Below are 57,671 nucleotides of genomic sequence, written 5' to 3' on the forward strand. Positions count from 1 at the left end.
ATTACTCTTTATTCTTTTGTTCTAACATCTCTGTTAAAACGGCTGTCAATTCAATATGTCTAGGAACGTGTTCTTCTTTGTTTTCGTCTCGATTATCATTTTAAACGTGTTTCTCGAAGCGGGTGCAAAAGTAATAAACTCTTTTAATTCTCACAAGCTTTTTTTGAAATTTTTAGAAAATAAATTTTCTTTATTATTTCGTTTGCTTACCAGGATGTAAAGAACTTATTCGTTGTTGCGGGTGCAAAAGTAACACCTTTATACCGTTAAACAATGCTTTAAATTACCTTTTTTTTGATGTTTTCTTAACCTTGGGTTTAACTCACTGGAAATACGCTTTTTGAAGACGAAAAAAAATCCTCACCCCAGCCCTCTCCATCGGCGAGGAAGCCTTTATAGACATAGTTTATGGGAAATTCACAGCGATCGCGGCTTTTTACTATTCCTTTACTAGTAATATAATAAGGAAAGTACCTTTACCTTTGAACTCTTATAAAGCCTATCTAGGAGTATTTGTATTCAAAAACCACTACTCTTTCTTTTTTAAGTGGTGTTCTTCACCTCTAACTTAAAACCACGTGCTTCTAATCTACTTTTGTTTGCGTTAGAGATAGTAGTGGAAAGCCCACAGTCTCGATGCAACGAAGTGGAATCGAGACGAGGACTTGTAGCGGATAGCCCGACCCATTATAAAAAAAGAGGCTATACCTTATATAAGGAATAGCCTCTTTTTTTATAATGGGAAACGCCCAAATAATCTGTCAGTCGAAACGGATTGCTTTAACCGGTGAAATTTTGGTTACTATATAGGAAGGATGCACTAGAAACTAAATAGCCCTAAATCACTTTAACAATAGAGATATTCTTTCAATGCGAAAATAAAACCTTTTAAATCTCAATTTTAATAGAACGGAGTCCCATCATTCTTCTCAGGTAGACTAAATAATAACAATCCTGATTTTATCCCTCCACAAATTTTGGATTTGATTTCCATTTAAAACAAACATCAAGCGATGCCAAGTATAATGTACAAACGTAAAGTTTAATCTTACAAACAAAAAAAAGCCTTTCTGTTAAGAAAGGCTTCACCAATATTGCGGTCTGGACGGGACTCGAACCCGCGACCCCCTGCGTGACAGGCAGGTATTCTAACCAACTGAACTACCAAACCTCAGCGCTATTGCGGTGCAAATATACAATACATTTTAGTTTAAAACCAACACTAAATTCAAAAAAAATAACGTTAAAATGACATCCTTTTCTCAAAATACTAGATGTCAGTCCACTATTTATTTTTTCATCCGATTAATCGCCCTACAAAAGCACGATTCACCCCTTTTTCAGTACCAAAAATACCTCTTTAGACCCAGCAAGTCCGAAACTAAGTGACTCCAATATGTCTATTCACTCTACATAACTTGCGTTTTCTAACGGTTTTTACAAATACACACCTCACGTAATTACAATAAAGATCTCACTTGATCCAAAATAACCCCTGAGTACAGTATATTGTAAATCAAAAAAGCCATCCGTAGGTCCTGAATAAATCCAGAAACATGGAAAGCTTTTCATTGGTCTAACTACTAAACCCGGTCTCATTGCTACCAACTCGACCAAACAACACAACTAACTTTAGATACTTTAATGGGGCAAAAAAGCCTTTCCGTTAAGAAAGGCTCTCCCCAATACTGCGGTCTGGACGGGACTCGAACCCGCGACCCCCTGCGTGACAGGCAGGTATTCTAACCAACTGAACTACCAAACCTCTGCGTTATTGCGGTTGCAAAGATACAATACCTTTCGACTTACACAAGCATTTTTAATTAAAAAATCGCATTTTTTTTAAACTAACTATCCAAAGTTTTGTTTTTCAGCTAAGTATGTCAATAAAACTTTTTCAAAATTATCACTAACATTCACTGGAACATACTTAATCTTGTTTTGAGCACAACTTAAAGCCAGTTTTTTGAAGTACAAAGCTGCTTGCTTTTCATATTCTTGCTTCACATTATCGGCAAAAACCGAAATAGATTCACCTGTCTCCACATCTATGAACTTCCTAGGCGTATTATCAAAGTCAAAATTCAGCTCTGTACTAGAATCTACAACATGAAACAACACCACCTTATGCTTGTTGTGTTTTAAATGTTGCAACGCGCTAAACAATGCATCATCTCCAGAATCAGACTGAAACATGTCCGTAAATAGTATAATCATCGAGCGCCTATGCATTTTCTCGGCTATCTGATGTAAAAAAGTTATGGTGTCTGTATTTTTCTTAACCTTAGGTCTAACTAAAGTATTTTCAAGTGCATTCAACACCATTCTATGATGACGATCACTTCCTTTCTCAGGCGCGTAATATTCATAGGTATCAGAAAACACACTTAACCCGATAGCATCCCGCTGTTTCTTTAAGAGATTCATTAAAACTGCCGAAGCCAAAACAGAGAAACCTATTTTGTTTTCATAAAAGTTTTGATTTGGCTTTAACTCAGGGTAATGCATTGAGGAGGAGTTGTCAATAATAATATGGCAACGCAAATTAGTCTCTTCCTCAAAACGCTTTGTGTACAACCGATCTGTCCTAGCAAATAGCTTCCAGTCGATATGCTTAGTGCTTTCCCCTACATTATAGACTTTATGCTCAGCAAACTCAGCCGAAAACCCATGAAATGGGCTCTTGTGCATCCCGGAGATAAATCCTTCCACAACCTGGTTTGCCAACAATTCTAGATGCTGGAAACTCGAAATTTTTGCTACTTGCGATTCGATCTTCATCTTTCAAAGTTATTAAAAGATTGAATGATTTAAAAACTAAAAGATTACAAATCACAATCTAAAAGCTCAAAAATTAAAATTAAAACAAAAAAAAGGTTTGACTTACGCCAAACCTTTAATCTGAATTTATAAAAAATTCTATATAAATCGTAACCTACCGATTACAACAACGCGTCTAAACTGTCAGCGTAAGTTTGCTTAGGAGCTACTCCTACTTGCTTTCCTACTACTTCACCGTTATGAAAAACCAAAACTGTTGGTATATTTCTCACACCGTATTTTGCAGCAAATTCTTGGTTTGCATCAACATCCACTTTCCCGATAACTACTTTTCCTTCGTATTCAGTACTCAATTCGTCAATGATTGGTCCAACCATTCTACAAGGTCCACACCATGCTGCCCAAAAATCTACCATTACTGGTTTATCTGATTTCAAAACTACTTCTTCAAAAGTAGCATCTGTTATTGCTAAAGCCATAATTTTTTTATTTAAAATTTAAAGTTCTGATCTCATTCAAAACTTGGATACAAATTTAGACATTTAAACCAAATGAAACACTATCCTCAAATTAGTTTTGGCTATGAAAGTATTGTCAATAATTATAAAAACTCTTTTAAAGATTGATTTGGCTTAAAATTAGAAGCCACTCCCGCTCTTAGCTATATCTTTCATTGCCTAAAGACGGCAATAAAAGGATACCGCTGCGATCAGGGCTAAAAAAAACCGTACCCAATAAACAAGAAAGGCTACCTTACACAGGCAGCCTTTCTTAGAAAAACAATTCTTTTTGTATTATAGGCTAAATTTTAACCCTAACGTCAAACCTACACCACTTATACTGATATATGAACTTTGTTCGTCGGTAGCTCTAGTAGGATCTACAGTATTAAAATCAGCGTTATTAGACGAAGAGTTTAAAGTTTTAACATAGTTAGAATAATTCTCAGCTCTAGTACGAGTACTTAAAGCATCTGTACCATTCACTTCGTATCTTGTAGTTTCTTTAGACTTACCATGTACTGTAAAATTACGGTATTCAACCTCAGCAAATGCTGATAAATTTTTACCTAATTTATAAGAAGTTCCAAGTGCAGCTAAAAACCCTACTGTAGGATTAGGCTTTACTTCATCCTCTTGAACAATGGTTCTTTGTCCTCCTACTGCTGGTCCATTATAATCCTGAGTAGTTTCGATAACTAATTTTCCATTTATAGGAACGATAACTCCAACTTTAGAATAAGATTCAAATCCTTTTACTTCTCCTAAAAATAAAACTACTGCAGGAGCTAAATCCAAAGCTTTCACACGTCCATTTGAAGTCAAATCTAAATAGGTTGGCGATCCTCCAGCAACAGATATTATTCTATCAACTGTTTCAACCATAGTTTTACTATTACTATTGTAGTAATTAATTCCCATTTCAACCCCCAAACGATCTGTAAAGCGGTATCCAACGTTTCCACCATAACGAAAACCTTCTCCAAAAGAACCAGTAATACTCTCTCTTGAAACTAATTTACCTCCTACATAAATATCTCTATTGGGTTGTTGCCCACTAACTGTAGGAAACTCAGTTGCCGTTGCTTGTGTAAAATAAGATCCTCCAAGCTTGAAATACCAACTTTCTTTGTTGCTTTCTTTTTTGTCAGTTTGCCCCATCATTGTCATCGAGCAAGCTATAAATCCTAATAAAAATAGATTCTTTTTCATGTTTATTATGTTTTTTTAATACTATCAAATTTAAAGGATTTTTCTGTATTTTAATTCCGTATTCACTAAAACATTGTCCTATTAAAAATAATATTATGCATGCATATATAAATCAATACGTTACAGAAAAACAAGAATTATTTTAGTATTAAAAAAAAGTCTAAAAAATCAAAAAGAGCCGTTTTCATTGCATAAAACGACGCTTTTCAAACGTTATAGCAGTCAATTCAGACCGTTATTTATGTGATTACAAATTTCCCATCCTAATGACTACTTTTCTAATTCAGCTTGAAATTAATTTGCATTTTCTCTAATTCAAACAATAACTCATTTGAAATTTTTATTTTCAGTTTTCTACTTGCCATCGTTAATTTAGTAACCACTTTAATTTCCTCGACTTCAACAACAGCTGCAGTTTCTGTTTCTACAGATTCTGTGACTTCCATCGCATCAGTTTCATCAATAAAATCGTCAGTTTCATTTTCAACAGTAATTGGCTCAGCTGCCACTATTTTTTTCACTTTCTCTAATTCCATGATTTCAAAAGTCACTAGATTATCTCCTTTATTTTCGAAAAAAAGATGCCCTAGCTTATGAATAAATTCTGGATCCAAGTCACTTATATTAAGTAGTACAATCAGTTTTTTTGCAAAATCATCTAATACATCCTGCAAATACTGTATTAACATAAACTGTATCCTTGGCTCACTTTTTTTACCGGTGTCTTGATTAACCCATCCTTCTTTGACTAATACTTTCATATAAGTAAAATTGTTCTGAATGAAGAAATGACGGAACTTCAGGTATTCCTCTCCAAAAATCTTAAACTCATAACTTTCGTCATATCCTTCTAAAGTGAATATTCCCCAACCTTTTCCGTTTTTAGCTACCCTGTGCTGCACATTATTTATAATTCCGCCAAAAGTCAGACTCTTGCCCACATGAAGCTCTAAACTCCTCAATGCTTCCAACTTGGCATTACAAAAATACTTCATCTCAAATTTGTAATCATCTAAGGGATGCCCTGATATATAGATTCCTACAACCTCTTTCTCTTTGGCTAATTTTTCCATTGTACTCCAGTCCTCACATGGAGGGATGATTGGCTCTTCAATTTGCACATCGCTACTTTCCCCAAACAAACTTACCTGAGACGAGTTCTCGTTTTCTTGAAACTTAGCGCCATACTTTATCGCCTTTTCATAAAAGGTAATTCCGTCGCCGTCATCATGAAAATACTGCGAACGTAAAGTCCCGTCAAAAGAATCAAATCCTCCAGCAAGTATAAGATTTTCTAATGCTTTTTTATTAGCCGCACGCAAGTCAATACGTTTAGTCAAATCAAAAACCGACTTATATTTCCCGTCTTTTCTGTTTTCAACAATAGTAGCCACTGCTCCCGCTCCTACTCCTTTGATGGCTCCCATCCCAAAACGAACCGCATAATTATCATTTACGGTAAATTTATAGAAGGACTCATTTACATCTGGCCCTAATACTTCAAGTCCCATACGCTTGCATTCTTCCATAAAGAAAGAAACTTGCTTGATATCACTCATATTATTTGACAATACCGCTGCCATATATTCGGCAGGATAATTGGCTTTTAAATAAGCCGTTTGATAGGCAATCCACGCATAACAGGTAGAGTGCGATTTATTAAAGGCATATTCAGCAAAGGCCTCCCAGTCTTTCCATATTTTTTCCAGCTTGTCTTCCGGATGCCCTTTGGCAGCAGCCTGACTAATAAACTTAGGCTTCATTTTGTCAAGGACATCTTTTTGCTTTTTTCCCATCGCTTTACGCAATACATCGGCATCCCCTTTTGAGAAATCAGCCAATTTTTGAGACAAAAGCATTACCTGTTCTTGATAAACGGTAATTCCGTAAGTATCTTTTAATAATTCTTCACAGGCATCAAGGTCATAAATAATCTCCTCTTCCCCATTTTTCCTTTTTACAAAACTTGGGATATAGGCAATCGGTCCTGGACGGTATAAGGCATTCATGGCAATCAAATCCGGAAAAACCGTTGGCTTCAATTCCTTCATATACTTCTGCATTCCGGCAGATTCATATTGAAAAATACCTACTGTTTCTCCACGTTGAAAAAGCTCGTATGTTTTTAAGTCATCAATAGGAAATGTGTCTGGATCGAGATCAATTCCATTTCTATATTTTACTAATTTAACCGTGTCTTTTATAAGGGTTAGGGTTTTCAAACCCAAGAAATCCATTTTTAACAATCCAGCTGTTTCTACCACTGAGTTGTCAAACTGTGTCACATACAAATCTGAATCTTTGGCGGTAGCCACAGGAACAAAATCAGTAATATCGCTAGGTGTAATAATCACCCCACAGGCATGTATTCCTGTATTTCTTAAATTCCCCTCCAGCACTTTAGCTTGCTGAATGGTCTCCCCTCCTAAATCATCTTCTCCAGCCAGAGCGATTAATTCTTTAATTTTATCAAACTCTTCTGGACGAACCGCTTTTCTTATTAAGGCTTCGTCTTCATTTAAAAACCGAGCTAGGTTCCATTTTCCAGGCATCATCCCCGGAATTAATTTGGCTATTTTATCGGCTTCAAATAAAGGCAAATCCAGTACACGGGCTGTATCTCTAATTGCCGATTTAGTCGCCATTTTACCATAAGTGATAATTTGCGCGACTTGTTTTGAACCGTATTTTCTGATTACATAATCCATTACACTGCTTCGTCCTTCGTCATCAAAATCGATATCAATATCGGGTAGTGACACACGATCGGGATTCAGGAAACGCTCAAAAAGCAGATTATACATCAATGGGTCAATGTTTGTAATTTTCAAACAGTAAGCCACTACTGATCCTGCAGCAGATCCACGCCCTGGCCCTACAGAAACGCCCATACTTCGGGCTTCGGCAATTAAATCCTGTACAATCAGGAAATATCCCGGATAACCGGAGTTAGAAATAGTCAGTAATTCAAAATCCAAACGCTCTCGTATTACTTCTGTAATTTCAGGGTACCTTCTATTTGCACCTTCATAAGTAAGATGTCGCAAATAAGCATTTTCTCCTCTCACTCCCCCATCGACAGCATCTTCTGCCACGAAAAATTCCTCGGGAATTTCAAATTTGGGTAACAAAACCTCCCTTGCTAAATTGTATATTTCGATTTTATCGACAATTTCAGACAAGTTCGAAATCGCTTCAGGCAAATCCGTAAAGAGTTGCTTCATCTCATCGCCTGTCTTGAAATAGTATTCTTGATTTGGCAATCCAAAACGATACCCACGACCACGACCTATAGGTGTAGTTTGCTTCTCGCCTTCACGCACACAAAGCAAAATATCGTGTGCATTGGCATTTTCTTTATCTATATAAAAGGTGTTGTTTGTCGCAACTATTTTCACATCGTGCTTTCTAGCCAAAGAAATCAAAGTTGTGTTCACTCTATTTTCGTCCTCTTGATTGTGACGCATCACTTCAATATAGAAATCTTCCTTGAACTCTTCTTTCCACCATAATAAAGCTTCTTCTGCTTGGTTTTCACCAAGATTTAAAACCTTATTCGGAATTTCTCCATTAAGATTCCCAGACAACACAATGATATCTTCTTTGTATTGCTGAATGACTTTCTTGTCAATTCTGGGTACATAATAAAAACCCTGAGTATAGGCTATCGAAGACATTTTGGCCAAATTATGGTAGCCTTTTTTGGTCTTCGCCAAAAGTACTATTTGGTACCCGTTGTCTTTTCTAGATTTATCTTTATGGTCTTCACAAACAAAAAACTCACAACCTACAATAGGCTTCATAGAAACCTCCGTTGGTTTCTCCCCATTTTCTATTAATGCTGCATTCTTGGCTTCAGCCGCTTTATTATGATTTAAAATATCACGAACAAAGTGAAAAGCCCCCATCAAGTTAGCGTGATCTGTCATAGCAACCGCAGGCATTTTTTCTTTCGAAGCAGCCTTAACTAATTGCGCAATACTTATTGTAGATTGCAAAACGGAGAATTGTGTATGGTTATGCAAATGCACAAAATCCGTATCAACTAGTACTTTTTTATTCTCTGAAAGTTCCTGTTTTGAAACTGTTGCTGTTTGCTTTTCGCCAAATTGCTGACGAATAGCATCGGAAGCTGCCTTTAAATTGATATGCTTTAACCCAATAAGCTGAATCTCCTTTGGATTTTTACTCTGAAATTCCTGAAAATAACCAGCTGGTACATCCAGTTGTTCCTTAGTATAATTCTCTCTTCTAATTAACTCTAAGAAACAACGCGTTGTTGCCTCAACATCGGCAGTAGCGTTGTGCGCTTCTCCAAATGGTTTATTAAAAAGAAAACTATGTAATTCAGTTAACGTTGGTAATTTAAATCGTCCTCCACGACCACCGGGCAATTTTAATAAGGAAGCGGTAACTTCCGTACAGGTATCGAGAACTGGCATAGCACTCATTTGGCTCTCCACTCCCAAACGATGAAATTCACAGCCCATAATATTCAAGTCAAAACCTAGATTCTGACCTACAATAAATTTCGCTTTACCCAATGCCACATTGAATTTCTCCAAAACTTCCGCTAAGGAGATTCCGTTTTCTGCTGCTAATTCAGTAGAAATACCGTGAATTCGTTCAGCATCATAAGGAATATTAAACCCATCCGGTTTTACTAAATAATCCTGATGTTCTACGAGTTTCCCCATATCATCATGCAGCTGCCATGCGATTTGTATACAACGCGGCCAGTTATCAGTATCAGTGATGGGTGCATCCCAACGCTTTGGTAATCCTGTAGTTTCGGTATCGAATATTAAGTACATAGCTGTAAGTGAAGAGATTGTGATTTTCTCAAATCGCAAAAAATGAATTTCAAAATTAGGTTTTTTTAGACTAAGAATAAAGGCAAGTTATCAACAAAACGCATTACATTCTCAAACTACAAATTACAAAAACGAAATGGATACATTGTAATTTAAGTTCTTAAAACTAAATAATAAAATCAAAAACCTATCTCTCTTTAATTTTTTGGATGTCGTAATATTTCACCAAAATTAAAGCTTGCAAAAGCAGTAAAAAGAAGAGCTTTTATTCGATAAAAAAGGAATCTAAGAACGCTACTCTTCTAATAAAAAAGAAACAATCACTTCGAAATACTCACTGAAAATCACTTTTTGATAAATTATCCTCAACAATACTAGTTAATTTTGGTTAAAACGTGACATATAAATAATTTACCAAAACAACAGCTTCTTACATCAAAACCACATCCTTACAAACTTAAAATAAAATTAAAACCAGTTTCCGAAATGACATCACGACAAAAAGCAACTCTAAGACTCCATAAAACAAGTTTGGGTATCGTATATAATGAGTAATCCAAATTGACGCCCTTAATTCTTTTTATAAATTTGTTCTCTTAGTTACAACTACAGCTCAATTTACAAGCTGTAAAAGAAGAAATACACTTAAAAAAACATTAAAATGAGTACTACATTATTTGACAAAGTATGGGATTCGCACGTTGTGCGTAAAATTGAAGATGGACCGGATGTGTTTTTTATTGACCGTCATTTTATTCACGAAGTTACCAGCCCTGTTGCTTTTTTAGGTTTAAAATCTAGAAACATTAAAGTTTTATACCCAGAGCGTACTTTTGCTACTGCCGATCACAATACCCCAACTATAAACCAACACTTGCCTGTTGAAGATCCGTTATCTGCGAATCAACTTAAAGCCTTAGAAGACAATGCTGCCGAATACGGTATTTCGCATTGGGGACTAGGTGATCCAAAAAACGGAATTGTACACGTAGTAGGTCCTGAAAACGGAATTACATTACCCGGTGCAACTATCGTTTGTGGTGATTCACATACTTCTACTCATGGTGCTTTTGGAGCAATTGCTTTCGGAATCGGAACTTCTGAGGTTGAAATGGTGATGGCGACACAATGTATCATGCAGCCTAAGCCAAAGAAAATGCGTATCAACGTAAATGGAACTTTGAGTAAAGGTGTGGGACCAAAAGACGTTGCACTTTATATTATATCTCAATTAACAACTTCTGGAGGTACAGGCTATTTTGCAGAATATGCCGGAAATATTTTTGAAGAAATGTCAATGGAAGGTCGAATGACAGTTTGTAACCTTAGTATCGAAATGGGTGCTCGTGGCGGAATGATTGCTCCTGACCAAAAAACATTTGACTTTTTAGAAGGAAGATTATTCGCTCCAAAAGGAGACGCTTGGACAAAAGCTGTAGCATATTGGAAAACCCTAAAAACAGATGAAGACGCCATTTTTGATACGGAATTAAATATCAAAGCAGAAGACATCGAACCTATGATTACTTATGGTACTAATCCAGGAATGGGAATTGGTATTTCAAAAAATATCCCAACTGCCAACCAAGTTGAAGGTGGAGCAGAAACCTACAAAAAATCATTAGCCTATATGGGTTTTGAAGAAGATGACGTAATGATTGGGAAACCAATTGATTTTGTTTTCTTAGGAAGTTGTACCAATGGTAGAATCGAAGATTTTAGAGCCTTTACAGAAATTGTAAAAGGACGCAAGAAAGCAGCTAATGTAACCGCTTGGCTAGTCCCGGGTTCACATGTAGTAGAAGCACAAATTAAAGAAGAAGGACTGTTAGACATTCTTACTGAAGCAGGTTTTGTATTACGTCAACCAGGATGTTCTGCTTGTTTAGCTATGAATGATGATAAAGTACCTGCTGGAAAATATTCAGTAAGTACCTCAAACAGAAACTTTGAAGGTCGTCAAGGTCCTGGTTCAAGAACGTTGTTAGCAAGTCCTATTATGGCTGCTGCAGCTGCAGTTACTGGAAAATTGACAGATCCGAGAGACTTAATGATTTAAGAATGTAGATTAACGATTTTTGATTTCAGATTTCGTTGGAATGCTAAATTCTTCATTACACTGACTTTTTACAATATATATTATACAAAAATTAGCGATTGAAATTTGATTTCAATACAGAAATCTGAAATCAAAAATCGTTAATCTTAAATCAAAAATACCCATGGCATACGATAAATTTAATATCCTTACCAGTAGCGCAGTGCCGTTACCAATAGAAAACGTAGATACAGATCAAATTATTCCGGCTCGTTTCCTGAAAGCAACAGAACGTGTTGGTTTTGGAGACAACCTTTTCCGTGACTGGAGATACAACGGAGATGATACTCCTAAGGCTGATTTCGTTTTGAACAACCCAACTTACTCTGGAAAAATATTAGTAGGAGGAAAAAACTTTGGTTCAGGTTCTTCTCGTGAGCACGCTGCTTGGGCAGTTTACGATTACGGATTTCGTGCTGTTGTTTCGTCTTTCTTTGCTGACATCTTCAAAGGAAATTGCTTAAACATTGGTGTTTTACCAGTTCAAGTAAGTCCAGAATTTGCAGATGCAATCTTCAGCGCAATAGAAGCTGATCCAAAAACAGAACTAGAAATCAACCTCGAAGCACAAACAATTACGTTGTTAGCTACAGGCGAAAAAGAATCTTTTGATATCAATGGATACAAAAAGAACAATATGTTGAATGGTTTTGATGATATCGATTATTTGCAAAACATCAAAGAAGACATTGTAGCTTTTGCAGACAAACTTCCTTACTAAGTACAATCAACTTTATGCAGTTACGGAAGCATCCTTTTGAGGATATGCTGAAGTAACTGCTTTTATTATTTTATAAAATATAATCGTACGGTTGGTAATCCTTAAACTCAAAATCGTATTAGTATCAAATTTAGAAATGGAAAAAAGAAAAATTGAAATAATGGACACGACGCTCCGTGATGGTGAACAAACCTCAGGAGTATCCTTTTCTGCCGCAGAAAAGCTAACCATTGCACAATTGTTGTTGGAAGAATTAAATGTTGATCGAATCGAAATCGCTTCGGCACGAGTAAGTGAAGGCGAATTTCAAGGAGTAAAAGGAATTATGACATGGGCTTCGGCCAAAGGATACGATGACAAAATCGAAGTTTTAACTTTTGTAGACGGAGGTCTTTCTATCGAATGGATGAAAAAAGCAGGCGCTAAAGTTCAAAATTTACTGACAAAAGGGTCACTGAATCATTTAACGCATCAATTAAAAAAAACGCCGGAACAACATTTCTCCGAAATTGCTCATACTATTGCATTAGCAAAAGAAAGCGGTATTGAAACCAATGTTTATCTTGAAGATTGGAGCAATGGTATGCGAAACTCTCCTGATTATGTTTTCCAATATTTGGACTTTCTTACACAACAACCAGTTAAAAGAGTGTTATTACCAGACACTTTAGGAGTTTTGATTCCTTCTGAGACGTTTGAGTTTATTTCGAAAATTATAAACAGATACCCAAATACTCATTTTGACTTTCATGCACACAACGACTATGATTTGAGTGTTGCTAATGTTATGGAAGCTTTAAAAGCTGGTATCCAAGGATTACACGTTACCGTAAATGGAATGGGAGAACGTGCTGGCAACGCACCTCTTGAAAGTACGGTTGCCGTAATCAATGATTTCATGCCGGACGTTCAAATCAATGTAAAAGAATCATCTTTATACTCTGTAAGTAAACTGGTAGAAACTTTTACAGGATATAGAATCCCCGCTAACAAACCAATTGTAGGAGACAATGTTTTCACTCAAACTGCCGGTATTCATGCTGACGGAGACAATAAAAACAACTTGTATTTCAACGATTTGCTTCCCGAACGATTTGGCAGAAAACGTCAATACGCTTTAGGAAAAACTTCTGGTAAAGCTAATATTGAGAAAAATCTTCAAGAATTAGGATTAAAACTAAATGCGGAAGATTTAAAATTAGTTACCCAAAGAATTATTGAATTAGGAGACAAAAAAGAGACGGTTACTAAAGAAGATCTTCCTTATATAATATCTGATGTTCTAGACAGCCATGCATACGAAGAAAAAATTGTAGTCGAATCATACATTTTATCTCATGCCAAAGGAATGCGTCCTTCTACAACACTGTCTTTAAGAATTGACGGAGAACTAATTGAAGAACATGCCCAAGGAGACGGACAATTTGATGCATTTATGAATGCGTTAGGTAAAATATATAAAAATAAAAAACTAGAACTTCCTAAATTGATTGATTACGCCGTAAGAATCCCTCCAGGAAGTAGTTCAGATGCATTATGTGAAACGGTGATTACTTGGACCAACAACGGAAAAGAATTCAAAACAAGAGGATTAGACTCAGATCAGACTGTTGCGGCTATTATAGCTACGCAAAAAATGCTGAATGTGGAGTAATCCCCACCCCAACCCTCCCCGAAGGGGAGGGAGACAATGTGAATAAAAATAGTTTAGAAGAAATTTATTGCTGTTTAGAATTTCTTCCTTGGAAGAAACGCTAAACTTGAAAGTAATAAAAAATATAACCCAATCCATAACCACCCAGTCACCCCCTCCTCCGGAGGGGGCCGGGGGGAGGACAAAAACCACAAAACATGAAATATACAATCGCACTTTTAGCCGGAGACGGAATCGGACCAGAAGTTATAAATGAAGCTGTAAAAGTTTCTGATGCTATTGCAAAAAAATTCAATCACGAAATAAATTGGACACCAGCATTAACAGGTGCTTGCGCTATCGATGCTGTAGGAGTTCCTTATCCTGATGAAACACACGAAATATGTATGGCGGCTGATGCGGTTTTATTTGGAGCTATCGGACATCCAAAATACGACAATGATCCATCGGCACCAGTAAGACCGGAGCAAGGATTATTGCTAATGCGTAAAAAATTAGGGCTGTTTGCTAATGTACGTCCTACTTTTACTTTTCCATCTTTGATCGATAATTCGCCTTTAAAAAGAGAACGTATCGAAGGAACCGACTTAGTTTTCTTAAGAGAATTGACGGGTGGAATCTATTTTGGAGAAAAAGGAAGACTTGATGGAGGCGAAACTGCTTTTGACACTTGTACTTACACCAGAGCAGAAGTACAACGTTTAGCAAAAAAAGGTTTTGAATTAGCGATGACACGTACTAAAAAATTATGTTGTGTGGACAAAGCTAATGTATTAGAAACTTCTCGTTTGTGGAGAGAAACGGTACAAGCAATGGAAAAAGACTATCCAGAAGTAACTGTAAGTTATGAATTCGTGGACGCAGTAGCGATGCGATTAGTACAATGGCCAAACTCGTATGATGTATTGATTACTGAAAACTTATTTGGAGATATCTTAACAGATGAAGCGTCAGTTATTTCAGGATCTATGGGATTAATGCCATCAGCATCAGTTGGAGAACATACTTCTTTGTACGAACCAATACACGGCTCTTATCCACAAGCAACAGGATTAAATATTGCTAATCCATTGGCAACCATATTATCTGCAGCAATGATGTTTGAAGATGCTTTTGGACTACACGAAGAAGCAGCTACAATTAGAGCAGCAGTAAATAAATCATTAGAAAAAGGAATTGTAACCGAGGATCTAGCTGCCAAAGGAGCAACAGCTTATAAAACAAGTGACGTTGGAGATTGGTTAGTAGCTAATTTGTAACACCAAAAATAAATACTTTAAAAGCTGTCTCAATTTTGGGGCAGTTTTTTGTTTAAGAGAATTTTTGTTTCGAAAAGATTCGAAAAGGAGACACTAAGATTCGCAAAAGAATTTATTCAATTTCTCTGAGTGTCTCTGATAGACCTCAGCGCATCTCTGTGTAACAACCCTACCCAAACAATTCCTTCTTAACAACCTCAAAATAACTATCACTCACAGGAATTTGAATTGTTCCTAAAAACAGGTCCCTACTTTTAAGTCCGGTAACCTTAGTTTTATTTACAATAAAAGAACGATGCACTCTGATGAAAACGGATGGGTCTAATGTCTTTTCTAATGATTTTAGTGATTGTAAACTCATTATTTTCTTGGTAGTGGTATGAAAAATAGCATACTCACTATCACTTTCAATATGGGTAATCTCGTCATATTTTAATTTGAATAAATCATATCCAGATTTTACTGTAATAGTATCGACTTTAGCTATGGCATCTTTTTTAATTTTCTGAACTGCTTTTAAAAACCGATTAAACCCAATGGGTTTTAACAAATAATCAACCGCACTAAGTTCGAATCCCTCTAACGCATAGTCAGAATAAGCCGTTGTAAAAATAATATTAGCCTGCGGCGGAATCAATTTAGCAAAATCAGTTCCTTTAATTTCAGGCATTTGAATATCTAAAAATACCACATCAATGCGCTCCTTTTTTAGAATAGCAATCGCTTCCAAAGGATTCTCAAAACTTCCCGCTAATTCTAGAAAGTCTAATTTTTCAATATAACTTTCAATTAATTTTCGAGCAAGTTCTTCATCATCAATGACAATACATTTAAGCATTAGTGTCTATTTTTAGTTCAACTCTAAAGGTATTATTATTTTCGTTTATTTCTAACAAATGTGTATTTTCATACAATAAATTTAATCTCTTTTGAACATTCACAATTCCTATTCCACCAACAGCATCTTGAATCTTAGGCCCTTTTCTAAAACTATTTTCAACAACAAAATGAATGCTCTTTTTTGTAGAACGCAAATCAATCGTGATGAAAGCTTCTTCTATATTTTCAATATTACTATGTTTAAAAGCATTTTCTACAAACGGAATAAGCAACATTGGCGCGATTTGCAATCCTTCATTCTCAATTGAAAAACTAGTTTTAAGCGGATAGTTTTTACTGCTTTTGAGTAAAAATAATTTAATAAAATCCTGGATATAAGTTATTTCTTTTTCAATAGAAACTAATGGCTTTTCGCAATCATATAAAACATAACGAAGCATATCTGATAAATACAAAATAGATTCTTGGGCTTTACTAGAATCAATGATTGAAAGCGAATAAATATTATTCAAGGAATTGAATAGAAAATGGGGATTAATTTGAGATTTTAAAAATTTCAATTCATTTTCGATATTCGCCGTTTTACTTAAAATTAAGGCTTCCTCCTTCTTTTGTGCGAAAGAAAATGTTTCTAAAAAAATAGCTAAAATATAAGAGACGCTTAGTAAAAGCATATTTATCAATATGGGAGTAGGTAGATTTTTACGACCACCTCTTGGTGGTGGTGGACGCATTCCTAGATCTTGCACATGTTGTACTATACTTCCCGAAACATACGCACAGAAGATTAAAAGCACTAATGAAACTAAAGTGAATAGCAAATATTTCTTTCTAAAAAGAAGCCTCGGAGCAAGAACAAAAACAAGTCCTACAATTAATAATGATTGACAAATATACGCGAGGTAGTTATCTCTAAAAAAGCGCACAAAATCACTTTGGGTTAAACCCACCATGATCCAAACAGTAGCCCATAAAAAAAGCTGAAAAACGGTTCTATTAGTTCTATTCATAGTACAAATAAAATAAAAATTAACCAATCTCAAAAAAAGCACTTTTTAATCCCTTGAAAACGAATACTCATACACCTAAGCAGAGCCTTTCACTGAAAACTATCTGGCATTCACTGAAAATAAAAAAAAAGCATTGTTAATTAGTTCATCTTTGTACTTAATAAAAAACACGAAATCATGAAAAATAAAATGATTAGCAAAATATCATACAGCATTTTTATGATACTAGCAGGAACAGTTTTAATTTACGCACAACCACCTCGCGGACAAGAAGGAAAAAAACCACCTACGGCAGAGCAACTCATGAAAGAGATGGATGCTAATAAAGATGGAAAACTAGCGCTAGCAGAGTTGAAAGGCCCAATTAAAGAGGATTTCAAAAAAATTGACCTCAATAAAGATGGTTTTTTAAGCCTAGAAGAACTCAAAAAAGCACCTAAACCAGAGCGAAAAGAAAGACCCTAATACCATCCAAATTTAAATTATATTCCAATGAAAAACAGAAATCACAAAATCAAATTAAGTCTTGCTATTTGCACCGTTATTAGCATATTCGCATGTTCGAAAGACGAAACGACGACTAACAAAGATACAACAACCACAACAACAGGCGTTCCTGTTACAAGTGTAGTACAATCAAAATATACAAGCGCGGTAACAATTTCGACAAGCGGTAACAGTATCACATTAAAATCTAATGGAACACCAGACCACGTTTCACCCTATTATGGTGTTGGACATGCTTTGTATGAAGCACAAATGGCTGGTTCAACGCTTAATCCCGGAACTATTGGAGTTCAAAATTATGCAATGACGATTCCTACAAATCCTGTAGAAGCAACAACCAAAGAAGTTACAGCATTAGGAGCAATTGGTATGGCGTTGAATGGCGTTCCAATCTATAATGATAGAGAAGGTGGAAATGTACCTGTAGACGCAGGTGTACTTGGTTCTTTTGATAGAGCAGGTGCTCACCCTGGACCTGGAAATACTTATCATTACCATTGTACTGGCGATTTTATGGGGAATGATGATGCAAAATTAATAGGATTTTTAAGAGACGGCTTTCCCATTTATGCAAGAAAGGATATGGACGGTAGTTACCCTTCAAATTTAGATGCAAATGGTGGTCATATAGGAATAACAGCAGATTTTTCTACGGCTATCTATCATTATCACGCTAGCAATACAGCCTATTTAGGTAGTAGGTTTTACATCTTAAAATCAGGAAGTTACAATGGTACAAAAGGAACATTTACTCAATAAATTTATTATTTTATTGTTTTGTCAACTTATATTTAGTTGTTCAGAAACAGTGAATAAAAAATCAAATAACGTTTTTGAAAAAGTTGATATTTCGCAAGTGCCAAATACTTCGATTTTTTTAAATGACAACAAACTGAAATTAGAGAACGGGGTTTATTATTTTAATAATAAGCCCTATTCAGGTTTCATAAAAGAAATTTATAAAAACGATACAGTAAAAAGTTTTGCCTCTTATTATCAAGGAAGGCAACACGGAACGACCAAAACTTTTTTTGAAAATGGAAAGCTGGAAACAGAACGAAATTATAAAAACGGTATTGGCTACGGACGACACTATGGCTATTGGGAAAATGGCAATATGAAATTTGATTTTTCTTATTTCAATGACAAACGTGAAGGCATGCAAAAACAATGGTATGAAAGCGGAAGTCCCTACTGTTTTTTAATGTATAAAAATGATAATGAAGACGGAATGCAAAATGCGTGGCGCGAAAACGGAAAACCATACATCAGCTATGAAGCCAAAGACGGACGTCGATATGGTTTGCAAAAATCAAACTTGTGTTATACGCTCAAAGATCAAAAACTAAAAGAAAAATCCAAATGAAATTAAAATATTGCGTCGTCGTATTGCTAGGTGTTTTGGTGATTTCTTGTCAAGAAAAAACCAGAAAATTACCCTATTACAAATCATCTGATTTTGTACCTGTTTGGGAATCTCCAAAAGTGGAGTCGTTTCATAAAATTCGTCCTTTTAATTTAGTAGACCAAGAAGGAAAAGCGTTTTCAGAGAAAAATCTAGAAGGAAAAATTACTGTAGTAGATTTCTTTTTCACTACTTGTCCAGGAATTTGTCCAAAGATGACCAATAGCATGTCTAAAATTCAGGCTGAGTTTAAGAATGATGAACAGATACAATTGGTTTCACATTCGGTAACCCCTGATCAAGACCCCGTTCCTGTGCTTGCGGCTTATGCAAAAAAGAAAAACATTCAATATAATAAATGGAAGCTACTTACTGGAGACAAAGAAGAAATCTATAATCTAGGACGTAAATTTTATTTTGTCGAAGAAGATTTGGGTGAAAACAACGACAGTTCTATTTTTTTGCACACAGAAAATTTTGTGTTAATTGATAAAAACAGAATTATCCGCGGTATCTACAATAGTCTTGATCCAAGTAGTATGCAATCTTTAGTGGAAGATATTAAAGTATTAGAAAAAGAGTAAGTAATTTACATGGAACAGCAAGTGCTTTCCTGTTCCCATAAGGTAAACAGAAGTTAATGCTAATAAAAAAGGGTGTCAATAAAATTGACACCCTTTTTGGTATATTGTAGAAAAAAATATTAATATCCTCCTCTGTTTCCACCACCACGGTTTTCTCCACCACGGCTGTTTCCACCACCATAACCACCGCGTGAATCTCCACCACGACTGTTATTGTTAAAACTTCTTCTTTCTCCTTCTGGTTTTGGCTCAGATTTGTTAACCACAATTGCACGTCCTTGAACAGTTGCACCGTTCAATTCATCAATCGCTTTTTGAGCTTCATCATCATTTGTCATTTCAACAAAACCGAATCCTTTACTTCTTCCAGTAAATTTATCAGTAATAATTTTTACAGAATCAACTGCACCATAAGCCTCGAAAGACTCTCTTAAATCTGCTTCCTCAATACTGAATGGAAGGCTTCCAACAAAAATATTCATATGTACTTATTTATAATATGCAACAAATATACTCCAATTTTTTTATAACCCACTATAAATTAGCTTATTTATGTTTTTATTTTATTTCGAAAACACATAAAAAAACATAAAGTGCACTAATATAGGGATACAATATCCACCCTCTTCCTTAATTTGCTGATGCTTGCGCAATTAACGGCACCTTATAAAAAACTCCTTGTTGAAAATTCAAAAGCGGTCCCGCCAATGGATTATTGTAACTATTCTCCGCGTTAAATTTAAAAGTACCTGACACTGTACTATTAATGAGATCATATTCTGTTATTACAATCTGACCGTCTCCTTTCCCTATACCAGTAGCAAAAGTTAATGTACCATTAGCATCTGTTAACACGTATATAGCAGATTTACTATCGCTGGTTCCCAATAAATAGGTTCCCTTAGCGGTCGAAGTCGTTTTCAACGTAATTATTTCATTTCCTGAATAGCCCTTAATGACTAGAGATCCATTACTACCTAAAGTAGCTGTAGACACTATAGCTCTCCAAAAGACATTGTCTTTTATTCCTTGAAACGAAGGATTATTAAACCTTACATCTTCCTGACAGGAGACTAAAGTAAAAAGCACGATAATAAAAAGAAAAGATTTTTTCATAAAATAAGTCTTTAAACAAACAAAAGTATGCAATTGACAGATAAATACACCCTATTATTACAAATAAAATATAGCAAAAAACAGCATAACATATTCTAATTCATAATAATAACAAGCTATTGGCATATTAAAATAAATAGTATATCTTTGCACCCTTAATTAACAGAGGTCGAGTACCTCAAAATTTAATCATTTAGATTATGTCAGTAAAAATTAGATTACAAAGACACGGTAAAAAAGGAAAACCTTTTTACTGGGTTGTAGCAGCAGATGCTCGCTCAAAAAGAGACGGTAAATACTTAGAGAAAATCGGTACTTACAATCCAAACACAAACCCAGCAACTATCGACTTAAACCTTGATAGTGCAGTTAGATGGTTGCACAATGGTGCTCAACCAACAGAAACTGCTAAAGCAATTCTTTCTTACAAAGGAGCTTTATTGAAACATCACCTTGATGGTGGTATTCGTAAAGGTGCCTTAACTCAAGAACAAGCTGATGCAAAATTAGCTACTTGGTTAGAAGCTAAAACTGGAACAGTTGACGCTAAGAAAGATGGTCTAACTAAAGCGCAAGCTGATGTTAAAGCAAAAGCTTTCAAAGCAGAACAAGATGTAAACGCAAAACGTTTAGCTGCTGCAGCTAAAGCGGAGGCGGATGCTATTGCAGCTGCTGCTCCTGCTGTTGAAGAAGTTGCTGAAGTTGAAGCTTCAACTGAAGAAACTCCTGCTGCAGAAGAAAACAACGAAGAAACTCAAGCATAAATTTATAAGCGAAGATGCGTAAAGAAGATTGTTTCTACTTAGGTAAAATCGCCAAAAAATTTAGTTTTAAAGGGGAAGTCCTTGCCTATTTAGACACGGATGAACCAGAGTTATACGAAAACTTGGAATCAGTGTTTGTTGAATGCAACAAACACTTGGTTCCTTTTTTTATTGAAAATAGCTCTTTGCACAAAAACGATTTCCTAAGAATTCGTTTTGAAGACATGAATACTGAAGAAGATGCCGATGCCATTATGGGTAACGACATCTATCTCCCTCTAAATATGTTGCCAAAACTAAGCGGTAACAAATTCTACTATCACGAAGTTATTGGCTTTGAAGTTGAAGACAAACGCCTTGGTGTTGTTGGAAAAATCGAATCTATAAATGACTCCACTGCTCAACCACTTTTTGAAGTTTTAAACGGCGATGTTGAAATTCTGATTCCAATGATTGACCATTTCCTTATCAAAATTGACAGAGAAAATAAAAAAGTCATCATGGATCTTCCAGAAGGACTTATTGAAATGTACCTATAGAGTGAATTTTTGAACCATTAAGAAATTAAGGTTCATTAAGTTTTTTCCATACCCCTATTAATTTCTTACTGGTTTAATCTTTAAAATCTTCGTTTTGTCTAAATTCCAATTCAAACAATTTACTGTAGAACAAGATCGCTGTGCCATGAAAATTGGAACTGATGGTGTCTTATTAGGCGCTTGGACTCCAACAACCAACAATCCGTCTAGCATTTTAGATATTGGCGCAGGTACAGGAATAATTGCTTTGATGCTTGCCCAACGAAGCAATGCTGAACAAATTGACGCTTTAGAAATTGATGAAGAAGCCTACGAACAAGCGATGGATAATTTTGAAAACTCCCCTTGGAGCGATCGTTTATTCTGCTTTCATGCCGGCTTAGATGAATTTGTCGAAGAACCTGAAGACGAATATGATGTAATCGTATCTAATCCCCCATTTTATTCTGAAGACTACAAAACAGAAAGCGAACAAAGAGATTTGGCTCGTTTTCAAGACGCGCTGCCATTTGAAGATTTAATAGAAGCAGCCGATTTATTACTTTCTGAAAACGGAATATTTTCTGTTATTATTCCTTTTAAAGAAGAAGAGAATTTCGTGGCTTTAGCCAAAGAAATGGAGCTTTATCCTATAAAAATTACTCGCGTAAAAGGAACTCCAACCACCGAAATCAAACGCAGCCTGTTGGTTTTTAGCCGAAACGAAATTATAGACTTCCCTATTGACGAATTAATTATCGAAACAGCACGACATATTTACACTCCAGAATATATAGAATTGACTAAGGAGTTTTATTTGAAGATGTAAATAAATTATTGGAAGCAAGCAAATATACTTTCTCAATACGTATTTTTATTTTCGTTAATATTAATTAATTGCGACTTAATTTCACTTGGTAAAGGATGATTTACAAGTTGGTCGTCCCAATAGTTTGACCTATAAAAACTTCTATCTTTATCAATAAATGATTTATATTTTTCAGGTATTTTATTATCTGTAATGATTTCATCTGTAATAAAAATTTCTGTTACTGTTTCTACACTATTAAACTTCCCTTTAACATTAGTTTTGATCATTTTTTTATCACTATAAAAAGTATAAGCAGGGCGCCGCGTATTTCCACTTCCTGTCCATCGTTCAATTTGTTTGCTTTTTCCGGAAAACTTCCAAAACAATATTTTTATTGCTTCGTCTCCTTCAAAACTTCTTGTCTCGCTAATCTCGGCAGGAATATTATTTTCATCATAAATAACATAACCTACCTTTTTTCCTTCATCATAAAGATCTCCCAAATTATTTTTTATATGCTCCACTTTAAGGTAATTCTTTCCTCTTTTCAACATATCGTTTTTTGGAAGGAATGAAACACTTAAATACTCATCTAATGATGAAATCCTAATAATCCTTGATTTCTGTTTAATGCTATCTATTCTAAATGTTCTATAATTCGTAAAGAAATTTTTTACTCCAGTATCAAAGTCATTCTCTATAGTCGCATAAGGCATGTGATATTCCACTAAACCATCACCGTATTTCACTAATTTACCGTTTACCAACTGCCAACTCCTAAAAAACCCTTTTAAGGTGTAATAATCATTTAAACCATGCGCCTTTACCACAACATCATTTAATTGTATAGCCTCATTCTTCTTTAAATAAATAAAACTAGGAACTTCATTCAAATTATATTCCAAAGAGAAATAATCAGCATTATACGCCAAGACACTTTTAATACCACCTTGTTGCAATAAATGTATATCCAAATCAAATTTCCCCGTAGCGTTAGTATTACCAATACAACTTCCGTTTTCAGAAAAAATTTGCAATCCCACTATTGGTTTTTTACTTGATTCGTCTAAAAAAGTAACCGTAGCCTTTTGACCATAGGTATATAAATGAATAAACAAGGAAACTAGTACCGCGAGATTTTTCATTTTTATCAATATTAAAGATTCCATTTAATAGTTTAATTTATGCCGTTTTCACATTCTAGAAAACCTCATTAAATCCATCACATTTTTTTTTCAAATCTAAACTTTGCAAAAGAAAAAAAATGTTAATTTTATAAGAAATTTACCTGCTTTATAAAAAATATTTTCATGCTGTTTTAAAAATATAACATTTACCATTGGTTTTGTTATATTTCTTTATGTAAATTTGTGAGGTAAAAAAGAACAATCAAGCAATTAGCCTTAATTTTATTCTCACGAAAGAATACTATTCCTTTGCTACTGCAATACTATTATAAAAAAGCTCAATATGAAACCAGACTTATTTCAATCTCCAGATTATTATAACCTAGATGATTTACTAAACGAAGAACACAAATTAGTTCGTGATTCTGCTCGCGCATGGGTAAAACGTGAAGTATCACCCATTATAGAAGAATATGCTCAAAGAGCAGAATTCCCAAAACAAATTATTAAAGGTTTAGGTGAAATAGGTGGTTTTGGCCCATACATTCCTGTGGAATATGGCGGAGCTGGACTTGACCAAATCTCATACGGATTAATTATGCAAGAAATTGAACGTGGTGATTCAGGAGTACGTTCTACTTCCTCTGTACAATCTTCTTTGGTTATGTATCCTATTTGGAAATATGGTAATGAAGAACAACGCATGAAATACCTTCCTAAACTAGCTACTGGTGAATTCATCGGTTGTTTTGGTTTGACCGAACCTAATTATGGTTCAGATCCTGGAAGCATGATTACCAACTTTAAAGATATGGGTGACCATTATTTATTGAATGGTGCCAAAATGTGGATTTCAAACGCTCCATTTGCAGATATCGCTGTTGTTTGGGCAAAAAATGAAGAAGGAAGAATTCACGGACTTATCGTAGAACGCGGTATGGAAGGCTTCACTACACCAGAAACACATAACAAATGGTCACTTCGCGCTTCATCGACAGGTGAATTAATCTTTGATAACGTAAAAGTACCGAAAGCAAATTTATTGCCTAACAAATCTGGATTAGGAGCGCCACTTGGCTGCTTGGATTCAGCACGTTATGGTATTGCCTGGGGAGCTATTGGTGCCGCCATGGACTGTTATGACACTGCACTTCGCTACGCTAAAGAAAGAATTCAGTTTGACAAACCAATTGCTGGGACACAATTACAACAAAAGAAATTAGCTGAAATGATCACAGAGATCACTAAAGCACAATTATTGACTTGGAGATTGGGAGTTTTAAGAAATGAAGGAAGAGCAACAACGGCTCAGATTTCAATGGCTAAAAGGAATAATGTCGACATGGCAATTAACATTGCGCGTGAAGCAAGGCAAATATTAGGAGCAATGGGAATAATCGGGGATTATTCGATCATGCGTCATATGATGAATTTAGAATCTGTAATCACGTATGAAGGTACACACGATATTCATTTATTAATTACTGGTATGGATATTACAGGAATTCCTGCTTTTAAATAGTATTAAACGACTATTAAAGTATCTATAAAATTGATAGCAAAAGCTTCTTGGAAACAAGAAGCTTTTTTATATTTACAGCAAAATAACACCTATGAATATTCAAAATATAAACAACGCGATTGAACCACAAAAAAAGATCCTGTTGCAGCACCCTTTATACGCAAAAGTAAAAACAATCGAAGATTTGAAGTCTTTCTTAGAAAGCCATGTATTTGCCGTTTGGGATTTTATGTCTTTACTAAAAGCATTACAGTCTAAACTAACCTGCACTACAACTCCTTGGTTTGCTACTAAAAATCCAGAAACAAGGTACTTAATCAACGAAATCGTACTGGCAGAAGAATCTGACCTTACTCTTGATGGTCGCAGACAAAGTCATTATGAAATGTACATCGAAGCCATGCACGATTGTGGTGCAAGCGCGCTTGAAATTGAAAATTTCCTGGCAGAAATAAATTCGTTACAAAATATCTTTGTAGCTATAAAGACTAGTAATTTACATCCCAACATTAAAGCATTTCTAGATTTCACCTTTAGCGTTATAGAACAAGGTAAACCACATGAAATTGCAGCTGCCTTTACCTTTGGAAGAGAAGATTTAATCCCGAGTATGTTTACGGAAATCCTTAAAAATTTTCAAACTAATTTTCCTGATACTGATTTAAGAAAATTGATTTATTATTTCGAAAGACATATCGAATTAGATGCTGATGAGCATGGACCTATGGCGATGAAGATGATTACTGAACTATGTGGCGAGGATGCTCAAAAATGGACTGAGGTTGAAGAAATATCGGTGGTGGCATTAGAAAAAAGAATTGGTCTTTGGGATGCTATCGAAGAAACCATTACAATGAAAGTCGAGATGGTATAATCCTCTTCAATCCAATGACACCTGATTTTCGTACGTATTATTACAATTGATTACTAATATGTATCGTTATGAAAAACAAAATTAAAATCACAATAGTTACTTTTTTAGCACTGTTTGCTGTAAGTTGTAGTACCGAGAGTCCGATTACTGAAACCAGACTAACATCTATAGCACAGCAAAACACAGCTAACGAATTGCCAGAACCAATCCCAGTTGTAAAAACCCGAGCCAACCCAATACAATATTTGGCTCTTGGCGATAGTTATACCATTGGACAAAGTGTTTGCGAAAGTTGCAGATTTCCAGTACAGTTAAAACAAAGTTTACAGAACACGAACGTAAATAACAGTTTCACTCTAAAAATAATTGCACAAACAGGATGGACAACCACTAATTTACTTTCGGCAATTAACAGTCAGAACTTGATGCCGGACTATGATTTGGTTACCTTATTAATTGGTGTCAACAATCAATATCAGCACAAGTCCTTTTCTATATACGAAAAAGAATTTCCTGAGCTAGTAAACAAAAGCATTGCTCTTGCAAAAGGGAATAAAGCCAACCTAATTGTGGTATCCATTCCAGATTATGCATTTACCCCGTTTGGTCAAGGTTCAAGAACTTCCTCTTCTATTTCTCTTGAAATCGACGCTTATAATGCTTTCGCAAAGAAATATTGCGAAGAAAACAGCATACGGTTTATAAACATCACCGACATAACACGAAAAGGACTAACGAATAAGAATTTAGTGGCACAAGACGGCCTGCATCCTTCTGAAGAAGCCTATCGTTTGTTTGTGGAAAGAATCTCGCCTAAGGCTGCGGGTTCTCTCAATAACTAAAAAAAGCGTCACATTTAATTGTGACGCTTTTTTTAGTTTTCTGGAGCTAGTTCTAATTCTAGTCCTTCTAAACTTTCGGTGATTGGAATTTGACATCCCAATCGGCTATTTGGTTTGACATAAAACGCCTCTGAGAGCATCGCTTCTTCATCATCTCCCATTTCTGGCAATGGAACATCGTTAAGCACATAACATTGACAAGAAGCACACATTGCCATTCCGCCACAAGTTCCTTCTACCGGAAGTTCATATGCTTTACATAGTTCCATGATATTCATGGCCATATCTGTGGGAGCCTGCAATTCATGCACTACTCCTTCTCTATCTTTAATTTTTATTAATACATCCATTAATTGTGAATTAGTTGTAAGTTAAACGGTTTTGCATGAGTGATAGTAGCTAGCTACCGAAGTAGCGCGAATAGCACGACCGTTTTCAGAAAAAAGGCCTATCACCATAAAGTGAATTAGCCTTTTTTCTAAAAACGGTCATGTCCAAAAAATTTATAGGATGTTCACAACAGTTTCTATTTGTGGAGCAAACTTTTTAATAGTCGTTTCGACTCCAGCTCTCAATGTCATTTGGTTTACACTACAACTCGTGCAGGCGCCTTCTAGTCTAACTTTAACATGCTTGCCTTCTTCGATGGAAATTAAAGTGATATCTCCACCGTCTGAATTCAAAAAGGGTCTGATTTCCTCTAGTGCTTTTTGAACTTCTGTTGTTAATTCTTCTGTTGTCATATCTTTTAAATGTGATAATTTAGATAATGTGATAATTAGATATTTCCTGTATCCTGTCAATTAGTTCATTTTCTAATCAACACATTTTCTAATTTTCTAATTATTTTTTAACTGCTGAACAGCCCGCCATTGTTGTAATCTTAACGGCTTCTGAAGCAGGTAAATTTTCATTTCGTTTTACTGTTTCCTGTACAACATTACGAGTCACTTCGTCAAAAATATGCTCCACTGCAGATGCAGTTTGCATTGCTGCAGGACGACCGTAATCTCCGGCTTCGCGGATTGATTGTACAATAGGTATTCCTCCTAAGAATGGAACGTCTAGGTCTTCTGCTAAGTTTTTTGCTCCGTCTTTTCCAAAAAGATAATACTTGTTGTCAGGTAATTCTTCAGGTGTAAAATAAGCCATGTTTTCTATAATTCCTAAAACAGGAACATTAATCGCCTCAGACATGAACATAGAAACTCCTTTTTTGGCATCGGCCAAAGCTACTGCTTGTGGTGTACTTACTACTACTACTCCAGTTATTGGCAAAGATTGAACGATCGAAAGGTGAATATCTCCAGTTCCTGGAGGTAGATCGATTAACATGAAATCTAGTTCTCCCCAATCAGCATCAAAAATCATTTGGTTCAACGCTTTTGAAGCCATTGGCCCTCTCCAGATCACCGCTTGACTAGGTGCAGTAAAAAACCCTATTGATAGTATTTTTACTTCGTAGCTTTCTACCGGCTTCATTTTAGATTTACCGTCAACCACTACAGAAACTGGTTTTTCGTTTTCTACATCAAACATGATTGGCATAGAAGGACCGTAGATATCAGCGTCTAAAACACCAACACTGAATCCCATTTTTGTCAATGTTACCGCTAGATTTGCAGTAACTGTAGATTTACCTACACCACCTTTACCTGAGGCAACAGCGATTATATTTTTTATTCCTGGAATAGCTTTTCCTTTTATTTGATTTGGATTTTCAGCTACAGCTGCTTCCACTTTAGTATTTACTTTCACTTTAGCTTCTGGAGAAACTAAATCATGAATGGTTTTTTTAATGTCTTCTTCCGCACGTTTCTTGATGTGCATCGCTGGGGTGTGCAAAACTAAATCAACAACAACCTCATCTCCAAAAGTGACTACGTTTGCAACTGCTCCGCTTTCCACCATATTCTTTCCTTCTCCAGCTATAGTAATTGTTTCTAAAGCTTTAAGAATTTCTTTTCTATCTAATTTCATTATAATTGTACTATTTTCAATTGGTAATTACAGTTGAAACGTTATCTTTATTTAAACTGATTTCAGATTGTAAAGATACTATGAAAAGTTCTTAAAATAAAGGAATTGGATTGGATTTATTGATGGGGCGATAAGGCAAAATTTGACAAGAAAAAAACCCGACTAGCTTTGAATCGCTGTCGGGTAAAACTTAAAAATTTTTACAACCAATTATTCGTATTTTAAATATTTTAGAACATCAACTTTTGTTGCTTGATAGGCTTTAGACAAAACAACTATTAAAGTGAGAACCATTAAAGCCAGAAATCCAAGAATAAAGGGGTAAATAGAAATGTCTATTCGATAAGCGAAGTTTTCTAACCATTTATTCAATAAATAATAAACAGGAAACAACGCTATTACAAACCCGATTACACAGTACAAAATGTATTGCTTAGACAGCTCTTTGAGCAACATATTCGTATCTGCGCCTAATGCTTTCCTAATCGCAATTTCTTTGATTCTTGTTTGTATTGAATAAGAAGCTAAAGCATATAATCCAAAAAGTGCTATACCAATTACTATTATATTTAGCAGTAAAAACAAATCTTTTTGTTTAACATAAGGCTCATAAGTTCTAGCATATTCTTTATCAACAAAATCGTATTTAAATGGATATTCATTTCCAACATTAGTCGTCCAAAATTTTTCAATATCTGCAATTGTATTTTGTGCATCCTCTGATTTTAGTTTTACATAAACCAAATTCATATCCTCAGCGAAGTCTAGTGTTTTTATATGGAAAAAAGTCATTGGCGGTATTGCTACTTCAGGACTTAATAGATTGAAGTCTTTGACTACCCCTACAATTTTTAACTTTTGATTTCTAATCAGCACTTCTTTTCCTACTGGATCCTTCATTCCTAATAATTTCGCTGCAGTTTCATTAATCAACAAAGAATTGATAGTATCCGAAGCTAATTTTTCATCAAAATTTCTCCCCTTAACCATTTTTATTTTCAGCATTTCTAGCATCCCAAAATCGACTGCAGCATGCTTTACTTTGAAGAGCACATCCTTGTACAAAAGTGGAAACAATGAATTATCTGAACCATCAAATGACATCACTCCTGCTGACACACTCTCAACCCCTTTAATTTTATTCAATTGTTGCTTGGTAACCGTATATTTATTATAAATATTTCTTTCAATATTTTCTCCTTCATAATAAGAATTTGGAAAATTTAATCCGATTGCAATCACTTGATCGCCTTTGAATCCACGATCTTTATTACTTAAATAGTTAACTTGTTGATACACGATATGAGATCCAACGATAAAAAAGGAGGCAATTGAAAACTGAAAAATCAACATTCCGTTTCTTAACCAAACACCATTTTTACTTCTTCCAAAATTACCTTTAAGAACCTTTAATAGTTCAAAACTAGAAATATAAATTGATGGCAAAAACCCTGCTGCTACCACTGTAATTATGAAAACCAAAATTATCTCTACATAAAACTGACTCCCATTAGTGATTAGATCTTTATTTAAAAAATTATTATAATATGGTAATGTAAGCTCTACAATTACCAAAGCCAATAAAATAGAAAATAAGCATGTAAGAATGGTTTCAAAAAGAAACTGTCTAATAATATTTCCCATTGAAGCGCCCAAAACCTTACGAACGCCGATTTCCTTTGCACGATTTATACCATTAGCAGTAGCCATATTGACATAATTGACAATAGATAAAATGAGGATTAAAATAGATAGTCCAGCCATAATTAGCAAAAATTGGTAATTTCCTCGACCTTCTGGATAACCGTCTGCAACAGAATTTAATCTTGCTTGTGAAAGCGGCTCCATGAATACTGTAAAGTGTCCTATTTTCTTTTCCATTTCGTCAGGAGTAAATCCAGCCTGACTCGCTTCTCTTACAATGATTTCATCGTAATACACCTTCTCCAACATCCTTTTAATAGCTTCGACTTTAGAAGGATCTTTGACCTTTACAAGCACTTTGAAATTAAAAACCCCCATCTGATTATTGGGGTCCAATAGCTTTTTCATCCTATTAACAATAACCGTTGGAGCTATAGAGGAATTTCCCGGAATATGATAAACAGCTCGCACAATACAGATGGCATCAAAACAACTGACTTCTTTGCCTATTGGATTTTCATCACCAAATATTCTCTTTGCCGTAACATCTGAAATTGCAATACTCCCATCATCTTTTAATGCTGACACTGCATCTCCTTTACTAATTTTAAAAGGAAAAATGGCGAAAAAATCACGATCTACATTGATCATTTTATCTACAAATTCTTTTTTTCCTTTATATACTATCATCCCTTTTTTATACCAACTATCTCCATATACAACATTTTGGACGTTGGGGTCAGCTTCTAAAAAAGATTTTAACGAAAATGGATGCTCTCCTCTAACTGGAGTGTCTGTCAATTGGACTAGTACCTGATAAACATTCTTATTGTTTGGATTCCAAGCATCATACGAATGCTCGTCATTCCAATATAACAAAGCGAAAATCAATCCCGCAATACCAATACTCAATCCCAAAACATTGAGAAACGAAAACAGTTTGTTTTGCTTGAGGTGGTAAATAAATATTTTTATCCAGTTGTTTAACATCGTTTATTTGTTTTAAAAAATTAATCGGCTATAAAAGCCTTTCTAAGTTGCCTAGTATAGTTTTTACAACCAATTATTCGTATTTTAAATATTTTAAAACGTCAACTTTTGTTGCTTGATAGGCTTTAGACAAAACAACTATTAAAGTGAGTAACATTAAAGCCAGAAATCCAAGTATAAAGGGATAAATAGAAATTTCTATTCGATAAGCAAAATTCTCAAGCCATTTATTTAGCGAATAGTAAGCTGGAAATACGGCTATTAAAAACCCAATTATACAGTACAAAATGTATTGCTTAGACAGCTCTTTGAGTAACCTATTCGTATCTGCGCCTAATGCTTTCCTAATCGCAATTTCTTTCATGCGCCTTTGTATGGAGTAAGAAGCCAAAGCAAACAATCCGAAAAGAGCAATACCAATAACGACTACATTTAGTACTGAAAAGATGTTTTTTTGTTTAACATAACTTTCATATGTTCTGGCATATTCTTTATCTACAAAATCATATTTAAACGGGTATTCTTTATCAACTGTCCTCCAAAATTTCTCGATATTCCCAATAGTATTTACCATAGTATCAGAATCCAGTTTAATGAACACTTTGTCTATATTTCTAGCTATATCTACCGTTTTTAAATGATAAAAAACAATTGGCGGTATTTTTTCTTCGGGACTTAACAGATTAAAATCTTTAATAATTCCAATAATTTTCATATTTTTTTCTCTTACCACAATTTCTTTACCAATTGGATTTTTAATGTTCATTAATTTTAGAGCAGTTTCGTTTATCATCACCGAACTAATCGTATCCGAAGCTAGTTTTCTATCAAAACCTCTACCTTTTGCTATCTTTATATTTAGCATTTCAAACATTTCAAAGTCTACAGCAATACTCTTTTCTTTAAACAGTTCTTCATTATATAAAACGGCTGTTATTGATTTATCTGAACCATCAAAGGACATAAGACCAGTTGAAACTTGCTTAATTCCTTTAATTTTGCTTAATTCTTGTTTTATGGTGGTGTATTTATTGTAAATATGTTGTCCAACATTTTCTACTTCATAATCTGACGATGAAAAATGTAACGGTACAGAAATCACTTGGTCTCCTTTAAAACCAAGGTCTCTACTGCTTAAGTATTGAACTTGTTGATACACAATGTAAGAACCAATAATAAAAAAAGCAGCAACTGCAAATTGAAAAATAAGCATTCCATTACGCAACCATATACCGTTTTTGCTTCGACCAAAATTTCCTTTTAATACTTTTAAAGTTTCAAAATTTGATACATAAATCGCTGGAAATATTCCTGCAACCAAAACTGTAGTTGTAAAAATCAGAATTAATTGCAGGTAAAATTGGTTTCCGATGAGCGTAAGATTTTTGTCTAAAAAGTTGTTATAATAAGGCATAGTTAGTTCTACAATTACTAATGCTAGTAAAATCGAAAACAAGCTTATTAAAATAGTTTCAAAAATAAATTGCCTTAGAATGTTGCCTCTAGAAGCGCCTATAATTTTACGGACTCCAACCTCTTTAGCTCGATTTATTGCATTGGCTGTTGCCAAATTCATATAATTAACAATGGATAAAATGAGAATCAAAATGGATAAACTCATCATGATTAACAAAAATTGATAATTACCTCTACCTTCAGGATAGCCATCCGCTACAGAATGCAACCTCGCTTTTGAAAGAGGCTCCATAAAAACTGTAAAATGACCGATTTTCTCAGCCATTTCCTCCGGAGTAAAGCCCGCCTCCTTTGCCACTCTTATTATAAAATCATAATTATATAGCCTTTCTAAGCTCTTTCTCAAATTTTCTATTTTTAATGGATCCTTGACTTTTATTAATAATTTAAAAGCAAAAGGTGCTTGTGAATTTGCCGTAGTCCATTCCTTCATTCTATTGAATATGATATTTGGTGCGATTGATGAATTTCCCGGAATTTGATAAACGGCTCGCACAACAAACGCGTGGTCTAAACATTTTACTTGTTTTCCGATTGGATCTTCATCTCCAAAAACTCTTTTGGCTATATCATCAGAAATAGCAATGCTTGAATCATCTTTTAAAGCTGAAATAGCATCACCTTTGATAATTTTGAAAGGGAAAAAAGAAAAGAAATTATGCTCTACATTGATTATTTTATCTATAAACTCTTTCTTTCCATTATAAATAATTTTATCCTTTTGATACCAACTGTCAGCATACATAATGCTTTCTACATTAGTGTCTTTATCTAAAACAGGTTTTAGAAATAAAGAACAATCAGACCAAACTTGACCCTCACCTATATCAACTAACACCTGATAAACATGTTCTTTTTCAGGGTTCCATTGATCATAAGAATGCTCATCATTCCAATATAACAAAGCGAAAATCAATCCCGCAATACCAATACTCAATCCCAAAACATTGAGAAACGAAAACAGTTTGTTTTGATTGAGGTGATATATAAATATTTTTATCCAGTTGTGTAACATAATTTTTAATTGATGATTTTGATTGCTTCGCCAGTTCGCCACTTTGGCTCGTGTGATGATTGAAACCGTATATTATTGACTAAGTGAACTGCAAAGCAATTCGAAAATGAATGTGATAATTGATATTAAGATTAGTATCATGATAATTACACTTTAAAAACATCAACATTCCTTTGATTGCTTTTTTCAGAGAAAATAACGCCATCTTTCATCAGGATGGTTTTTTGAGAAAATGCCGCATCATAATCCGAATGGGTAACCATCAAGATAGTCGCACCTTTGGCATGCAAATCAGTTAATAATTCCATTACTTCGTTTCCATTTTTACTGTCCAAATTTCCAGTAGGCTCATCAGCCAAAATAATTTTAGGATCGTTTATCAAAGCTCTTGCTACAGCCACACGTTGTTGTTGCCCACCAGAAAGTTGTTGTGGATAATACTTCAGCCGATGTGCAATGTTTAATTTTTTGGCAATTGCTTCTACTTTTAGTTTTCTTTCCGAAGCTTTTACATTATTATAAATTAACGGTAATTCGATATTATCATAAACCGAAAGCTCGTCTATAAGGTTAAAATTCTGAAAAATAAATCCGATATTTTCCTTACGAACACTAGAACGCCCTTTTTCTCTTAGCCCAATCATTTCTTGGTTCAACAAGGTATAACTCCCGTCTGAAGCACTATCTAACAATCCTATGATATTGAGTAATGTGGATTTTCCGCAACCCGAAGGCCCCATAATCGAAAGAAAATCTCCCTCGTTGATTTGCAAATTAATTCCGCTTAAAGCCGACGTTTCTAACTCTTCTGTTCTGAAGATCTTGGTTAGGTTTTGAATTGTTATCATCCTTTTATAGTTTTTATGTTTACTTATATTTAGTTATCCTTGATTTTTGAATGTAGATTTTCATCGTTCAGAAATCAAAAATCGTTAATCCACAATCTACAATCATTGTATATTCAGTTCTTCAACTTCTTTATAGTCCGCATAAGACGAAGTGATTACTTTTTCGCCTTCTTTCAATCCTTCTAAAACCTCGTAATAGGAAGGGTTTTCTCTACCTAATTTTATGTTTCTTCTCACTCCCTTATTTCCGTTGACAACAAAGAGCCACTTTCCTGCAGTTTCTTGATTGAAGCTTCCTTTAGGAATCACCAAAATTTTATTCTTTTCAGATAAGATAAGCTTCACGCCAAAACTTAGTCCGTCTTGCAACGCCAACTCTTCTTTTGAATCAAAAAGCAATTCTACCTGAAAACGACCACTTTTAACCTCTGGAATCACTTTGACCACAGACACAGTTACTGTTTTTCCTTTAAACTCAATTTGCCCTTTTAAACCCACACGTATCTTCTCCAAATAAAATTCATCCACTTGCGCACTCAGCTTGTAACCTTCCCGAGAATCAATTCGACCGATACTCTCTCCAGCTTGAAATGTTTTTCCTAAAATAGGTTCAAATGAAGTTAATCTTCCTGAAACTGGCGCCGTAATCAAGAAGTTTTTTTTATTACTTCTCAGAATATCCAAACTCATCTCCATGGTTTGTATCGAACGATTTATCTGCGAAATCTGGACTTGGTTGGTTTGTTTCTCTTTTTGAATACTCGTGCGAATATTGCTTTTACGCTCTTCTTGAAAACGCAGACTTTCCTTAATTACATTCCAATCATTTCTTGAAATAATATCTTTTTCGAATAATTTGGCATTCATATCATACACTCTTTTAGCATCATTATAATCATGTTCTATTAAAGCCAAATCTTTAGTCAAGTTCAATTCTTGATTTCTAATATTAAGTTTTCCAGTGTTTAAATTATTGATTTGCTCAATGATTGCGGTTTCCTGCGTCAGGTAATTCAACTCTGTATTGGGATTATACATGCGTGCCAGCGATTGTCCTTGCCTAACCATTGCTCCGTTTTCTACAAAAATTTCTTTGACTGAACCCCCTTCAATGATATTGACCAATACCAAATTCAATGGTTCAACTTTGGCCTGAAACACAATAAAATCTTCAAAAAATTCTTGACTTACTTCTTTTACTAATAATTCATCCGCTTTTATATTTAAACTTCGCTTTTTGGATACTGAAGCATAAACAATTACTCCTGCAACTAAAAAACTCACAAATCCTATTGTTAAGTACCTAAATTTTCTATTTTTACGGGGAATAACCTTGTCCATTTTTTATAATAATTTACTGATTATCAACATACAAAAACATGCCAAAGGATTTATAATCCGTAAAACAATGGTTATCAATACGGTTGCAACAAATCTAAAAATCGAACTGTTCAAAAACGGACAGTCTCCTGTTCATAAGTGAACAAAAACAAATACTGATGCGAAAAAAACAAGCCAAAATACTTATTGTTGATGACCAAGAAGAGATTCTTTTTTCGGCAAAAATGATCTTGAAGAAGCATTTTGAAGAAATTTTCACAACAAACAACCCGAAAAAACTACTGAATATCCTTGGCGAAAACCAAATTGATGTTGTTTTACTAGACATGAACTACCGCATTGGATTTGAAGATGGACGAGAAGGCATCCACTGGCTAAAAGAAATAAAAACCCTATCGCCAAAAACAGTCGTGCTATTAATGACCGCTTTTGGCAAGATAGAAACCGCTGTAGAAGGCATGAAAATAGGCGCATTTGATTATATTTTAAACCTTGGGATAATATAAAATTACTCTCTACTATAGATAAAGCGGTTGTAGAAAGTCGAAAACTCAATCGAACATCAAACTCAGAACCCGCTCCTAAAAAGCACTTCATTGGTACTTCCGAAAAAATAAAACAGGCGTACTCCATTGCTGAAAAAGTAGCAAAAACAGATGCGAACGTCCTTATTTTAGGCGAAAACGGAACCGGTAAATTTGTCTTTGCCGAACATATACACCTACATTCTACTCGAAAAGACAAACCATTCATTCATATTGATTTGGGTTCGTTAAGCGAAAACTTATTTGAAAGCGAACTATTTGGCTATGCCAAAGGTGCTTTTACCGATGCTAAAACTGATACACCAGGACGATTTGAAATTGCAGATAATGGAACTATCTTTCTAGACGAAATAGGCAATATTCCTTTGCATTTGCAATCAAAACTTTTGCATGTTTTGCAAACAAAAAAAGTCACACGCTTGGGCGAAAGCAAACCACGACCATTAAATGTACGGATCATAGCAGCAACAAACAGCGATATCAAGGCCGAAGTCGAAAACAAAACATTTCGCGAAGACTTGTTGTATCGTATTAATACCATGGAAATAAACTTGCCGTCTTTGCGAGAGCGCAAAGATGATATTGTACCCATGGCGCAATTTATTTTAAAACAATTAGGCGAAAAATACAATCAAAATGATGTTGTTTTTGACACTAACGTGGCCGAATATATGGAACGTTATCCTTGGAAAGGAAACATTAGAGAATTAGAAAATAAGATTGAAAGAGCCTTGATCATGTCAGATGACAATACAATTTCGGTAACTGATTTAGACTTACTCCACTTCGAGCACACTGTAACAACAGACGAACATCCCTTATCTGAAATAGAGAAAAATGCTATAGAAAAATCTCTTTTTAAAAACAGTGGTAACATTAGTAAAACCGCCGAAGAATTGGGTTTATCCAGAGCCTCATTATACCGAAGACTTGAAAAATACGACCTTAAAAATAACGACTAATGAACAGCTGGAAATTTTACAATGCCCTTTTCGCAAGAGTTTTTATTGTCATAATCACACTCGCTTTCTCACTTTATCTATTTGGGAATAGCTATTTGTATAGTGGTATTTTAATTTTAGTTTTTGCTGTTTTACTCTGTGCCGAAATGTATTCCTACATCAAAAACAAATTGATCTTTTACGATAAAACCATACTTTCAATACTAAACAATGACTTTTCGGCTAATTTTCCTGCTACTGCTAAAGAAGGAGATTACAAAAACCTTTATCTCTTATATGACTCTTTAAAACAGAAACAGCACGACGGCAGCTCAAAAGAATTAATTTATCGTTCGATAATAAATAATATAGATACGGCAGTTTTAATATTAGAAAAAAATAATGACTGGAATATTTTTTTGATGAACGATTGTTTTTCCACTCTTTTCAGTGTCCCAAAAGTGACTAATTGGGAATATCTTAAGAATTACCTGCCGTCGCTTTGCGAAGAAATTGAAAACACCGGTTTTAAAGAATTAAAGACATCCATTAACATCAAAATAGAGAAACAAGAAGCGCAGACATTTATGTTGCAAACTTCACTAACAAAATCATTCAACAAAGACTATTTTATTATTTTACTAGACAGCATCCAGCGTGTTATTGAGAAAAAAGAAAAAGAAGCTTGGATTAATTTGATGAAAATCATATCTCACGAATTAATGAATTCTTTGACTCCTATTCGATCGCTGTCGCAAAATTTACTCCAAATAGTAGATCAAGACCATTTAGAGCCTGAAGATTTTGAAGATATAAAAAGCAGCATTTCGACTATTATAAATCGTAGTGACCATTTGCAGTTTTTTGTAGAAAATTACCGAAAGCTCGCTACACTACCAACACCCAACAAAAAACCAACATCTGTTCATTTGCTGTTTGAAGACTGCCTGAAAATCATGTCGGCTATTTTCGAGTCTGAAAACATCGAAATCATCAATGAAATCGATAAAAACCAAATAATTACTATTGATCAAAACCAAATCGAACAAGTCATTATCAACTTACTAACCAATAGCATTTTTGCCTTAAAAGAGAAAAAGCAAAAAACCATAAAGCTAACAACAACGTCACAAAACAATCGTTTTTACATCACGATATCAGACAATGGAAAAGGAATAGAAAGTGAAATTAAAGACAAAATATTCTTGCCTTTTTTCACTACACGAAAAGATGGTGCTGGTATTGGACTGACACTTTCGAAAAATAGTATTGAAGCACACGGCGGTTATTTGAGTCATCAAACTGACTCCGAGGGATCAGGCGGAAGAACTCATTTTACCATCTGTTTTATTCAAGAAGGTAATTAATGTCAATTCTATTGGATTATTAACTATTCCCACATTGGTGGCTGCCAAAAATGTTTCTCAAAATTCACAATTTGATTCTCGACTACTTCAATTCCTTCACTTTCTAATAATTGCTGCATCAGATTTGTACCGTCAAAATGGAATTTCCCGGTAAGTAGTCCTTTTCTGTTCACCACGCGGTGTGCGGGAACATCGTCCATATTGTGTGAGGCATTCATTGCCCAGCCCACCATTCTAGCTGAACGGGCTGTTCCTAACGCTTTGGCAATAGCACCATAAGAAGTAACTCTCCCGTAAGGAATTTGTCTTGCAACAGCATAGACCCTTTCGAAAAAATTCTCGTTTGACATAGTTTTAAATTATAAAATGGTAAAAGTCGATTCGCAAGTAGGCACTACACTATCTTAAATAATATCTTATGATATTGAATAAAGTAATTATCGAAACTACGCCCGTTATACTACCAATAATAGTATTCATATTCCGCAATAGATAATCTGCTTTGTCTTCTATTTTTTGAAAGAAGGTAATGTAAAAATAAAAAACTAGCGTAGATCCTAATACCGCTCCGATAACAAAAGTAAGAATCGAGCTTGCATTAAAAGAAAAGATATGATAGGAAGAAAGCGTTATACTAACAAAAACGTAGTAGGGAATTGGAAAGAAATTAAGCGCCGAGAGTAACATCCCAAGAAAAAAACGTTTCTTTTTACTGCTTTTCTTGATTTTGGCTTTCTTAATTTTTGGTTTTTTGGCTATCCACAAAAAATAAACCGTCAAAGCGCCAAATATCCCAAAGCCTATCTCACGTAATAAAATGATAATATCCGGCCGAATATTTATAACACGCGCAAATAATATAGCCAAATAAGCTTGAAAAAAAATAATTATTACTGCCCCAAATACAAACCAGATAGCATTTCTTTTCCCTTCCTTTAGGTTCACTTTAGCTGCCGTCATATTGAGCAATCCTGGCGGAGTAATCCCTATTAAAGCAGTGATAAAACCAGAAAGTAAAGATATAATTAAATTCATAGGCAGGGTGTCAGCATTCACAAAAGGCAACCAATTCAAACTTTAAAAAAATAATTACTCTTTAATTTTGAATCGAATATACGTAATTGCTTTGTTAACTTCCAAATATTGTTTTTCGTAAAAAGTCTGAAAAGCAGTTACTTCTTCTGGACTTCCTTCGTTAACATATACGTTGTGATTCGCATACAAAACTTCGTGTCCTTCACCATGAAGTAAACCCAGTGTATATCCATGCATGAATTCACTGTCTGTTTTAAGATTTACAACACCGTCTTTTTTAAGTACTTTTTTATACAATTGCAGAAACTCAGAATTTGTCATTCTATGTTTGGTACGTTTGTATTTTATTTGAGGATCTGGAAAAGTTATCCAGATTTCATCCACTTCATTTTCGGCAAAAATATGATTGATTAATTCGATTTGAGTTCGAATAAAAGCTACGTTATGCAATCCTGTCTCTACAGCAGTTTTAGCACCACGCCAAAAACGGGCTCCTTTAATATCTATTCCAACGAAATTTTTATTGGGATATCTTTCGGCAAGACCAACTGAATATTCTCCTTTACCACAACCCAATTCCAAAACTACAGGGTTATCATTTTTAAAGAAATCTGAATTCCATTTCCCTTTTAAAGGAAATAAATCACCTACTACTTCTTCTCTTGTTGGTTGAAAAACATTGGTAAATGTTTCGTTTTCCTTGAACCTTTTTAATTTATTTTTGCTTCCCACGATTTTTCAAATATTTTTGCAAAATTAAGGAAATATATAAGACCGAAGGCCGAACGCAAGAAAAATTAATACCAAGCCTATTCGAGCATGTGAAAAAGCACGATTTATACTAAATCATTTAGCTACTGGTTCGTCTTATTGTAACCCGATATAAGTTTATCTTCTATGGGTGCTTTGATTTTAATAACGGCATTCACATTATCATTAGGAACAGTCATCGACAAAACATAATGTTTGATTTTCCATTCACCTCCTATTTTCACCAGTACTCCTGAACCTCTGCATATTTTCATTTGTGTATTTAACAATTCGTCAAACCAAGCCATTTCTTTCGTCTTATCGAAATAAATATGGCGTTCCAATGCTGTAAAACCCCAAGCCTTCCCTTTATCGAAATAAGGTTTGGCAAAGGCCTGAAAGGCGGGTTTACCCCAATTCTCAGTCGCATCAGTACCGATAAAAACAGCATCCTCAGTCATCTTTTCAAAATAGGAATCATATTTAGCGTCTGCTGCTGCTTTATGCCAAGAATCAAGTAACATATTGATTTTACTATCATCAGAAACAATAGTATCTTTAGTTGGTTTACAAGACGCTGCTATTAGAATTAGAACGAAAATGATTTTTTTCATGGAGTAAGAATTTAGATAAAAATATAAAATCTACCGCTATTTGAAAGAAAAAATCAGAAAATAGAATTGAATTGGTCGAAAAACCTTCTTTAAACCCTCCTTAATCAATATTAATGACCTACCAAGGACATAATTATTTACCTTTATGTAAATGATTGTACCGTGAAAAATTTCATTTTATCGATTGTCGTTGTTTTATGTGCTTTTTCCTTTGCCGCTTTTTATCATTATAGAAATGAAAACATACCGGCAAATATGATTTCTATTGTCAAAAATTCTCCAAAATCGTCTGTTGGAAACTCTATAATCCCTATTGACAAGGCTATTCTTAAAGCATTCTTTATAAAATATCCCGATTTCAAAAAATACCAAACCGATGTAAGTGCTTTATATAAAAACAGAGATTACAGTTCCATTTGGTACGATAAAACAGGGCTTATTGAGTTTGCTGATTTACTGTATTCCAAAGTAAACGAACTAGAAGAGGAAGGCCTGAAATCTAGCATAGCCTATGCCTCAATAATCGGTGGAATATTCAATTCGAGCACCGCCAATGAACTTTCACAAACTGACACAGAGGTACTATTGACGACAATGTATGTGTTTTACGTAAAGAAAGTATTTCATGGGATTGATGTTACTAAAACAACCGAGATCGGGTGGTTCTTACCCCGGAAAAATATTTCATATGAGAACCTCTTGGATTCTCTTTTAACAGATCCTGAATTATTAAACAAAAATGAAAAACAGCTATTTGGTCAATATTATAAACTTCGCGAAGTCCTGAAAAAATATAGAGCGATAGAACAAAGTGACAACTGGAACCCTATTGACATTGATCCCTCAATAGAATATTACAAAGCGTATGATAGTTCCAAAACTATAGGCCAAATCAGGCATCGTCTTGCTGTTATGGGAGATTTAAAACAGGATTCTAAAAGCAATATTTATGACGAGGAACTGATGGCAGCTGTTATAAATTTTAAAAAAAGAAACGGATACAAAGCCAATAAAATTCTTTCGACCTGGCAAGTTCAACGAATGAATATACCTATAAAGAAATACATCAGTACGATTATGGTAAATATGGAACGTTGTCGATGGATTGATCCTAAACTCGCAAAGGTCCCCGAATATATAGTTATAAACATTCCGGCTTTTAAACTATTCTATCGGAAAAACGGAAAAAAATTATTGGAATCTAATCTATTAGTAGGAAAAGCCATGACCGAGACAGTCGTTTTCAGTGGCTCCATCAGTTCCGTTGTCTTTAGTCCATATTGGATTGTTCCTAGAAGTATCATCGAAAACGAAATAAAACAGGCTATATTTCAAGACCAAAATTATCTTGAATCTCACGAAATGGAGTGGAATAATGGAAACATCATACAGCGCCCTGGGGTAAAAAACCCAATGGGATTAGTTAAGTTTATGTTTCCGAATAGTAATGATATTTATTTACACGACACCCCTTATAAAAGTCTATTTGAATTTGATTACCGTGCTTTTAGTCATGGTTGTATCAATATGGACAAAGCCAAAGAACTAGCAATATTGATCTTAAAAGACGACCCAAACTGGACTGCAGAACGCATAAACGAAGCCATGAAAGGGGAAAAGCAAACAATCTACATGCTTAAAAACAAAATCCCAGTATATATTGGGTACTTTACAGCCTGGGTTAATGATACTGGGGAAATTAATTTTTATAGCGATCTATACCAAAGAGACGATCGCTTGGCCGCTTTACTGTTTTCTGACGATACAGAGTAAGACTGCTTCTACATGTAAAAGATATCGAGACTATTATTTAACATATGATTAAAACAGTGCCGTTCAACTTAAGTTGCTGAAAACTATACAAATACCACCTCGCTACTTTTATTGAAGTTACTAAATTACCTTGCCAAAAGCAACTGGCTGTAATCATATAAAATTTTAATGTATTTTAGCATTAGTTTCAAAAGAAAGCATAAGCCCCCTATTATGAGAAAGTTATTTTTATCAATCGCATTTGTTTGCTTCGTGCTTTTACTTACGACAGTATCCTGCAAAAAGAAAGACACTGTCGTGGATGTTATTCCAGACCAAATCGAAACTTCTTTTGACAGCACACTGGTACAAACTTTCTTTACCGATCATCCAAAGCTAAAAAAATATCAATCTGATGTGGAGGAATTATACCGCAAACATAAATTCCATTATGTATGGTATGACCACAACGGAGTAAATGAATTTGCTAATTTATTACATAACAAACTTAACAACCTCAGGGAAGAAGGAGTCCAGGAGGCCGTCCCTTATAAAGAAAAACTAGATGCAGTTTTCGAAAGTTTTGATGGAAATCAGAAACCAAATATTGAAACCGAGCTGCTAAATTCAGCGCTCTATTTTTTTTATGCTGACAATGTATATCATGGCTTAGATGCTAAGAAGTCTGTCGAAATGGAATGGTATCTCCCAAGAAAAAAACAATCGTATGGTAATTATCTCGATTCTCTTTTAATTGACCCATCCTTAATAAACAAGGATGAAAAAACGGTTTTAAGTCAATATTTTTTACTAAAAAACATCCTAAAAGAATACCGCCAAATAGAACAAAAAGGAGGTTGGAAGACCATAACTATCGATAATAATGCGAAGTCCTTTGACCTTGGTGACAGCACGACTACAATTGCACAAATAAGACAACGATTATTCATCACAGGAGATTTATCTAAAGATTCTAAAAGCGCCATATATGATAAAGAAATGGCTACAGGAGTATTAAAATACAAAAGCAGAAGCGGTAGTAAAGCCAATACTAAAATTCTTCCCGCAAATATAAAAGACATGAATATCCCTATTGGGAAGCGCATAAAAACACTAATTGTCAATATGGAACGCTGCCGATGGATTTCAAGTGATATCACTAAAGCAAAAGAACTGATTGCAATTAATATTCCTGCTTATCAATTAACGTATTTCAGAAACGGCGTGCCCGAATTAAGATCTAATGTTGTAGTGGGAAAAGTGATGAATCAAACCGTCATTTTCAGCGCACCTATGAAATCTATTGTATTTAGTCCTTATTGGAATGTACCAAAGAGCATCCTGCAAAAAGAAATTCTTCCCGGTATTGAAAAAAACGAAAACTATTTAGAGGAACACGATATGGAGTGGCACGGTGATTACGTACGACAAAGACCTGGACCTAAAAACTCATTAGGCCTAATAAAGTTTTTGTTTCCTAATTCGAATGCTATTTACTTACATGACACTCCTGCAAAAAGTCTATTCAACAGAGAAGACAGAGCCTTCAGCCACGGTTGTATCCGAGTAGAAAAACCCATCGAATTAGCGACTCTTATCTTGAAAGAGGATAAAAAATGGGATAAGCAAAAGATTATAGAGGCCATGAACAGCGGAGAAGAAAAATGGTATACACTTAAAAATAAAATTCCGGTTTACATTGGCTATTTTACCGCTTGGGTAGATGACAAGGGAGAAATACATTTTTATGAAGACATTTATAATAGGGATGACGAATTAGCAGCATTGCTATTTATAAAATAGATTTTTTGAAATGTCCACTTAAAACAATCAAAACTCAAATATCTTATTCTCAGTTATTTAATCCTATCATGATGATTTTTAATTATATTTGATACTGTAAAAAATAACAATTATGAAAATCAAACTCTCCTCTTTTAAAATTGCTTTACTAGTACTTTCTATTCTGATTCTTGGTGCCTGCAATAAAATTAAGTCAGATGAAAAACTAGCATCAGGTTTGATGCTAAAAAATATGGATACCCTCATAAGGCCAGGTGATAATTTTGATGCTTATGTTAACGGAACTTGGCAACGCAATACTGCAATCCCAGCCGACAAACCTTCCTATGGCGCTGGTTATATGGTCTATGACAAATCACAGGAAGATGTTAAAGCCATTATCGAAACCGCCGCTAAAAGTGATTTTGCAGCTGGATCTGATGAGCAAAAAATTGGTAATTTCTATGGATCTTTCATGGATTCCGTCGCTAGGAATAAGATAGGAATTGCGCCACTATTACCCGAATTTAAGAAAATTGATTCCATTTCCAATTATTCTGATTTAGCAAAATATTTTGGCCGTGCGAACCAATCTGCAAATAACAGTCCTTTCTCAATAGGGGTTATGGAAGATTTAAAAGATCCTACTACCTACATGCTGTACGGTTGGCAAGGTGGTCTTGGGCTTCCAGATCGAGAATATTATTTCCTTGAAGACCCTAAATCAAAAGAAATTCGTAAAAAGTATATGACTCATATCGAAAACATGCTTCAGTTAGGTGGTATTGAAAACTCGGCTGCGCTAGCCACAAAAATCATGACTTTAGAAACTTCTTTGGCTTCAAAGCACATGAAAAAAGAGCAAACTCGCGATATGATGAAGCTGTACAACAAATACGCGATCAAAGATTTAAAACAACTCATGCCTGATTTTGACTGGGCTTCCTTGCTAACTTCTGCGGGAATAAAAAACCAAAAAAATATTGTCATCCCTCAAGTAGAATATATTAAAGCGCTTAATGATATCATAAAAACAACTCCGCTAGCCACTTGGAAAGCCTACTTCAAATGGAGTGTCGTCCATGGAGCGGCAACGTCTTTAAATACTGCTTTATCAAATGAAAATTTCAATTTTTATGGAAAAACACTTAGCGGAACTGAAAAACAAAGGCCACTTTGGAGAAGAGGAGTTGAAACAGTGAATAAAAATCTTGGCGAAATTGTGGGTAAGGTGTATGTTGAAAAACACTTCTCCCCAGAAGCCAAAGAAAAAGTTAGCCTCTTGGTTAAAAACTTAGTTAAAGCTTATGAAGAAAGCATCAAAAAACTGGATTGGATGAGTCCTGAGACAAAAAAGCAAGCCTTAGATAAGGTATCCAAATTCACCGTTAAAATTGGCTATCCTGACAAATGGCGAGACTACTCGTCTTTAAAAATTAGTAAAAACGACTATTTTGGAAACCAACAAAGAGCTACTGCTTTTGAATACAATCGACAACTGAATAAACTAGGAAAAACTGTTGACCGTACCGAATGGGGTATGACACCGCAAACTGTAAATGCCTATTACAATCCACCTTTAAACGAAATTGTATTCCCTGCAGCTATTTTACAGCCCCCTTTTTATGATCCTAATGTAGAAGATGCGGTAAACTATGGCGGAATTGGAGCGGTAATTGGTCATGAGATCGGTCATGGCTTTGACGATCAAGGAAGCACTTTTGATGGTGATGGAGTGATGCGCAATTGGTGGACTCCAAAAGACTTAGCAGCCTTCAAACAAAAAACGGGAGCATTAGTAGCCCAATATAGTGCACTTAAAGTATTTCCTGACCTAAATGTTAATGGAGAATTTACTCAAGGAGAAAATATTGGTGATCTGGGTGGCTTATCTATCGCCTTAAAAGCGTACAAAATGAGTCTCAATGGAAAAGAATCTCCTGTTTTGGATGGTTTTACTGGAGAACAAAGAATATTTCTTAGTTGGGGACAAGTTTGGCTAGATAAAGCGCGTGAAGATGATTTACGTGCACAAGTAGCTAATGACCCACATTCACCAGCAAAATTCAGAATAAATGGTGTTGTCCGCAATATTCCTGAGTTTTATACAGCTTTTAATATAAAACCTACTGATTCCCTATATTTAGCTCCAAATAAAAGAGTTAAAATTTGGTAATTGAATAAAAAAAATAGCACTTTAGACTAATATTCTAACATCATAAATACCTCTTGCATCAAGCAGGAGGTATTTTTTTTAACACAAAAGCAACAGTGAAAATTTAAAATAGAGAGCGTGTAAACAAATACCTTACAAATTTATTTTGTCCTTTTGATTTTAAAACGACTGAGGTTAGGTATAACTATTTTAGGTTTTCAGTAAAGATTATAACAATTCAACACTTCTAAAATCTCTTCGTTTTTTTGTATATTTATAATTATAAATTAATTGACATGAAACGCATACTTGTCATTTCTATTTTTCTACTAAACTGCTTGCTAATAGTGGGATTTTCAACTACGGCAAAAGCAAGTAGTCTTTCGACTATTTGTGCTGCTCTCGATTACCAAAAAATTCCTTCCTTTCCCCCGATTCCTTTTGACAGTACTTTAGTAGCTCCTTTTTTTGATAAATACCCAAAGTTCAAATACCTAAAACCAGAAGTTATCCAACTCTACAGAAAACACAATTACGAGTTCCTTTGGTATGACAGCAACGGCATAAATGAGTTTGCTTCTTTGTTATACAACAAAGTCAATAATTTAGAGCAGGAAGGAATAAAAACTCGTGTGCCTTATGCGGAGAAATTACAAACCATTTTTCAGGACCTAGAAAATATGGAAAAGTCAGATGTAGAAGTTGAATTGCTGATGTCTTCTCTTTATTTTTTTTATGCTAATCGTGTATTCAAGGGATTAGATGCAAAACAAACTGTAGAACTGGGTTGGTACCTTCCTCGAAAAAAACAATCGTATGTGAATCGACTAGACTCTTTACTCCAAGATCCGAGCCTGATTAACAAACAACTTAAAGACCTTCCCGGTCAATACTATCTTTTAAAAGATGTACTTCAAAATTACCGCGACATTGAAAAAAATGGAGGCTGGGATCCAATTGTCTTTCCAAAAACAATAAAATCGCTGAAACCTGGAGATACTTCTGATGTTATCTTACAAGTTAGAAAACGCTTGTTTATCACCCGAGACTTAAAAATTGATTCTCAAAAAAACATATTTGACAATGAGCTATTAGCAGGTATCATAAAATACAAAGAGCGTAATGCATTCACGACCGATTCCTTATTGTTGCCCAAACATATCAGCAGTATGAATATTAACGTTCACGAGCGTATAAAGACTCTTATGGTTAACATGGAGCGCTCGAGATGGATTTCCCTCGGTTTGACAAAAACGGAACAATCGATAGTGGTCAATATACCTTCTTTTACCCTTACCTATTTTAAAGAAGGTAAGCCTGTACTCGTCTCGAAAGTGGTCGTGGGAAAATCCATGAATAAAACAGCCGTTTTTAGCGGTCAAATGAACCAAATTGTATTTAGTCCGTACTGGAATATTCCCCCAAGTATTTTAAGAAAAGAAATTTTGCCAGCTATTGCCAAAAACAGCAACTATCTGGCCAAACACGATATGGAATGGGTTGGAAACCGCGTGCGACAAAGGCCGGGAGAACAAAATGCATTGGGTAAAGTGAAATTTGTTTTTCCAAACTCTCATATTATTTATATGCATGACACCCCATCAAAAACGCTATTTGACAAGGAACAAAGGGCATTTAGCCATGGTTGCATTAGAGTAGCGCGTCCAAGAGATTTAGCAATCGAAGTTTTAGAAGGTGATACCAATTGGACTGTAGAAAAAATAGATGCAGCCATGAATCGAGAAGTCGAGAAAACTTATAATCTAAAAACTCGAATACCCGTATATATAGGTTATTTTACCGCCTGGGTCGATCGCGAGGGGCAAATCTATTTTTATGAAGATATCTACGGACATGACGAGCGCTTGTCTAAAATATTGCTTTCCGATTTATAAAAAAAACGAATTCAGTTATAGTTAGTGCAAATACAAAACGCCAATCTCTCGATTGGCGTTTTGTGTATAAAAAAAACTTATTGTGTATCTATGCCCTAGCCCTGATTGAAGCGGCATCCTCTTGTTTTCTCGTTTTTACGAGACAACAAGAGATACAGCGAAAAGCAGGAAATAGCTCCAAATAAAATCTAAATTATTTCGATTTTGGCAATGCTTTGAAACCCATATTATAAAGCGTAAATGCCTGGATATCTACATTCTCCTGAATGGTTGCCGCCACTGATTTTCCTGCACCATGACCTGCTTTTACATCAATTCGGATTAATGTTGGGTTCGTTCCTGTTTGTTTTTCCTGTAACTCCGCTGCAAATTTAAAGCTATGCGCCGGAACTACTCTATCATCGTGATCCCCTGTGGTTACCATAGTTGCGGGATAATGTGTTCCCGATTTTACGTTGTGTACTGGAGAATATCCTTTGATATATTCAAACATTTCTTTGCTGTCTTGCGCGGTTCCATAATCATAAGCCCAACCTGCACCTGCGGTAAAAGTATGGTAACGCAACATGTCCATCACTCCCACTGCCGGCAAAGCGACTTTCATCAATTCTGGACGCTGTGTCATCGTTGCCCCTACTAGTAAACCACCATTTGACCCACCACGAATGGCAAGAAAATCTGAGGAAGTATATTTTTGAGCAATCAGGTATTCGGCCGCTGCGATGAAATCATCAAATACATTTTGTTTTTGCATTTTAGTTCCTGCGTCATGCCATTTTTTCCCATATTCACCACCACCTCTTAAACTTGGCACGGCATAAACGCCTCCATTTTCCATCCACACCGCATTAGCAATGCTAAAAGCTGGAGTTAGACTCACGTTAAAACCTCCATAACCATAAAGCATAGTTGGGTTTTTACCGTTTAATTTTAATCCTTTTTTATAAGTAATGATCATTGGGATTTTAGTACCGTCTTTGGAAGTATAAAAAACCTGTTTGGATTCAAAATCATCGCTTTTAAAGTCTACTTTTGGCTGTGCATAAACCCCTGATTTTCCTGCTTTCGGTTCAAAAGAGTAAATCGTTCCCGGCGTAGTATAATTAGTAAAAGAATAATATAAAACTTTCTCTTTCTTCTTTCCTCCAAAACCTCCTGCTGTTCCTACAGCCGGCAATTGAATTTCACGAACTAGTTTCCCATTATAATCATATTGTTTAACCACCGAAACGGCATCTTTCATATAATTAGCAAAGAAAAAACCTGCTCCTGTCGAAGGTGACAATACATTCTCAGTCTCAGGAATAAAATCAACCCAGTTTACTGGCGACGGATTAGCTGCATCCACGGTTATAATACGTTTGTTGGGTGCATTTAAGTCGGTTTCTATAAACAATTTAGTTCCATCACTATCAATAATATTGTTATCACTGTTGAAATTATCCACAATGGTAACTATAGGACTATTTTCTACCGTTAAATCTTTGATGTACAATTCATTTCCATAGGTAGAATTAGCTGCCGAAATCACTAAATAGCGATCATCCTCAGTAACATAACCTCCTACATACCTACGCTTTTGGTCTGCGCCAAAGATAACTTGGTCTTCTTTTTGAGCAGTTCCTAGTTTATGAAAATACAATTTATGTTGGTCTGTTTTAGCAGATAATTCACTTCCTTTTGGTTTCTCGTAACTAGAATAATAAAACCCTTCGTTTCCTCTCCAAGACAATCCACTGAATTTGACATCAATCAAGGTGTCTTCGATTATTTTTTTAGACAATGCATCCATAATAATCACTTTTCGCCAGTCGCTTCCTCCTTCTGAAATAGCATAGGCTACTGTTGCGCCATCTTTTGAAAAATCAATTCCTCCTAGTGAGGTTGTTCCGTCTTTAGAAAAAGTATTAGGATCTAAGAAAACTTCTTCTTTTCCAGCAGCATCTTTTCTATACATTACCGATTGATTTTGCAATCCGTTGTTTTTAGAATAATAGGTAAAGTTTCCTTCTTTCGAGGGTGAGCCTATTTTTTCGTAATTCCACAATTTCTCCATGCGGTTTTTAAGTGCATCACGAAAAGGGATTTGGTTCAAGTAACCATAAGTCACTTCGTTTTCTGCCTTAACCCAAGCAGCAGTTTCTGCAGAACGATCGTCCTCTAACCAACGATACGGGTCAGCTACTTTGACGTCAAAATATTGATCTGCCGTTTCTCCTTTTTTGGTTTCTGGGTAGTGAATTGGTTTTTGGTTCTGTCCAAAAGAAGCTATTGTGGGTAATACAGCCATTATTAGAATTAGTTTTTTCATTACTATTTTTTAATTGGTTAACAAAAATAAGGAAAATCCCTGGCTTCCTTGTAGTAAGAAAAGCGTTAGTAGGGTTAGTCGTTAAAAGTTGTGCTTTGTTACTCGGTTATGGTAAAAATTGTTACGCAGAGCTGCACAGAGGTCACACAGAGAGTCGCAAAAATTTTCTTTATTAGATTGCGAATGAAGGTTGTTACACAGAAACGCTTAGAGGCTACGAAGAGAAACTCAAAATTTTTTTACCATTAAGAAATTAAGGGAAATTAACAAAAACCTAGCGAATCTCTGTGTCAACTTTGTAGCTCTTTGCATAACAAAAAATTACTCAGAGATGTACAAAGTTCTTTTTAAAACCATTAAAAAATAAGCATATAAAACGCAACTCTTAATGAATCTAAATGCCTTAATGGTTAAAAATTTAAACTAAAACAGCACTTAAACTTATATGTTTCAAAAAGCTAAGTGCGAAATTCATTTAGTAATTCTGTAGCAACCACAATTTCCTAAAACTACTGTCCTTATCATAATCATTTGCTTGTTTTTCAATGTTAAAATAACGGTGTTTTCTTGGGTCGTTTCCTACTCCTGCCAAATACGCCCAATTTCCCCAGTTACTACATACATCATAATCTATTAACTGCGACTCAAAATAAGCTGCGCCAATGCGCCAGTCCATATTGAGTTCGTTACAAAAATAACTAGCCACATTTTGTCGGCCTCTATTGCTCATAAAACCAGTTTTTTTTAATTCAAGCATATTAGCATTGATAAACTCAGAAGGAGTTGTACCATTTATCCACTGAGAAAGCAACTTTTTATTCAGCGCTTTTGAATTTACTTTGTCGCTTTTTATACCAGAGTATAAGAAAAATTTAGTTTGGTATTTTTTGAACATAAATCGGAAAAAATCACGCCATAACAACTCAAAAACCAACCAATACGTAGAGTCGTTGGCCTCATTTTCGTTTTCGTACTTCTTTATTTCATGATAAATCGCTCTGGGCGAAATACATCCCAAAGCCAACCAAGCCGAAAATTTTGAAGAATAATCTTCCCCTACCATTCCGTTTCTAGTTTCCTTATATGCCGATACGCTTTTTGATTCAAAAAAATAATGATTTAATCGCTTCATCGCTTCTGTTTCACCTCCTTTAAACTGAATGGCTGCACGAGAGTCTATCGACGAAAAGCGCAAGTCTAACTCTTTTAAAGTAGGCAAAATAATTTCAGGAATCTCAGGAGACGTTATTGTAATTGGGGCTTTAAAAACAGCTCGAACGGTTGCATCTAGTTCCGTTTTTTTTCTAAATGTGGTAAAAACATCAGGAATATCTTTTATAGCAAACGGTAAATCTTCGGCGTGATACAAGGTACTAGTGCTAAATGTTTCCAGTTCACAACGCAACTTAAAAAGCGCTGTTTGAACTAAGTTTTCAGTTTGTTTTTCTTCAAAAGCTACTTCACGTTTGGCAAAAACTTTTAGAGCTCTATATTCTTCGACAATTTTAGGAATTTCAACTTCTGGTTTTCCTTTTAAAATGACAAGGCCAGAACCCATTTTACGTAAACTATTATCTAAATCTTGTAATGATTCTAATAAAAATTGAGCCCTATAATTTCCTATTTTTTTAAAACCATATTGGGTCGTTTCAAAATGGGCATCATCAAAACAATACACAGGTATAATTTCTTCGCTTTGAGCAATTGCTTTTATCAGTGCTTCATTATCATATAATCGTAAATCCGTTTTAAACCAAACTATCGCCGTTTTCATAATTCATTTATTTTTTTTAGATAATACTCCGCTTGTTCTAATAAGGCGACCTTGGCCTCTGGCTTCATTTTTCTCCAAACATTATACATCATTCCAATTCTTGGGTTTTTAGCTAATTTATCCTCATTTTTATCATAAAAATTCCAATACAGGCTATTAAAAGGACATGCTTTTTCGCCTGTTTTAATTTCTTTTCTATAAAAACAAGTACCGCAATAATGACTCATTTTATCAATATAAGATGCCGAACTCACATAGGGTTTCGTACCTACAATTCCACCATCAGCAAATTGACTCATGCCACGGGTATTTGTGATTTCAACCCATTCAATGGCGTCAATATAGATTCCGAGATACCAAGCGTCAATCTCGTCAGGATGAATTCCTGCCAAAAGCGCAAAATTACCAGTTATCATTAATCGCTGAATGTGATGCGCGTACGCAAAATTCAACGATTGATTTATAGCATCTTTTAAACAATTCATTTTAGTGTCGCCTGTCCAAAACCAATCTGGCAACTTTTCTTTATTGTTAAAAAAATTCATACTGGCATATTCGGGCATTTTTAGCCAATAAATCCCTCGCATGTATTCGCGCCAACCTATGATTTGTCGTACAAATCCTTCTAATTGATTAAACTCTATTTCGTCAGGTCTTTTATGCCATTCATGAATCGCTTTTTCAATAACCTCTTGTGGTGAAATCATCTTTAAATTCATAGAAAAGGAAAGTCGAGAATGATATAAAGACCACTCATTTGGCGTCATCGCATCTTGAAAACTACCAAATAATTGCAAGCATTCGACAAGAAAAAAATCTAATAATTGCAAAGATTGTTCTCGATTAATTGGCCAAACAAAATTTACAGCATCAATATTTCCGATGGTTTTAATATCTGTTGTATGGATTTCTTCAAGAACGATTGAAACATCATTACTAAAAACTAATGGCGGCGTAGGTTTGTGATTTTTGGGTAACTTTTTTCTGTTTTCACTGTCATAATTCCACTTGCCAGTTAATGGTTGATTGCCTTCCATTAAAACATCATGCTTTTTTCTGAGCATGCGATAAAAGTTTTCCATCACAAAGGTTTTCTTACCTTCAAAAAAATGTTCCAATTCGTTTCGAGAAGTAAAAAAGTGCTCCGAATCAATTACTGAACTTGAAATCTCGATTGATTTACAAAGTTCTTTTAAAACTACATCAACACGAAACTCATCTGGCAACTGGTATTCAAAATGGGTAAAATTATCTTTTGCAATCAGGCTTTGAATATTTTTTTCAAAGGATTGCAAATTGTCTTCATCATTCAAATACATATAGATCACCTGATGCTTATTCAGCTCTAATGCCTTGCTAAAACTACGCATTGCAGAAAAAATCCCAACTACTTTTTGAATATGGTGCGATGCATAATCGGTCTCGCTTCGAATTTCCATCATAACATAAGTCACTGAATTATCAGCAGCTTTAAACCAGGAATGATTGCTGTTTAGTTGATCGCCGAGAACTAATCGTAACGTTTTATTTGCCATCTTATCTGTTGGTTCTACATTTATCACTACAATATTTTACCTCATCCCAAACCTTTTCCCATTTTTTACGCCAAGAAAAAGGTCTTTGACAAACCAAACAGTTTTTAGTCGGTAAGTTTTGTTTTTTAATGTTTTTCATTTTCAAAATTGAGTCGGTTTCTTTTCCATTCTATTCCTACTGAAGAACCTTCGGCTATAAAAACAGCTACGGGTTTTGTAGCATTTAAAATCGAAAACGCATCACCATACATCGCTGTGAAATCGCAATCCATTTTATAATCTAACACTTGATTGACCAACCAAGAGGGATGTTGCAATTTGTATTCTTCCGTATTATTTTGGTCAATTTTAGTATAACCATAATAATGTTCGAATATAAATTTCTCTAAACTTTCACGTTTCATCGGCTTCGATTCGGTGGTTGCTTCTACATAAATGCTATTCCATTTTTTGTTTAAAAGCCATTCAAACTGTACTTTTTTACTTTTGGTTTCTGATGTGATTTCGTGTTTCGTAGGAACCACGGTATAATGCTCTTTATATAATTTATTCGCCATCCAAGCCACGATAGGATACGGAATGGTTTCATTGATAAAAACTACACCGCGTTTTACGATATTTCCCTCTTTTCGCACTACATAAAAGCGCAAATTGATTTCTTCAAAAGTTCCAAAATGCGGAATCGGAACGTTAAAAAGCTTGGTTTTCTTGAACATAAAACCCACCAAACTTATATAAGCTTTTCCGCGATATAAATCAAGCTCGACACCTTTGGGCAAGAACGGAATTAATATTGCGGGATCAATTTCATAATTTGCCATTATAATGTTTTCCCAGTTTGCTTTTAAAAAAAGTGTCATTATGATTTTGTTTTTTTAGTTCTTGGGTTTAGATCAGATTCCGAAGCAAGTTCGGAATGAGTGATTCGCACATTTTTGCTTTGCAAAATTGGCTTTCTACTCACGTGTTTTTTTAAAATTCTTTTTCCCTCCTCTTTCACTTCGTCTTTCTTACGGAAACTCCAAACAATGTCACTGGCATACTTTCTAGTTTCTTCAATATTGACAATTGGCTCCGGATAGTCTTTCCCTATTTCGCAGTTATAGAATTGTTGTTCTATGGGATTTAATTTCCATGGTTCATGGATTAAGCTAACTGGAATTTCCTCTAATTCAGGCAACCACTGTTTGATAAAAACGCCGTCAGGATCGTGATCTTCAGAGTTTTTTATGGGACTATAAATGCGAATGGTATTAATTCCAGTTGTTCCTGATTGCATTTGGATTTGCGGATAATGAATTCCGGGTTCGTAATCTAAAAATTGTCTTGCTAGAAAATGCAACTCGCGCCAATCTTGCCAAAGATTAAATGTAAAGAAAGAAACTACCATCGCGCGCATTCTAAAATTGATATAGCCCGTTGCAACCAGACATCGCATACAAGCATCAACAATAGGCACACCCGTTTTTCCTTCTTGCCACGCTTTTATATAAGTTTCATTCTTTGGCTTAACCAAAGTATCATAGGCTCTATTTACGTTTTCAAATTCCATGCGGCATTCATCTTCAAATTTTTGCATGAAATGGCAATGCCAATGCAATCTTGAAACAAAATTAAGAATCGCTCGTTTGTTTTTAGAATTCTCATAATGCTGATTCGTATATTGATAAATCATTCGCATACTGACATTTCCATACGCCAAATAAGGTGACAACCTACTACAACCTTTTCTACTCAAAGCCGGCTTAGAAATGTGCTTGCTGTAATTGACGTAACGCTCCTTTACAAAACTATCCAAGTAGCGCCAAGCGAGATTTTCACCTCCTTTTTGGAAGTTTTTATTCGGATTTGTAATGTCTTCAGAAAGCGAATTTCCCTTTATGGAACTATAAAACGCATCCTCTAGTTGAATTAAATTGAAATCTTGAACCGCACTCATTTTAGGCTCTGCGCGCATTACCTCTTCCCAGCGTTTATCCCAATGTTGTCTTGATTTTAATTTCCTGATTACACCATGCAACTGAGATTCTTTCCAAGCAATATTATTTATTTTGAAAAAAACCTCCATAGCGATATCCCGATCAAAAGTGATTTTGTTACCAATTTCTTGATGCGAGAACACCGTTTTTATATCGTAGTTTTTTACTAATTCTGAGAAAACAGTTTGAACTTCATTATGAAAATAATAGAAGGTTCTATTTATAGGATTGAGTTTGGTTTGCAAGTCCTGAATCGACTCATAAATAAACCGCCAATGACGTACATCTGCATCATCGTAATCCATAACTGTTGGTTCAAAACAATAAACAAATAGTAAAGGAAGCCCGGAATTTTGTGCAGCAAACAAGGCTTCGTTGTCTACAAATCGTAAATCACGCTTGAACCAAACAATATTTACACTAGTTTTACTCACAGTTTTTATTTTGTTGTTTAATCTTTTTAACACAAGGTTAAACAAATATACAAAACTTAATTTAAATAGAGAATGTTATCATAAATAGAAATAGCTTATGTAAAGTTATTTCACAGAGATGCGCGGAGCTATCACAGAGATACACAGAGATTTTTTTAAACCATTAAGAAATTAAGGGAAATTAAGAAAAACTTAGTGAATCTCTGTGCCAACTTTGTGACTCTTTGCGGAACAAAAATTAAGAAAAAACTTAGTGAAACTCTGTGCCAACTTTGTGACTCTTTGCGGAACAAAAAATTAAGAAAAAACTTAGTGAAACTCTGTGAAACCTATAACCATAAAAAAACCATTAAGTCATTCAGAACATTAAGCGTAACACTTAATGAATCTAAATTTCTTAATGGTTTGTAAAAATTAAACTGCTTGTTTGTTACAACCCTTATAAATTAAAATTGACTCCTAGAACTATGTTTCGTCCAATATTCGGGATTCCGTCATTTTTTAATCTTGACAAATGGGCTATGTATTTTTTGTCAAATAAATTATTTC

At 34.9% G+C, this 57,671-nt stretch carries 46 protein-coding genes, 2 tRNA genes and 1 pseudogene (1 of these 49 running past the window's edge); 20 read left to right on the plus strand and 29 right to left on the minus strand.

Annotated features, from left to right (window positions below; all coding sequences use genetic code 11):
• Window positions 1–1,097: 1,097 nt before the first annotated feature.
• The 6 genes from BLV35_RS03545 to dnaE form a co-directional block, all read right to left on the minus strand.
• Window positions 1,098–1,171 (minus strand) — tRNA-Asp (locus BLV35_RS03545).
• A gap of 520 nt (window positions 1,172–1,691) precedes the next feature.
• A tRNA-Asp gene (locus tag BLV35_RS03550) sits at window positions 1,692–1,765 on the minus strand.
• Between the two features lie 86 nt (window positions 1,766–1,851).
• Entirely contained in the window at window positions 1,852–2,781 is a 930-nt protein-coding gene (locus BLV35_RS03555) for a DUF58 domain-containing protein (RefSeq protein WP_091084885.1), read from the minus strand.
• A 161-nt stretch (window positions 2,782–2,942) separates the two neighbouring features.
• Complete coding sequence (gene trxA / locus BLV35_RS03560; protein ID WP_072945763.1) at window positions 2,943–3,260, minus strand: thioredoxin; 318 nt, start codon at window positions 3,258–3,260, stop codon at window positions 2,943–2,945.
• A 315-nt stretch (window positions 3,261–3,575) separates the two neighbouring features.
• Complete coding sequence (locus BLV35_RS03565; protein WP_176980562.1) at window positions 3,576–4,493, minus strand: outer membrane beta-barrel protein; 918 nt, start codon at window positions 4,491–4,493, stop codon at window positions 3,576–3,578.
• A 278-nt stretch (window positions 4,494–4,771) separates the two neighbouring features.
• Window positions 4,772–9,307 carry a DNA polymerase III subunit alpha gene (gene dnaE / locus BLV35_RS03570; RefSeq protein ID WP_091084890.1) on the minus strand — a complete coding sequence of 1,512 codons (4,536 nt, stop codon included), beginning with the start codon at window positions 9,305–9,307 and terminating at the stop codon, window positions 4,772–4,774.
• 661 nt (window positions 9,308–9,968) lie between these two features.
• On the opposite strand from dnaE, the gene leuC reads away from it, so the two are divergent.
• The 4 genes from leuC to leuB all read left to right on the plus strand — a co-directional run bounded on the left by leuC (window position 9,969) and on the right by leuB (window position 15,039).
• Window positions 9,969–11,366 (plus strand): 3-isopropylmalate dehydratase large subunit, encoded by a 1,398-nt coding sequence (gene leuC / locus BLV35_RS03575; protein ID WP_091084892.1) that lies wholly within the window; start codon window positions 9,969–9,971, stop codon window positions 11,364–11,366.
• Window positions 11,367–11,529: 163 nt separating this feature from the next.
• Entirely contained in the window at window positions 11,530–12,126 is a 597-nt protein-coding gene (gene leuD, locus BLV35_RS03580; protein ID WP_074724063.1) for a 3-isopropylmalate dehydratase small subunit, read from the plus strand.
• A gap of 136 nt (window positions 12,127–12,262) precedes the next feature.
• Entirely contained in the window at window positions 12,263–13,780 is a 1,518-nt protein-coding gene (locus BLV35_RS03585; RefSeq protein WP_091084894.1) for an alpha-isopropylmalate synthase regulatory domain-containing protein, read from the plus strand.
• A 197-nt stretch (window positions 13,781–13,977) separates the two neighbouring features.
• A complete protein-coding gene (gene leuB / locus BLV35_RS03590; RefSeq protein ID WP_091084898.1) occupies window positions 13,978–15,039 on the plus strand; it encodes a 3-isopropylmalate dehydrogenase in 1,062 nt (353 codons plus the stop codon).
• A 169-nt stretch (window positions 15,040–15,208) separates the two neighbouring features.
• Here leuB and BLV35_RS03595 read toward each other — a convergent pair whose 3' ends face one another.
• Window positions 15,209–15,877 (minus strand): LytR/AlgR family response regulator transcription factor, encoded by a 669-nt coding sequence (locus tag BLV35_RS03595; protein WP_091084902.1) that lies wholly within the window; start codon window positions 15,875–15,877, stop codon window positions 15,209–15,211.
• Window positions 15,870–16,889 carry a sensor histidine kinase gene (locus tag BLV35_RS03600; RefSeq protein WP_091084905.1) on the minus strand — a complete coding sequence of 340 codons (1,020 nt, stop codon included), beginning with the start codon at window positions 16,887–16,889 and terminating at the stop codon, window positions 15,870–15,872. Before BLV35_RS03600 ends, BLV35_RS03595 begins: the two co-directional genes overlap by 8 nt.
• A 177-nt stretch (window positions 16,890–17,066) precedes the next feature.
• Here BLV35_RS03600 and BLV35_RS03605 point away from each other — a divergent pair, with 177 nt between their 5' ends.
• Genes BLV35_RS03605 through BLV35_RS03620 form a run of 4 tightly spaced genes read left to right on the plus strand, consistent with a single transcriptional unit; the run spans window position 17,067 to window position 19,385 of the window.
• Window positions 17,067–17,354, plus strand: coding sequence for an EF-hand domain-containing protein (locus tag BLV35_RS03605; protein WP_091084908.1), 288 nt, complete (start codon window positions 17,067–17,069; stop codon window positions 17,352–17,354).
• 27 nt (window positions 17,355–17,381) lie between these two features.
• Entirely contained in the window at window positions 17,382–18,155 is a 774-nt protein-coding gene (locus tag BLV35_RS03610) for a YHYH protein (protein WP_091084911.1), read from the plus strand.
• A 49-nt stretch (window positions 18,156–18,204) separates the two neighbouring features.
• Window positions 18,205–18,762: a toxin-antitoxin system YwqK family antitoxin gene (locus BLV35_RS03615; RefSeq protein WP_218133002.1), complete on the plus strand. Its 558-nt coding sequence runs from the start codon at window positions 18,205–18,207 to the stop codon at window positions 18,760–18,762.
• On the plus strand, window positions 18,759–19,385 hold the full coding sequence (locus tag BLV35_RS03620) for an SCO family protein (protein WP_091084916.1): 627 nt from the start codon (window positions 18,759–18,761) through the stop codon (window positions 19,383–19,385). The genes BLV35_RS03615 and BLV35_RS03620 overlap by 4 nt, the downstream gene beginning before the upstream one ends.
• Window positions 19,386–19,504: 119 nt before the next feature.
• On the opposite strand, the gene BLV35_RS03625 is transcribed toward BLV35_RS03620, so the two are convergent.
• Together BLV35_RS03625 and BLV35_RS03630 are read right to left on the minus strand one after the other, a co-directional pair.
• Window positions 19,505–19,867: an RNA recognition motif domain-containing protein gene (locus tag BLV35_RS03625; RefSeq protein ID WP_007137132.1), complete on the minus strand. Its 363-nt coding sequence runs from the start codon at window positions 19,865–19,867 to the stop codon at window positions 19,505–19,507.
• A gap of 148 nt (window positions 19,868–20,015) precedes the next feature.
• Window positions 20,016–20,501, minus strand: coding sequence for a DUF6252 domain-containing protein (locus BLV35_RS03630; protein ID WP_091084919.1), 486 nt, complete (start codon window positions 20,499–20,501; stop codon window positions 20,016–20,018).
• A 200-nt stretch (window positions 20,502–20,701) separates the two neighbouring features.
• On the opposite strand from BLV35_RS03630, the gene BLV35_RS03635 reads away from it, so the two are divergent.
• From BLV35_RS03635 to BLV35_RS03645, 3 genes are all read left to right on the plus strand, one after another.
• Window positions 20,702–21,265, plus strand: coding sequence for a 30S ribosomal protein S16 (locus BLV35_RS03635; RefSeq protein ID WP_091084922.1), 564 nt, complete (start codon window positions 20,702–20,704; stop codon window positions 21,263–21,265).
• 14 nt (window positions 21,266–21,279) lie between these two features.
• On the plus strand, window positions 21,280–21,804 hold the full coding sequence (gene rimM, locus BLV35_RS03640) for a ribosome maturation factor RimM (protein ID WP_091084925.1): 525 nt from the start codon (window positions 21,280–21,282) through the stop codon (window positions 21,802–21,804).
• Between the two features lie 145 nt (window positions 21,805–21,949).
• Entirely contained in the window at window positions 21,950–22,612 is a 663-nt protein-coding gene (locus BLV35_RS03645) for a tRNA1(Val) (adenine(37)-N6)-methyltransferase (RefSeq protein WP_091084927.1), read from the plus strand.
• 32 nt (window positions 22,613–22,644) lie between these two features.
• Here BLV35_RS03645 and BLV35_RS03650 read toward each other — a convergent pair whose 3' ends face one another.
• Complete coding sequence (locus BLV35_RS03650; RefSeq protein WP_143031831.1) at window positions 22,645–23,739, minus strand: hypothetical protein; 1,095 nt, start codon at window positions 23,737–23,739, stop codon at window positions 22,645–22,647.
• A gap of 325 nt (window positions 23,740–24,064) precedes the next feature.
• Here BLV35_RS03650 and BLV35_RS03655 point away from each other — a divergent pair, with 325 nt between their 5' ends.
• The 3 genes from BLV35_RS03655 (at window position 24,065) to BLV35_RS03665 (ending at window position 26,959) form a co-directional block, all read left to right on the plus strand.
• Window positions 24,065–25,243, plus strand: coding sequence for an acyl-CoA dehydrogenase family protein (locus tag BLV35_RS03655; RefSeq protein WP_091084932.1), 1,179 nt, complete (start codon window positions 24,065–24,067; stop codon window positions 25,241–25,243).
• A gap of 91 nt (window positions 25,244–25,334) precedes the next feature.
• On the plus strand, window positions 25,335–26,117 hold the full coding sequence (locus BLV35_RS03660; RefSeq protein WP_091084934.1) for a DUF3050 domain-containing protein: 783 nt from the start codon (window positions 25,335–25,337) through the stop codon (window positions 26,115–26,117).
• 68 nt (window positions 26,118–26,185) lie between these two features.
• Window positions 26,186–26,959: an SGNH/GDSL hydrolase family protein gene (locus BLV35_RS03665; RefSeq protein WP_091084938.1), complete on the plus strand. Its 774-nt coding sequence runs from the start codon at window positions 26,186–26,188 to the stop codon at window positions 26,957–26,959.
• Between the two features lie 32 nt (window positions 26,960–26,991).
• Here the strand turns inward: BLV35_RS03665 and BLV35_RS03670 are convergent, their stop codons facing one another.
• The 7 genes from BLV35_RS03670 to BLV35_RS03700 all read right to left on the minus strand — a co-directional run bounded on the left by BLV35_RS03670 (window position 26,992) and on the right by BLV35_RS03700 (window position 36,196).
• The gene (locus BLV35_RS03670) at window positions 26,992–27,309 is read right to left on the minus strand and encodes a 2Fe-2S iron-sulfur cluster-binding family protein (protein WP_091084941.1); all 318 of its coding nucleotides are present in this window, start codon (window positions 27,307–27,309) and stop codon (window positions 26,992–26,994) included.
• Window positions 27,310–27,462: 153 nt separating this feature from the next.
• Window positions 27,463–27,702: a NifU family protein gene (locus tag BLV35_RS03675; RefSeq protein ID WP_091084945.1), complete on the minus strand. Its 240-nt coding sequence runs from the start codon at window positions 27,700–27,702 to the stop codon at window positions 27,463–27,465.
• 100 nt (window positions 27,703–27,802) lie between these two features.
• On the minus strand, window positions 27,803–28,939 hold the full coding sequence (locus tag BLV35_RS03680) for an Mrp/NBP35 family ATP-binding protein (protein ID WP_176980563.1): 1,137 nt from the start codon (window positions 28,937–28,939) through the stop codon (window positions 27,803–27,805).
• Window positions 28,940–29,149: 210 nt separating this feature from the next.
• A complete protein-coding gene (locus BLV35_RS03685; protein WP_091084949.1) occupies window positions 29,150–31,573 on the minus strand; it encodes an ABC transporter permease in 2,424 nt (807 codons plus the stop codon).
• A gap of 73 nt (window positions 31,574–31,646) precedes the next feature.
• Window positions 31,647–34,064: an ABC transporter permease gene (locus BLV35_RS03690; RefSeq protein WP_091085764.1), complete on the minus strand. Its 2,418-nt coding sequence runs from the start codon at window positions 34,062–34,064 to the stop codon at window positions 31,647–31,649.
• Window positions 34,065–34,210: 146 nt separating this feature from the next.
• On the minus strand, window positions 34,211–34,912 hold the full coding sequence (locus BLV35_RS03695; protein WP_091084951.1) for an ABC transporter ATP-binding protein: 702 nt from the start codon (window positions 34,910–34,912) through the stop codon (window positions 34,211–34,213).
• Window positions 34,913–35,014: 102 nt separating this feature from the next.
• On the minus strand, window positions 35,015–36,196 hold the full coding sequence (locus tag BLV35_RS03700) for an efflux RND transporter periplasmic adaptor subunit (RefSeq protein WP_317040156.1): 1,182 nt from the start codon (window positions 36,194–36,196) through the stop codon (window positions 35,015–35,017).
• A gap of 215 nt (window positions 36,197–36,411) precedes the next feature.
• Between BLV35_RS03700 and BLV35_RS03705 the strand changes: the two are divergent.
• Window positions 36,412–37,760, plus strand: a pseudogene (locus tag BLV35_RS03705) (sigma-54-dependent transcriptional regulator).
• Entirely contained in the window at window positions 37,760–39,106 is a 1,347-nt protein-coding gene (locus tag BLV35_RS03710) for a sensor histidine kinase (RefSeq protein WP_091084958.1), read from the plus strand. The pseudogene BLV35_RS03705 and the gene BLV35_RS03710 overlap by 1 nt, the downstream one beginning before the upstream one ends.
• 23 nt (window positions 39,107–39,129) lie before the next feature.
• Here BLV35_RS03710 and BLV35_RS03715 read toward each other — a convergent pair whose 3' ends face one another.
• From BLV35_RS03715 to BLV35_RS03730, 4 genes are all read right to left on the minus strand, one after another.
• Entirely contained in the window at window positions 39,130–39,456 is a 327-nt protein-coding gene (locus BLV35_RS03715) for an MGMT family protein (RefSeq protein WP_091084961.1), read from the minus strand.
• Between the two features lie 49 nt (window positions 39,457–39,505).
• Window positions 39,506–40,141, minus strand: coding sequence for a LysE family transporter (locus BLV35_RS03720; RefSeq protein ID WP_091084964.1), 636 nt, complete (start codon window positions 40,139–40,141; stop codon window positions 39,506–39,508).
• 54 nt (window positions 40,142–40,195) lie between these two features.
• Entirely contained in the window at window positions 40,196–40,873 is a 678-nt protein-coding gene (trmB, locus tag BLV35_RS03725) for a tRNA (guanosine(46)-N7)-methyltransferase TrmB (RefSeq protein ID WP_091084966.1), read from the minus strand.
• 122 nt (window positions 40,874–40,995) lie between these two features.
• Window positions 40,996–41,505, minus strand: coding sequence for a nuclear transport factor 2 family protein (locus tag BLV35_RS03730; RefSeq protein ID WP_091084969.1), 510 nt, complete (start codon window positions 41,503–41,505; stop codon window positions 40,996–40,998).
• A 162-nt stretch (window positions 41,506–41,667) separates the two neighbouring features.
• On the opposite strand from BLV35_RS03730, the gene BLV35_RS03735 reads away from it, so the two are divergent.
• From BLV35_RS03735 to BLV35_RS03750, 4 genes are all read left to right on the plus strand, one after another.
• Complete coding sequence (locus BLV35_RS03735; protein WP_176980564.1) at window positions 41,668–43,278, plus strand: L,D-transpeptidase family protein; 1,611 nt, start codon at window positions 41,668–41,670, stop codon at window positions 43,276–43,278.
• Window positions 43,279–43,491: 213 nt separating this feature from the next.
• Window positions 43,492–45,060, plus strand: coding sequence for a L,D-transpeptidase family protein (locus BLV35_RS03740; RefSeq protein ID WP_091084976.1), 1,569 nt, complete (start codon window positions 43,492–43,494; stop codon window positions 45,058–45,060).
• Between the two features lie 112 nt (window positions 45,061–45,172).
• On the plus strand, window positions 45,173–47,215 hold the full coding sequence (locus BLV35_RS03745; RefSeq protein ID WP_091084980.1) for a M13 family metallopeptidase: 2,043 nt from the start codon (window positions 45,173–45,175) through the stop codon (window positions 47,213–47,215).
• A 275-nt stretch (window positions 47,216–47,490) separates the two neighbouring features.
• A complete protein-coding gene (locus BLV35_RS03750) occupies window positions 47,491–49,089 on the plus strand; it encodes a L,D-transpeptidase family protein (RefSeq protein ID WP_091084984.1) in 1,599 nt (532 codons plus the stop codon).
• Window positions 49,090–49,282: 193 nt separating this feature from the next.
• Here BLV35_RS03750 and BLV35_RS03755 read toward each other — a convergent pair whose 3' ends face one another.
• The 7 genes from BLV35_RS03755 to BLV35_RS03785 form a co-directional block, all read right to left on the minus strand.
• Entirely contained in the window at window positions 49,283–51,379 is a 2,097-nt protein-coding gene (locus tag BLV35_RS03755; RefSeq protein ID WP_245712015.1) for a prolyl oligopeptidase family serine peptidase, read from the minus strand.
• 496 nt (window positions 51,380–51,875) lie between these two features.
• Entirely contained in the window at window positions 51,876–53,174 is a 1,299-nt protein-coding gene (locus BLV35_RS03760) for a DASH family cryptochrome (RefSeq protein WP_176980565.1), read from the minus strand.
• The gene (locus BLV35_RS03765; RefSeq protein WP_176980566.1) at window positions 53,171–54,709 is read right to left on the minus strand and encodes a cryptochrome/photolyase family protein; all 1,539 of its coding nucleotides are present in this window, start codon (window positions 54,707–54,709) and stop codon (window positions 53,171–53,173) included. The genes BLV35_RS03760 and BLV35_RS03765 overlap by 4 nt, the downstream gene beginning before the upstream one ends.
• Before the next feature lies 1 nt (window position 54,710).
• A complete protein-coding gene (locus BLV35_RS03770; protein ID WP_091084996.1) occupies window positions 54,711–54,848 on the minus strand; it encodes a DUF2256 domain-containing protein in 138 nt (45 codons plus the stop codon).
• The gene (locus BLV35_RS03775) at window positions 54,835–55,569 is read right to left on the minus strand and encodes a YqjF family protein (protein ID WP_091084999.1); all 735 of its coding nucleotides are present in this window, start codon (window positions 55,567–55,569) and stop codon (window positions 54,835–54,837) included. Before BLV35_RS03775 ends, BLV35_RS03770 begins: the two co-directional genes overlap by 14 nt.
• A complete protein-coding gene (locus BLV35_RS03780; RefSeq protein ID WP_245712005.1) occupies window positions 55,569–57,122 on the minus strand; it encodes a cryptochrome/deoxyribodipyrimidine photo-lyase family protein in 1,554 nt (517 codons plus the stop codon). Before BLV35_RS03780 ends, BLV35_RS03775 begins: the two co-directional genes overlap by 1 nt.
• A gap of 439 nt (window positions 57,123–57,561) precedes the next feature.
• On the minus strand, window positions 57,562–57,671 hold the 3' end of the coding sequence (locus BLV35_RS03785; protein WP_091085001.1) for a TonB-dependent receptor. The gene runs 2,101 nt beyond the window's last position; 110 of the gene's 2,211 nt are visible here — the last part of the coding sequence; its start codon lies off the right edge, out of view; its stop codon occupies window positions 57,562–57,564.

Source organism: Flavobacterium gillisiae (genome assembly GCF_900107635.1).
Lineage (GTDB): Bacteria > Bacteroidota > Bacteroidia > Flavobacteriales > Flavobacteriaceae > Flavobacterium > Flavobacterium gillisiae.

What these genes read in the sequence shown, in the direction of transcription:
- BLV35_RS03665 (WP_091084938.1), top strand. Translation starts at nt 26,186, where the DNA reads ATGAAAAACAAAATTAAAATCACAATAGTTACTTTTTTAGCACTGTTT.
- BLV35_RS03585 (WP_091084894.1), top strand. Translation starts at nt 12,263, where the DNA reads ATGGAAAAAAGAAAAATTGAAATAATGGACACGACGCTCCGTGATGGT.
- BLV35_RS03740 (WP_091084976.1), top strand. Translation starts at nt 43,492, where the DNA reads ATGAGAAAGTTATTTTTATCAATCGCATTTGTTTGCTTCGTGCTTTTA.
- BLV35_RS03565 (WP_176980562.1), bottom strand. Translation starts at nt 4,493, where the DNA reads ATGAAAAAGAATCTATTTTTATTAGGATTTATAGCTTGCTCGATGACA.
- BLV35_RS03710 (WP_091084958.1), top strand. Translation starts at nt 37,760, where the DNA reads ATGAACAGCTGGAAATTTTACAATGCCCTTTTCGCAAGAGTTTTTATT.
- BLV35_RS03620 (WP_091084916.1), top strand. Translation starts at nt 18,759, where the DNA reads ATGAAATTAAAATATTGCGTCGTCGTATTGCTAGGTGTTTTGGTGATT.
- BLV35_RS03765 (WP_176980566.1), bottom strand. Translation starts at nt 54,709, where the DNA reads ATGGCAAATAAAACGTTACGATTAGTTCTCGGCGATCAACTAAACAGC.
- BLV35_RS03755 (WP_245712015.1), bottom strand. Translation starts at nt 51,379, where the DNA reads ATGGCTGTATTACCCACAATAGCTTCTTTTGGACAGAACCAAAAACCA.
- BLV35_RS03715 (WP_091084961.1), bottom strand. Translation starts at nt 39,456, where the DNA reads ATGTCAAACGAGAATTTTTTCGAAAGGGTCTATGCTGTTGCAAGACAA.
- BLV35_RS03675 (WP_091084945.1), bottom strand. Translation starts at nt 27,702, where the DNA reads ATGACAACAGAAGAATTAACAACAGAAGTTCAAAAAGCACTAGAGGAA.
- BLV35_RS03655 (WP_091084932.1), top strand. Translation starts at nt 24,065, where the DNA reads ATGAAACCAGACTTATTTCAATCTCCAGATTATTATAACCTAGATGAT.
- BLV35_RS03720 (WP_091084964.1), bottom strand. Translation starts at nt 40,141, where the DNA reads ATGAATTTAATTATATCTTTACTTTCTGGTTTTATCACTGCTTTAATA.
- rimM (WP_091084925.1), top strand. Translation starts at nt 21,280, where the DNA reads ATGCGTAAAGAAGATTGTTTCTACTTAGGTAAAATCGCCAAAAAATTT.
- BLV35_RS03625 (WP_007137132.1), bottom strand. Translation starts at nt 19,867, where the DNA reads ATGAATATTTTTGTTGGAAGCCTTCCATTCAGTATTGAGGAAGCAGAT.
- BLV35_RS03690 (WP_091085764.1), bottom strand. Translation starts at nt 34,064, where the DNA reads ATGTTACACAACTGGATAAAAATATTTATATATCACCTCAATCAAAAC.
- BLV35_RS03745 (WP_091084980.1), top strand. Translation starts at nt 45,173, where the DNA reads ATGAAAATCAAACTCTCCTCTTTTAAAATTGCTTTACTAGTACTTTCT.
- BLV35_RS03555 (WP_091084885.1), bottom strand. Translation starts at nt 2,781, where the DNA reads ATGAAGATCGAATCGCAAGTAGCAAAAATTTCGAGTTTCCAGCATCTA.
- BLV35_RS03670 (WP_091084941.1), bottom strand. Translation starts at nt 27,309, where the DNA reads ATGGATGTATTAATAAAAATTAAAGATAGAGAAGGAGTAGTGCATGAA.
- dnaE (WP_091084890.1), bottom strand. Translation starts at nt 9,307, where the DNA reads ATGTACTTAATATTCGATACCGAAACTACAGGATTACCAAAGCGTTGG.
- BLV35_RS03600 (WP_091084905.1), bottom strand. Translation starts at nt 16,889, where the DNA reads ATGAATAGAACTAATAGAACCGTTTTTCAGCTTTTTTTATGGGCTACT.
- BLV35_RS03680 (WP_176980563.1), bottom strand. Translation starts at nt 28,939, where the DNA reads ATGAAATTAGATAGAAAAGAAATTCTTAAAGCTTTAGAAACAATTACT.
- BLV35_RS03605 (WP_091084908.1), top strand. Translation starts at nt 17,067, where the DNA reads ATGAAAAATAAAATGATTAGCAAAATATCATACAGCATTTTTATGATA.
- BLV35_RS03630 (WP_091084919.1), bottom strand. Translation starts at nt 20,501, where the DNA reads ATGAAAAAATCTTTTCTTTTTATTATCGTGCTTTTTACTTTAGTCTCC.
- BLV35_RS03760 (WP_176980565.1), bottom strand. Translation starts at nt 53,174, where the DNA reads ATGAAAACGGCGATAGTTTGGTTTAAAACGGATTTACGATTATATGAT.
- BLV35_RS03635 (WP_091084922.1), top strand. Translation starts at nt 20,702, where the DNA reads ATGTCAGTAAAAATTAGATTACAAAGACACGGTAAAAAAGGAAAACCT.
- BLV35_RS03730 (WP_091084969.1), bottom strand. Translation starts at nt 41,505, where the DNA reads ATGAAAAAAATCATTTTCGTTCTAATTCTAATAGCAGCGTCTTGTAAA.
- BLV35_RS03610 (WP_091084911.1), top strand. Translation starts at nt 17,382, where the DNA reads ATGAAAAACAGAAATCACAAAATCAAATTAAGTCTTGCTATTTGCACC.
- BLV35_RS03660 (WP_091084934.1), top strand. Translation starts at nt 25,335, where the DNA reads ATGAATATTCAAAATATAAACAACGCGATTGAACCACAAAAAAAGATC.
- BLV35_RS03770 (WP_091084996.1), bottom strand. Translation starts at nt 54,848, where the DNA reads ATGAAAAACATTAAAAAACAAAACTTACCGACTAAAAACTGTTTGGTT.
- BLV35_RS03695 (WP_091084951.1), bottom strand. Translation starts at nt 34,912, where the DNA reads ATGATAACAATTCAAAACCTAACCAAGATCTTCAGAACAGAAGAGTTA.
- BLV35_RS03685 (WP_091084949.1), bottom strand. Translation starts at nt 31,573, where the DNA reads ATGTTAAACAACTGGATAAAAATATTTATTTACCACCTCAAGCAAAAC.
- leuB (WP_091084898.1), top strand. Translation starts at nt 13,978, where the DNA reads ATGAAATATACAATCGCACTTTTAGCCGGAGACGGAATCGGACCAGAA.
- leuC (WP_091084892.1), top strand. Translation starts at nt 9,969, where the DNA reads ATGAGTACTACATTATTTGACAAAGTATGGGATTCGCACGTTGTGCGT.
- leuD (WP_074724063.1), top strand. Translation starts at nt 11,530, where the DNA reads ATGGCATACGATAAATTTAATATCCTTACCAGTAGCGCAGTGCCGTTA.
- BLV35_RS03775 (WP_091084999.1), bottom strand. Translation starts at nt 55,569, where the DNA reads ATGACACTTTTTTTAAAAGCAAACTGGGAAAACATTATAATGGCAAAT.
- BLV35_RS03650 (WP_143031831.1), bottom strand. Translation starts at nt 23,739, where the DNA reads ATGAAAAATCTCGCGGTACTAGTTTCCTTGTTTATTCATTTATATACC.
- BLV35_RS03750 (WP_091084984.1), top strand. Translation starts at nt 47,491, where the DNA reads ATGAAACGCATACTTGTCATTTCTATTTTTCTACTAAACTGCTTGCTA.
- trxA (WP_072945763.1), bottom strand. Translation starts at nt 3,260, where the DNA reads ATGGCTTTAGCAATAACAGATGCTACTTTTGAAGAAGTAGTTTTGAAA.
- BLV35_RS03595 (WP_091084902.1), bottom strand. Translation starts at nt 15,877, where the DNA reads ATGCTTAAATGTATTGTCATTGATGATGAAGAACTTGCTCGAAAATTA.
- BLV35_RS03645 (WP_091084927.1), top strand. Translation starts at nt 21,950, where the DNA reads ATGAAAATTGGAACTGATGGTGTCTTATTAGGCGCTTGGACTCCAACA.